This window comes from Rhizobium sp. A22-96, from assembly GCF_053521805.1.
This window is the reverse complement of the sequence record NZ_JBNWDQ010000010.1, coordinates 1-57671: the sequence shown is the minus strand read 5'-3', so window position 1 is coordinate 57671 and position 57671 is coordinate 1. Positions and strand designations below refer to the sequence as shown.

At 57.8% G+C, this 57671-nt stretch carries 38 protein-coding genes and 1 pseudogene (1 of these 39 running past the window's edge); 28 read left to right on the top strand and 11 right to left on the bottom strand.

Translation table 11 applies throughout. From position 1 onward, the window contains the following. From tssI to ACQZ6F_RS31940, 7 genes are all read left to right on the top strand, one after another. Positions 1-1599: the 3' portion of a type VI secretion system tip protein TssI/VgrG gene (tssI, locus tag ACQZ6F_RS31970; protein WP_449096207.1), read on the top strand. Its footprint begins 807 nt before the window's first position; the window shows 1599 of its 2406 coding nt (coding positions 808-2406); its start codon lies off the left edge, out of view; it ends in the stop codon at positions 1597-1599. A gap of 10 nt (positions 1600-1609) precedes the next feature. Further along, positions 1610-2764: a DUF2169 family type VI secretion system accessory protein gene (locus tag ACQZ6F_RS31965; protein ID WP_449096208.1), complete on the top strand. Its 1155-nt coding sequence runs from the start codon at positions 1610-1612 to the stop codon at positions 2762-2764. Further along, positions 2761-3165, top strand: a complete 405-nt coding sequence (locus ACQZ6F_RS31960) for a PAAR-like domain-containing protein (protein WP_449096209.1) — start codon at positions 2761-2763, stop codon at positions 3163-3165. Before ACQZ6F_RS31965 ends, ACQZ6F_RS31960 begins: the two co-directional genes overlap by 4 nt. A 23-nt stretch (positions 3166-3188) precedes the next feature. Next, positions 3189-7766, top strand: coding sequence for an RHS repeat-associated core domain-containing protein (locus ACQZ6F_RS31955; protein WP_449096210.1), 4578 nt, complete (start codon positions 3189-3191; stop codon positions 7764-7766). 28 nt (positions 7767-7794) lie between these two features. After that, positions 7795-8205 carry a hypothetical protein gene (locus ACQZ6F_RS31950; RefSeq protein WP_449096211.1) on the top strand — a complete coding sequence of 137 codons (411 nt, stop codon included), beginning with the start codon at positions 7795-7797 and terminating at the stop codon, positions 8203-8205. A gap of 141 nt (positions 8206-8346) precedes the next feature. Then, positions 8347-9015, top strand: coding sequence for a hypothetical protein (locus ACQZ6F_RS31945; protein ID WP_449096212.1), 669 nt, complete (start codon positions 8347-8349; stop codon positions 9013-9015). Positions 9016-9067: 52 nt separating this feature from the next. Next, positions 9068-9478, top strand: coding sequence for a hypothetical protein (locus ACQZ6F_RS31940; RefSeq protein WP_449096213.1), 411 nt, complete (start codon positions 9068-9070; stop codon positions 9476-9478). Positions 9479-9605: 127 nt separating this feature from the next. Here the strand turns inward: ACQZ6F_RS31940 and ACQZ6F_RS31935 are convergent, their stop codons facing one another. Continuing rightward, the gene (locus ACQZ6F_RS31935) at positions 9606-11651 is read right to left on the bottom strand and encodes an SPFH domain-containing protein (protein ID WP_449096214.1); all 2046 of its coding nucleotides are present in this window, start codon (positions 11649-11651) and stop codon (positions 9606-9608) included. A gap of 739 nt (positions 11652-12390) precedes the next feature. Continuing rightward, a complete protein-coding gene (locus tag ACQZ6F_RS31930; protein ID WP_449096215.1) occupies positions 12391-13284 on the bottom strand; it encodes a galactosyl transferase in 894 nt (297 codons plus the stop codon). A gap of 390 nt (positions 13285-13674) precedes the next feature. Here ACQZ6F_RS31930 and ACQZ6F_RS31925 point away from each other — a divergent pair, with 390 nt between their 5' ends. From ACQZ6F_RS31925 to ACQZ6F_RS31900, 6 genes are all read left to right on the top strand, one after another. Further along, entirely contained in the window at positions 13675-13965 is a 291-nt protein-coding gene (locus ACQZ6F_RS31925) for an iron chelate uptake ABC transporter family permease subunit (protein WP_449096351.1), read from the top strand. A gap of 270 nt (positions 13966-14235) precedes the next feature. Then, positions 14236-14817: a copper chaperone PCu(A)C gene (locus ACQZ6F_RS31920; protein WP_449096217.1), complete on the top strand. Its 582-nt coding sequence runs from the start codon at positions 14236-14238 to the stop codon at positions 14815-14817. Between the two features lie 504 nt (positions 14818-15321). After that, positions 15322-16476, top strand: coding sequence for an aminotransferase class V-fold PLP-dependent enzyme (locus ACQZ6F_RS31915; RefSeq protein WP_449096218.1), 1155 nt, complete (start codon positions 15322-15324; stop codon positions 16474-16476). A gap of 299 nt (positions 16477-16775) precedes the next feature. Further along, positions 16776-16982: a hypothetical protein gene (locus ACQZ6F_RS31910; RefSeq protein WP_449096219.1), complete on the top strand. Its 207-nt coding sequence runs from the start codon at positions 16776-16778 to the stop codon at positions 16980-16982. A gap of 109 nt (positions 16983-17091) precedes the next feature. After that, positions 17092-17922, top strand: a complete 831-nt coding sequence (locus ACQZ6F_RS31905) for an oxidoreductase (protein WP_449096220.1) — start codon at positions 17092-17094, stop codon at positions 17920-17922. Between the two features lie 59 nt (positions 17923-17981). Continuing rightward, the gene (locus ACQZ6F_RS31900) at positions 17982-19016 is read left to right on the top strand and encodes an AraC family transcriptional regulator (protein ID WP_449096221.1); all 1035 of its coding nucleotides are present in this window, start codon (positions 17982-17984) and stop codon (positions 19014-19016) included. Between the two features lie 342 nt (positions 19017-19358). On the opposite strand, the gene ACQZ6F_RS31895 is transcribed toward ACQZ6F_RS31900, so the two are convergent. The 6 genes and pseudogenes from ACQZ6F_RS31895 to ACQZ6F_RS31870 all read right to left on the bottom strand — a co-directional run bounded on the left by ACQZ6F_RS31895 (position 19359) and on the right by ACQZ6F_RS31870 (position 23136). Then, entirely contained in the window at positions 19359-20006 is a 648-nt protein-coding gene (locus ACQZ6F_RS31895; protein WP_449096222.1) for a glutathione S-transferase family protein, read from the bottom strand. Continuing rightward, positions 20003-20443, bottom strand: a complete 441-nt coding sequence (locus ACQZ6F_RS31890) for an SRPBCC family protein (protein WP_449096223.1) — start codon at positions 20441-20443, stop codon at positions 20003-20005. Before ACQZ6F_RS31890 ends, ACQZ6F_RS31895 begins: the two co-directional genes overlap by 4 nt. Continuing rightward, a complete protein-coding gene (locus tag ACQZ6F_RS31885) occupies positions 20440-20754 on the bottom strand; it encodes an ArsR/SmtB family transcription factor (RefSeq protein WP_449096224.1) in 315 nt (104 codons plus the stop codon). Before ACQZ6F_RS31885 ends, ACQZ6F_RS31890 begins: the two co-directional genes overlap by 4 nt. 67 nt (positions 20755-20821) lie before the next feature. After that, positions 20822-21316: pseudogene (locus ACQZ6F_RS31880) on the bottom strand (lipoprotein-releasing system transmembrane subunit LolC); the annotation flags it as partial. 44 nt (positions 21317-21360) lie between these two features. After that, positions 21361-21582 carry a hypothetical protein gene (locus tag ACQZ6F_RS31875; RefSeq protein WP_449096225.1) on the bottom strand — a complete coding sequence of 74 codons (222 nt, stop codon included), beginning with the start codon at positions 21580-21582 and terminating at the stop codon, positions 21361-21363. Positions 21583-21870: 288 nt separating this feature from the next. After that, positions 21871-23136, bottom strand: coding sequence for a cytochrome-c peroxidase (locus ACQZ6F_RS31870; protein ID WP_449096232.1), 1266 nt, complete (start codon positions 23134-23136; stop codon positions 21871-21873). 231 nt (positions 23137-23367) lie between these two features. On the opposite strand from ACQZ6F_RS31870, the gene ACQZ6F_RS31865 reads away from it, so the two are divergent. Both ACQZ6F_RS31865 and ACQZ6F_RS31860 read left to right on the top strand, forming a co-directional pair. Continuing rightward, positions 23368-24912, top strand: a complete 1545-nt coding sequence (locus tag ACQZ6F_RS31865) for an acid phosphatase (RefSeq protein WP_449096226.1) — start codon at positions 23368-23370, stop codon at positions 24910-24912. A 195-nt stretch (positions 24913-25107) separates the two neighbouring features. Continuing rightward, complete coding sequence (locus ACQZ6F_RS31860) at positions 25108-26490, top strand: glycerophosphodiester phosphodiesterase family protein (RefSeq protein WP_449096227.1); 1383 nt, start codon at positions 25108-25110, stop codon at positions 26488-26490. Between the two features lie 390 nt (positions 26491-26880). Here the strand turns inward: ACQZ6F_RS31860 and ACQZ6F_RS31855 are convergent, their stop codons facing one another. Next, positions 26881-27450 carry a TetR/AcrR family transcriptional regulator gene (locus ACQZ6F_RS31855; protein ID WP_449096350.1) on the bottom strand — a complete coding sequence of 190 codons (570 nt, stop codon included), beginning with the start codon at positions 27448-27450 and terminating at the stop codon, positions 26881-26883. Positions 27451-27629: 179 nt separating this feature from the next. Between ACQZ6F_RS31855 and ACQZ6F_RS31850 the strand changes: the two genes are divergently transcribed. The 11 genes from ACQZ6F_RS31850 (at position 27630) to ACQZ6F_RS31800 (ending at position 52855) form a co-directional block, all read left to right on the top strand. Next, positions 27630-28085, top strand: a complete 456-nt coding sequence (locus ACQZ6F_RS31850; RefSeq protein WP_077472431.1) for a hypothetical protein — start codon at positions 27630-27632, stop codon at positions 28083-28085. A 405-nt stretch (positions 28086-28490) separates the two neighbouring features. Then, on the top strand, positions 28491-29168 hold the full coding sequence (locus ACQZ6F_RS31845) for an invasion associated locus B family protein (RefSeq protein WP_449096301.1): 678 nt from the start codon (positions 28491-28493) through the stop codon (positions 29166-29168). Between the two features lie 20 nt (positions 29169-29188). Next, positions 29189-30982 carry a ShlB/FhaC/HecB family hemolysin secretion/activation protein gene (locus ACQZ6F_RS31840; protein WP_449096300.1) on the top strand — a complete coding sequence of 598 codons (1794 nt, stop codon included), beginning with the start codon at positions 29189-29191 and terminating at the stop codon, positions 30980-30982. A 5-nt stretch (positions 30983-30987) separates the two neighbouring features. Next, positions 30988-31581, top strand: coding sequence for a hypothetical protein (locus ACQZ6F_RS31835; protein WP_449096299.1), 594 nt, complete (start codon positions 30988-30990; stop codon positions 31579-31581). Between the two features lie 66 nt (positions 31582-31647). Then, positions 31648-47952, top strand: coding sequence for a two-partner secretion domain-containing protein (locus ACQZ6F_RS31830; RefSeq protein ID WP_449096298.1), 16305 nt, complete (start codon positions 31648-31650; stop codon positions 47950-47952). Positions 47953-48398: 446 nt separating this feature from the next. Then, positions 48399-49853, top strand: a complete 1455-nt coding sequence (locus tag ACQZ6F_RS31825) for an EndoU domain-containing protein (protein WP_449096297.1) — start codon at positions 48399-48401, stop codon at positions 49851-49853. 7 nt (positions 49854-49860) lie between these two features. Next, complete coding sequence (locus ACQZ6F_RS31820; RefSeq protein WP_449096296.1) at positions 49861-50115, top strand: MafI family immunity protein; 255 nt, start codon at positions 49861-49863, stop codon at positions 50113-50115. Between the two features lie 120 nt (positions 50116-50235). Next, on the top strand, positions 50236-50883 hold the full coding sequence (locus ACQZ6F_RS31815; RefSeq protein ID WP_449096295.1) for a hypothetical protein: 648 nt from the start codon (positions 50236-50238) through the stop codon (positions 50881-50883). A 450-nt stretch (positions 50884-51333) separates the two neighbouring features. Continuing rightward, entirely contained in the window at positions 51334-51675 is a 342-nt protein-coding gene (locus ACQZ6F_RS31810; protein ID WP_449096294.1) for a hypothetical protein, read from the top strand. Beyond that, positions 51676-52011: a hypothetical protein gene (locus ACQZ6F_RS31805; protein WP_449096293.1), complete on the top strand. Its 336-nt coding sequence runs from the start codon at positions 51676-51678 to the stop codon at positions 52009-52011. A 496-nt stretch (positions 52012-52507) separates the two neighbouring features. Beyond that, complete coding sequence (locus ACQZ6F_RS31800; RefSeq protein ID WP_449096292.1) at positions 52508-52855, top strand: hypothetical protein; 348 nt, start codon at positions 52508-52510, stop codon at positions 52853-52855. 16 nt (positions 52856-52871) lie between these two features. On the opposite strand, the gene ACQZ6F_RS31795 is transcribed toward ACQZ6F_RS31800, so the two are convergent. Beyond that, complete coding sequence (locus tag ACQZ6F_RS31795; protein ID WP_136687023.1) at positions 52872-53579, bottom strand: hypothetical protein; 708 nt, start codon at positions 53577-53579, stop codon at positions 52872-52874. Between the two features lie 649 nt (positions 53580-54228). Here ACQZ6F_RS31795 and ACQZ6F_RS31790 point away from each other — a divergent pair. Beyond that, the gene (locus tag ACQZ6F_RS31790) at positions 54229-54603 is read left to right on the top strand and encodes a DUF4260 domain-containing protein (protein ID WP_449096291.1); all 375 of its coding nucleotides are present in this window, start codon (positions 54229-54231) and stop codon (positions 54601-54603) included. A gap of 249 nt (positions 54604-54852) precedes the next feature. Here the strand turns inward: ACQZ6F_RS31790 and ACQZ6F_RS31785 are convergent, their stop codons facing one another. Further along, complete coding sequence (locus ACQZ6F_RS31785; RefSeq protein ID WP_449096290.1) at positions 54853-55845, bottom strand: aldo/keto reductase; 993 nt, start codon at positions 55843-55845, stop codon at positions 54853-54855. Positions 55846-56207: 362 nt separating this feature from the next. Here ACQZ6F_RS31785 and ACQZ6F_RS31780 point away from each other — a divergent pair, with 362 nt between their 5' ends. Next, positions 56208-56789 (top strand): tyrosine phosphatase family protein, encoded by a 582-nt coding sequence (locus tag ACQZ6F_RS31780; RefSeq protein WP_077472987.1) that lies wholly within the window; start codon positions 56208-56210, stop codon positions 56787-56789. Positions 56790-57671: the final 882 nt, after the last annotated feature.

Sequence of the window (57671 nt, the reverse complement as noted above, 5' to 3'; positions counted from 1 at the left end):
GATGCGATGAAGCGTGAGCTTTACGATTATCCGGCCCGTATTTCGTCGCCGTCCGAAGCCGAACGGGCGCAAAAGCTGCGGATGCAGGCAAGCGAGGCGGATCATAATCATGTCTTTGGCGGATCAACTTCCCGCATTCTGGAAGCCGGCCGCCGCTTCACGCCCTACGAGGAAGCGCATCCGGAAAATGTTTACGAGGAGCATGTGATCGTCAAGGCGATCCATCATGCCGTTGATCAATCCTATGAGACGGTGACCAACGAACCGGAATACCGCAACGAGTTCCAGGCGGTTCCCTCGCGTATTCCCATGACCCCACATCGCTCGACCAGCCGCCCAAGAATTAAAGGCACGCAGGTAGCGATCGTCGCCGGACCGGCCGGTGAAGAAATCCACCCTGACCGATATGGCCGTATCAAGGTCTGGTTCCCCTGGGATCGTCGTGCCAAGAAGGACGGGACCGACACGTGCTGGGTGCGCGTCGCCCAAAGCTGGGCCGGTTCCACCTGGGGCGGCCAAACCATTCCACGCATCGGCATGGAAGTGATGGTCGCCTTCATCGACGGTGACCCAGATCGGCCGCTGGTGACAGGGGTGGTGCCGAACCCGAGCAATGGCGTGCCTTATGATTTGCCGGCGAACAAAACCCGTATGGTCATGCGCTCCAATACGCACAAGGGAACCGGCTATAACGAACTTGCCTTCGAAGACGAGAATGGCAAGGAGAACATGTTCGTCCATGCGCAGAAGGATCACACCACCAAGGTGCTGAACAACCAGACAAGTCGTGTCGATGCCAATGCCCTGCATTCGATCGGCGCCAACCAGTCGCTGGAAGTCGGCGCCAATATGAGTCATCAGGTCGGCGGCGGTCTCAACATGGTGGTCGGGGGCGTCGGCGGCATGGCCAACCTGATTGCCGGCGGGCTGCTTGCCGGGCTGTCGGGCACGAGTTCGGGCCTGCTTCAGCAGGCCATGTCGCTCGCGTCAGCCGCCGCTGCGGATAGTCCCTCGGGCGAGGACAAGAATGCCAGTGCCGCTCTGACGGCCGCGGGCGGCGGATCGTCGCCCTCGAGCGGGGCTGGAAGCGTACTGTCGAGCATAGCGGGATATACGGGTCTAATGGCCTCCGGAATGTTGGGTTCAATGATGCCGTCGATGGACCAGGTCCGCTCCGGCGTCAATGACGCGCAGGCCGGCGAGCTTCGCGGTGACGCGGGTGATGCGATGCGTAATTCCGGTGCGGGGCTGGGATCGCAAGTGGGGTCGATGATCGGGCAAGGCGTGTTCAACACGCTGATCAGCCGAATGCAGAACACCAGTGTCGGGGTGGCGCAGACCGAACAGGTTGGCGTCGCGAAGGTGGTGACCGTCGGCCAGGTCTACAACCAGACCGTGGGCCATACGAAGAACGTCTTGATCGGCAAGGAATTGTTCATCGGGGTCGGCGGCGGCAAGGACGAAGACGGCAACGAACAACCGCCGAAGTCCGTCCTGATCATGAAGGACGATGGCACGATCCTCTTGAAGGGCGTGCGTATCTATGTGGAAGCCGAGAGCCACATCCAGCTTATCGCCCCGATGGTCGACAACAATTGAGGGTGCAGCCTTGCCGGAACTGGTGAACTATACGCCCTTCCCCAATATTCGTTACTACAGCAAGGATTCCGATCGCCGCGAATTCGGCGTCATCGTCGTCAAGGGAACCTTCGCCCTTTCTCCCTCTGGCCAACTGATGATTGCCGAGGAGCAGGCTCCGATGGTGTTTACCGATCTCTGCCATGGCGCGGTCAATCTGACCTCACTGTGGCACCCATCGGACCTGGTGCCGGTCAAACCGGCGACGGATGTCATCGTCAATGCGGTGGCGCGTGTCCCAAACGGCCGGAGCAAGCGGTTTTGGGAGTGCAGCATTGCGATCGAAAGCAGCGGCACCACGAGAGTGGAGAAGGCATTACGAGTGACGGGGCCGCGTCATTGGCAGCCGCGTTGGCGTCGTGAACTCGGTAATGGGGAGCGTGCGGAATGGCAAAAGCATCGTCGCGCTTTCGATCGCTGGGAGCTTTCGGAACCGGAGCCGATTGGCGAGCTGCCGCTGCACTATGAATACGCTTATGGCGGCGAAATTCCGCAGGGGGTCGATGACGACGGCAATCCCGTGTTCGATACCGATCATCGCAATCCGCTTGGCCGCGGCAAGATCGACCCGGAATGGACCGATCACACAGCCGGCGTGCCGGCGCCCCAGATCGAGGATCCCCGCGCGGCGGTGACCGACCCCTATGCCCAGCTAAGGCCTGAGAGCTTTGGCCCCATTCCACCTGCCTGGCTGCCTCGCCGGCCGCTGGGTGGAACCTACGACCAGAACTGGAAAGACAATGTCTGGCCCGCCTGGCCGAAGGATTACGACACCGCCTATCATAACTCGGCCCATCCCGACCTGATCGTCAGCCCCTTTCTTCGGGGAACCGAACGTGTCGTGCTGACCGGGCTGTCGGCGGCCGCCGAGACCGTGGCATTCGACCTGCCGAAAGAGATCTGCTTCGTCGATCTCGTTCCGGAGGATGGAGAGCTCGAGCAGAGGTTTATGAATCTCGATACGGTGTTCCTCGACATCGCGGCAAGGAATCCGGACGACTGGCGCATCTTCCTAAGCTGGCGGTTGAATTTCGAGCCGGACCTTTACGTGCAGGCGCGTATCAACCGCGCGGCGATCGGGATGGCCGGGAACACCACGCTCGATCAAGACAGGAGTGCGGCATGAGCCCGGCAATGGTATCGGCGCGACGGTGCGCATCCAACGTGATCGCGTCGGCAGGACCGGACGTGTGTAAGACGCCGGTGGGGTCTTCGGTCGTCGACGTGGCCTATTGTTCGATGGTGACGCTGGAGCGAACCGAACGTTATACGCCGACGGTGCGCGACAATGGCAAGTTCGACTGCCAGCTCAACTGCGCCGTCCCCGGGGTGACCGGGCACGAACCCGGCACGCTCCGCGGCACGGTCAACCCCGGTTACAAGGGCTGGGGTCTCGTCAATATCGGATCGGTGTTCTCGTTCTCGATGGGATTTTCGAACTGGCATCATCGCCAGGATGCATGGATCAACCGGTCCGATCCGGGGCCGCAGGAGCCACAGAAAACCGGTGATTCCGTCGATATCTGATATAGCGGGGGCGCGAGGCTGAGATGCCTGATGCTGGCGAGACAGACTACCAGAGCGGTACGGGCGACTACACGCTGACGTCCACCCGCGAGTCGACCGGAGAAGCTGCTCTCGTCGTCAAGATGCGGCGCCAGCAGGCATGGGAACGCTGCATCGCGCATACGAATGACAGCGTCCGCAGCGCCAATGCCGATGCAATTCTGGTCTGCGGCGCAAGTGCGGACGAAGACGAGGCCCACAAGGAACAAAGACGTAAGGAGGTCGCACGGCTGCGCGAGATGAAGCGCGGCGCCGAGTCGATGACGGATGCCCAATATAAGGAATACACCGAGCGCATCGCCGGACCCGACGCGATGATGCCGGTGCCTGAAACGGCCCGGCAGGACGCCATCCGCTACTATGACAGCGAGATCGCCAAGCTTCAGAACGGCGCCCCGGTCTATACAACCATGGATAACGTTAAGGGCTTCTTCGGCGCACCGGTTCGCGCGGTCAAGGGATTGTGGGGCATGGTCGAAGGCGCCGGCAATACGGTCGTCGACTTTGGAAAAGGCGCGGCTGCCGGCGAGTTGATGCAATCGTCAGACCCCGCCTTAAGGGCTGAAGGCGAGCGGCTGGCGAAGGAGTCCGGCGAAAACCTGTATAACCGCGGGAAGTCCGTGGTGACTGGCATCTTCCAGATCATTCCGAACATGGCCAAACAGGCATCGGCAGGAAACTGGGGCGAGCCGCTGGGCGACATGGCCATGATTGCTCTGACCGATGGCGTGGCGAAAGGTCTCAAGGGCAAGGCGGCGACGGTCGGCGAACCGGTTTCGGTTGCGACAGGAGAATATCTGGAGACCTGGCGCGATTTCCTGGTTCCGGGGACCTTCGTGCTGGACGGCGCCCGCTACATGGGTCTTCAGCTCGGGCTTCCCGCAGGCTATGTGAGCCCGCTCGGCCCCTGCCAGATCTCGATGTTCGACGAGATCTTCGCCAATCCGGACCACGGCGTGCTCGCCTTCCACGATGTCGAGGGCCGTCAGATATGGTTCGACAGGCCGTTCAATTTCCTGCCTTCGACCAACAAGGCTCACCCGAACCTGGCGCTCAAGGCGCCATGGCTGAAGCAGCTGACCCTGAAGGACGGCCGCGTCACCAAGCATTTCAAGCAATATCCCGACAAGATCTATCGGCTCGAGAAAATCGACGAGTTGAACGGCTTCGAGCTAGTCCTGCACCGCTCGGACGAAGGATGGCTGGAGCGCGTCGACGGGCCGGACGGTCTATCGCTGTCCTTCGCCAACGATTCAGCCGGCCGCCGACTGAGCATCGAATTGCTGGGCACGGACGGCACCAAGCTGGAACTGGCCCGCTATGCCTATGACGAGCGCGGGCGGATGATTTCGGCGGACTGCGCCTATGGCATGTCGGTGCGCTACGCGTGGCAGCCGACGGAAGATTTGTTGTCCTCCTGGCACAATATCACCCGCCAGTCGGAAACGCACTTCACCTATGACGACGCCGGCCGCGTCGTCGCCACGAAAACCAATGGCATCTGGAACGGCGACCGTTTCGAATACGGGGACGGCGAGACCCGTTATCTGCCCGGCGGCAGCGCGCAAACGGCGCAGATCTTCGCTTATGACGAAAGCCAGAACATCACGGCCGAAACCGACGCACTCGGCGGCACGACCTTGTACCGTTATGATCAGGCGGGTTTTCGGATCGCGACAAAAGACGCCAATGGCAATGAAAGCCGTACGAGATACGACAGCCACGGCCATGTGCATGAGGACACGGATGCCGAAGGCCGCGTCACGACCTACATCTGGGGTGACGACAGCGAGCTTCATCTCGTCATCGATGGAGCAGGCAATCGCACGACCTACGCGCACGACACCCGATCGAATGTGGTCTCGGAAACCGATGCGGAAGGCAATGTCACCCGACTGCAGCGGGATGGCTTGGGGCATATCGTCGAGACACGGTTTCCGAACGGTGCGGTCGAGCGGCGAACCTGGAATCGTTATAACCGCCTCGAAAGCGTGACCGACGCTAAGGGCAACACGACCCGTCTCGAATACGATGCCTTCAACCGCGTGATCGCCACGATCGCGCCGAATGGTGACGTTACGCGACAGGCCTATCAGTCCGGCGCCGGCGGCTTCGATACGGCAAGCGCCGTCACTCGGCCAGATGGCGTGCGCGCCTCGCGCTCGTTTGACGGCTCGGGCCAGCTTGCCACTGTCTGCGATGGCGAGGGAAGAACCTGGACTTACCGTTATGGCGCTTTCGGTGTGCTGGAAGCGATTACCGATCCGAAGGGCGGCGTTCTCAAGCTTTCGACCGATATCGAAGGTCGCGTGATCTCCGTTACCAATGCCACTGGTCGCGTCTATGCATTCGAGCGGGATGCCGCCGGCCGGGTCGTGCTGGAGGAAGATTTCGATGGCCGCGTGCGCCGATATACGCGCGATGCCGCCGGCCAGGTCACCGAGATGGTCAAGCCGGACGGTGCGAACCTTCGCTATGCCTATGATAAATCCGGCCTGCTGAGGCGCATCGAAAGCTTCGATGCCAAAGGGAACGCCGAAGACGTCACTCGCTTCTGGTACGATGGTCGCGCCCTGCTGATACGAGCCGAGAACAAGGCGGCGCTGATCGAATATCGGCGCGACCGCAACGGCCGCATCGTCAGCGAGACGCAGAACGGCAGGCGGGTACGCTCCAAGCTTGATGTCATGGGCAATCGTATCCTGCGCGAGATCGTCGGTCCCGGTCAGATGCTCACCGAATATGTTCGCGACCCTTTGGGTCTCGTCGAGAAGCTGATCTCGGGTGAGGCTGAATTCTCCTTCAGCCATGACAGTCTCGGACGCGAGACCGGACGCCGCATGGGCGGTTTTCATCTTCAGCAGCGTTTTGATTCCGTCAGCCAGTTGATGGCGCAGGTGGCCGGACCGCAAAGTCAGAGCGGCCTGGATGTTTCACGCCTCGGCTGGAATGTGCCGGATGCGCTATCGGAACGCTCGGCTACGCGTGCCAGCCATACCCGCCCAGGCCAAGTTCGCCGGACCTATGAATACGACCGCGCCTTTGCGCCTGTTACCATCGACGACAATCTCTGGGGGCCGCGCCGGCTCACCCACGACGACAACGGCCAGTTGACCGACTCGGAAGCGGGCTTCGGTTCTGAACGATTTCGCTATGATGAAGCCCGCAATCTGGTCGGGGCATCCTCCTCGATCGAATATGCCCCGGACGCGCCGACACCTTATGGCAAGGCTTTTGACGAAGCCTTTGGTTCTGTCATACCGGCAGGAGCGCCGCAGGTCTGGAATACGACAGCCGGCGGTGTGGTGCAGATTGCCCGCGGGCCGAAGGGTGAGCGCATCCAGTTGACGCATGACGAATGCGGCCGACTGGTCGAACGGCGTGTCGAGCGCGATGGTTTCCGGCCCGAACGCTGGCGTTATCGCTGGGATGCGTATGATCGTCTGGTCGGCGTCAAAACGCTCGATGGTGAGGAATGGCTGTTCCGCTACGATCCCTTCGGCAGGCGTGTCTCCAAAGTGCGGCGGCTTTCCGGCGAGGAAAAGGAAAGGGCCGCAAGGCTGTTTCCCTCACTGGTTGGCACTGACGGCATTCCCGCTGACGCACGCCCTTTCGGAAGCCAAGACGAGCAGGCCGAGAGTGGTATTGGTAACGCGTTGCCCATGGTCGGAACCGCCTATCTTTGGGATGGCGACCATATGGTCGCCGAAGCGCCACTTCGGCTGGACGGCCATGTCGCCTCGGATATGGCAACCCACTGGCACTTCGAAGAAGGCACGCACCGGCTGCTGGGCAGGCAGACCGCTTCGGGCGAGATGCTGGCGGTGGTCTGCGACCACCTAGGCACGCCAAAGGAGATGTTCGACCGCAGGGGCGATCTGGTGTGGGCCGTCGATCACCACGTCTGGGGCGCGGTGCGGTCAGAGCGAACCTATGGCACGTTGGCGCTCGCGCCCAAATACGAAAAGCCGAGCGCCGTATCGCTCTGCCCGTGGCGGTTTCCCGGCCAGTACGAGGACGTAGAGACGGGGCTCTACTACAACCGCCACCGGCACTATGATCCGCTGATTGGGCAGTATGCAAGCCCCGATCCGATTGGCTTGGAAGGCAGTGACCGGCCGCAGGGGTATGTCGACAATCCCGAAAGTTGGTCAGATCCACTCGGCCTTTCAAGCGTTTGGACCAAGAATCCGTTCGTCAGAGGAGCGGAAATCGAAAAACAGCTAGGCCAGAATCTTCCTCAGAACTTTCCCGTCATAGACAGATTTCAAAAAGGAATGGCGACGAGCATCAAAAGCACCGATCTTAACGCGAAAACATATCAAACTATTTCCGTTTTGAAGCGGCAACTGAAGGGATACATAGATACCGTTGCAAATTACAATGGAACCGGCCCCAACGGTTGGGCGGGCGTGACCATCAAGCCAAATCAGATCACTGGACGAGGACTGGATTTGGCAATACCAAATGCGGGCACCGCCGCTCAGCAAGCTGCCATTCGCGATGCGATCACGTATGGTGCTTCGAAGGGCGTGACCGTGAACCCGATCATCATTCCATAGGGCTAAAATGAAAAAGTCTGCAGCATATATGATCAACGACACCATTCTTCTGCAAGCAATGTCATTGACCGACACCGGGCTATGGATTGCCTACGGTGAAGTTTTTTCAATCCGCGCAGACGATCAAGAAAAGCTCACTGCCGAGATCGTCAAATCCCTTGCAAATTCGATTGAAGATGTTGCGCATCCACCTCAATCCCAGTGGAAGGACGTACAGCGTCCCATCCTGGAAGCGGCGGGAGTAAAGACCTGGGCCGCTTTGGGCAAAAAGGCAAAATCAGTCGGGATCGAGTCTGAAGCTAACAAGGTATCCATGGTTCCGACAGCTAATTTCCGAAATTATGGCGGAGAAGGCTTGGAGCAGAGCGCTGTACATTGCAGCCTGGATGACGCGGATCTAGGCTCTAAACTGCTCGAAGCATTTCAGCATGCGAGTTGATGATGCCGCGAAGTCGGCTGGACCGAAGCCGGATCATCGGTCTTTAGGGTTTTCGATTTTGTTTATCGTAGCGGCGGCTTCCGGGCTCCCAGCAAATGCAGTTTTATTGCGATGATTTCCTATCAGAACCAGACCTTCAGCATGATCAAGGATCTGCGCGCAGACCGCGTCGTTGCCGATATCCAACTCGAAGAGTGTGTGATTAACAACTGCCTGCTCTCGGAGCATCAGGCGAACGGATCCCGTTCCGTTGTAAGAAACGTGAAGATATCCAACAGCCAGTTCGTGGGATGCCAACTCGGGCCTGCACGCGTGGAGGACGTGGAGATCACGAAGTGCAGGGCGAATGATCTGGTGATCGCCTGGGGCACGATTTTTTCGCGGGTCAAGCTGACCGGCAATATCTTTCCTCTCAAAATCAACACCATCGTCGAGTTTTCGGCGGGCGCGCAGACACAGAGCCTCTATGATCGCTCCCGTGAGGAATTCTACCGATCGACGGACTGGGCTTTGGACCTGTCGGAAGCGCGCCTCTTGAGCTTCGACAGCGCAGGTATTCCGGGGCGGCTTTTTCGTCTCGATCCCGAAACGCAGGGCATCGTACCGCGAAGCAAACTCGACCATGGCTGGGAAGATCGCATTCCTGCGAGCAATCCATGGCTTCCCTGGATTTACAACATGTTGTCCACGACCGACGAGGATGTCGTCCTCGCCGCGCCGCTCGCAAAGCCGAAAGCGCAGCGGGAGAAATATCTTACAGGATTGCAGGAGTTGAAGTCGCTCGGCTTCGTAGGCGGCACGGGCGCGTGAGTGAATCCGATCATCATTCCATATGGCTAAAATGAAAAAGTCTGCAGCATATATGATCAACGACACCATCCTTCTGCAAGCAATGTCATTGACCGAAACCGGGCTATGGATTGCATACGGTGAAGTTTTTTCAATCCGCGCAGACGATCAAGAAAAGCTCACTGCCGAGATCCTCAAATCCCTTGCAAATTCGATTGAAGATGTTGCGCATCCACCTCAATCCCAGTGGAAGGACGTACAGCGTCCCGTCCTGGAAGCGGCGGGAGTAAAGACCTGGGCCGCTTTGGGCAAAAAGGCAAAATCAGTCGGGATCGAGTCTGAAGCTAACAAGGTATCCATGGTTCCGGCAGCAAATTTCCGAAATCACGGCGGAGAAGGCTTGGAGCAGAGCGCTATACATTGCAGCCTGGATGACGCGGATCTGGGCTCTAAACTGCTCGAAGCATTTCAGCATGCGAGTTGATGATGCCGCGAAGTCGGCTGGACCGAAGCTGGATCACCGGTCTCTTTCGTTCGCCTCACCGCTATCGCGGCGTCGGCGTCTACGGACTGGATGCAAAAATGGGCCGGCATGACCGGCCCATCCACGATCAATGCTGATCGACTGGCGTAGACACTGCAGCCGGCAGATCCTGCCGGCCAAGCCGGTCGGAGACGAGCAGCGACAGCATCATTTCCACGAGGCCATTGGCCGCGCCCTTCTCGCCGCCGGCACCGCCGATTTGGATCTGTGGCACGAGCGGTAGCCTGCCGTTCTCGATCGCCTCTGCGAAGCGCATGAGGACCTGCGAGTTGAGCTGATAGTCAGGCCCACCGAAGGCCGCGACTTTTTTCTCAGTGGCCTCGGCTTCCGCCAAACCGACGGCGCGCACCTTCTCGGCGTCTGCAAAGCCGGTCGCCTTGATGCGTTCAGCATCGGCAAGCGCGATGGCCTTGATGCGGTCAGCCTCGCCCAGGCCGGCGAGGCGCACTTTTTCGGCCTCAGCCTTGGCGGTGACCTGAATGGTTTCCGCCTGCTGGCGGGTGCGGGCGAGCTGTGCCTTACCTTCGTTCTCGCTGATCTCGATGGTCAGAGCTGACGTCGTGATTTTGGCCTGCTGTTCGGCGAGCGCCTCTTTCTCTCGCAAAGTGCGCTCCTGGATCGCGGCCGCCTCCTGCAATTTATAGGTCTCGACTTTTTCAACCGCGATCTGGCGCTCGCGTAGCTGGATGAGAATCTGCTCTATGCTGTTCTGGCCGTTGGCCGCGCGCGGCGTACCGATCAGCACTTCCTGCAGTTCGAGACTGTAGGAGGTGAATTTTTCGCGCATCTCCTCGCCCGACTTGCGCTGGATATCGCTACGCTCCTGCAAAAGCTGAATCAGCGTTTTTGTCTGGGCGATATTCTTGAAGTAGGCAGAGACCATAGGATCGAGCGTCTGTTCGACCAGCCGTTTTATGTCGCCGAAACGCTGCACGACGAGGGGCGCCTTCATATAGTCGATATGCACGACGACAGAGAGCGGCAGCACAGGCTCAAATGCATCCTTGGTGATCAACGACACTTCAGACAGGTTCTCGTCCAACCTGTGCTCGCCAAACTGTTCCTTCGTCCATTTGAGCACGAAGTTCGTGGTCGGCACGGTAATGATATTGCCGGCATAGGTATTGAACGCATACTTGCCGGGCAGCAGGGGTGTTGACCAGACACCGCGTGCGCCGATTTCGACCAGTTCGCCATGACGGTAGGCCTGCCCGGATATATCCGTGCCATGCCGGCCGTTATAGGAGACGACGACGCCCACTGTGCCAACGTCGATGATCGTCTTCTCGACCAGTTCGACGGTCGCGAAGATGCGGTTCAGGAAGTAGCTGCCGTCGGCCAGCACCTGCAGCTGCCGGCCGCGGTAACCGCCGGCATTGAGAAACTTCTCCGGGTCCTGGAAATTGTTGTGGAAGTTCGGGTCTTTAGGATCGTTGGCAACGGTCGGCGCGATGATCTCGCCATCCGGTAGCGCCGGGCCGTCATGAATGGTGACGATACCGATCATGTCCTCGGCATTATGGATGACGACGGGCTCGAAGCCATCCCGCTCCGTGATCATGCTGGACATATCGGCGAACAGGTCTTGTTCTGACTTGCTCAGATTGACGGCATAGATCGACTGGGCGGTCAGCACGATGAATTGCGCAAGATTGATGGCATAGGTGCCTTCGCGCAGGATCTTGCGCTGCGGTCCTTTCTGTCCGCCTTTTTCGAGAAAGCTGCGCACATCCTGGAAGTCATCGGCTTCGGTATTGGACGCCAGTGTCTGTGTCGGAGGCAGCGGCTTGCCATCACGGGCAAAGACATAGCCGATCTGGCCCTGCGGAATGGTCACGAGATTGGCACGATGCATCGAATATTGGAACGGCATGAAGAAGTGCAGACCGCCTCGCACGACGTCCGGCTGATAGCCGGCCTCGCGGTTGAGCGCGATGAAGCCGTTCTCGACGGAGCCGCGAAAGCTCCACAGCTTTTCGAGGATACCGAGCCTGTCGTTGGGGATATAGCGAACTATGCCGCTCCAACGAAACAGGACGGCCAGCACGATGATCGGAACGGCGATTTCGATCGCCATCCATTCCATCGGACTGAGATTGGGTAGGGCTTCCATCTTTTCTCTCCTAAGGGCGCACGGGTTCATCCACCCGACTGCCGCCCGGTTGGTGTATGGTCGATAAGTTGGGGAGATTGCGCCTATGCGCTCGACGCACTAAGCGTGCGTCGAATGCTGGGGCTGCTCACTGTCAGGAAAGATGACCGCGCGTCTCCAGTCCCCACTGAGGGACAGCGTGGTCGTGAGGGATCTCACATCGGTGTTGCCTTGATAGACATAACGGAAGATGACGTAGGGATTGCGCCTATAGGTTTAAAGGCGGGCGACATGAAAATCGCATAAGTATTTCCAACGATTTCGATATTTCGAGCATTCCATTCCGCTGAATCACATCTAGTGCGCTGGATTGTTTCGGGAGGCTCTAGAGTTGGGGCGGGAGATGAGGGTGTCTTAGGATTTCGTTCGTTGATGCCGCCCCATATGCGCCGGCTGCGTCGTGCCGGACGGATCCCGTGTCGAGTTCCGTCATGATCTGGCCCGTTTTTCTGTTTGACGCTGACCCTACTAGGCGGAGACAGGCTTATGAAGTGCTTCTCTATTTTGAACCTTTTGCGGTTAGCACAAAATGGCAAAAGGGATGGGTCTCACGTGGAGTTCAATATGGTAGCACTACTCGCTTCGAATTCCGTACACTAGGCTTCATGACGGCGGAGAAAACAGGACCTCAACCGACCGGATTTTGCAAAAGAGCAGCCCGGCTTTCCTCCTGACCTTCTTCTGCTTGCTTGCCCGTTACTCAAGCTTGGCGATCCGCGTTAACGCCGAAAAATTCACTCTGCAACGCGCGGCTAAGTAGGCGCGTTCGCCTCAGATTGCGTAAAAGCTGGCCGGGGCGAACAAGTATCGACCGGTTGAGAAAATAGGTTCGAAGCAGATTGGGGGATTTGCTGTGTGCGCCGCTATGGCCCACACGATAAATTGCGCCGCGGAAGGGAAGCGACCCCAGCGGCGATCCTGCATCGGCGAGCAGCTTGCCGATGCGCACATGGCTGCCGAGCATGGATTTGATATAGTCGACATCGGCATCCTCGAAGGTCGCCGGTAACTTGTAAAGATCGGAGCGGATGATCAGCGACGTGCCGCAGTAACTGGCGAAATCGTCGTGGTGCAACAGCATTCGTCCGCCTTCGCTCCAGAGATAGCCGCGGTCGATCTTCCACCCGTTGGCGGTGATATTTCTCGCGGCGAAGTCGGTGATATTGGCGCTGACGAAGTCATCATCATCGACGATCATGAAGAAGCGTGTGTCGCGGGCGGAAAGCATACCTGCCAATATACGGCGGCCTTTGTCCAGCCTTACGGCCTCATAGACCTGCTCGCGTTCGGCACCATGCAAGTCGTACAGGGGGTTGGCGGGAAACGTTACCCGTTGAACTGAGAACTTGGGCGGCAGATCGGGTAGATCGGCACCTTCATTGGCAACGATCACGCCGCGCCAATTGCTGTTGGACTGGCCTGATATCGATGCGATCGTCTGTGCCAGTCGCCGTTTCAGCGAGGGCCAATCCTTGGAATTGGCCTGATGTCGAACGGGGATGACGAATGTGACGATGGTCTTTAGCTCACCTTCGACAGGTGGCCGCGTGCTTTCGCCAAACGGAGAGCGTGTTGTGGCGTGATCAAGAGACATCTGAAGTCACCCAGAAAAATGCTTGTTGGAGAGCAGCCGGGCGGCTGTTGGGTGTCAGAAGCCGGAAACTTGACTGGAGGTGCTTCCGGCTTCAGTCCGCCAGGAGTGTTGGGCAACGGCGGCGGTCCAAGCGGTAGCCAGGATCTATGATTGAAGTTCGGCCACAAGATTTCGAAAGATTTCTTTTGATTTAGATAGATAAACCGATCGCCGGTCCCTCTTGCCTCCATAGGGGAAGCGCCCGCGTATTGCTGCACAAGGCCAATCGATAACCACATGATTTAATGATTTTAATTCGGTTTTCTGTCATCCTTTCCCCTAAACCTGAATGGCCGAGGGCGATATTCCCAACCGGCTTTGTTTACAAAATTCAATACTTTGAAAAAGTGCATGGCAACGTTAGCCACGAGCGACGAAAGAGAACGAAATCTGTCGCGGCGAGCCCGTGATTGCGCACTACCGTTCGTGTTCCTGAGCCTCATCCGGCCGCGCAGTAGAGTGAAATTCAGTGTTAGAATGACGGGCTTCCGGCGTCCTTTGATGGAGATGTCGGCGGTAACCCCTATCGGTGCGACGCTGATGATTCTTGCCGACTGGCTGGGCCGCGTCCTGCTGTTTCCCAATCGGCTACCAGCCGGATTGATCGCAACGCTGATCGCGGTAACCTATCTTTCCTGCTGATGGCGAGACGCCGATAATTTATGAAAGTTGGCACGTGTCTTACGGTCTGATTTGAAAGAGACTTAGGGAAGGGCATCGCACTGCTGACCGAGCGTGGACCGAATCTGGGTCTATTCGTCATCATACTCGATCGCGTCGTCAGGCTCCCTTTCTGAGGGAATAAAAATCGCACCCTTTCGCAACGAAGCCTGGGGCTGCTTTCGTGTCCCCGCAACATCCCTTGCGATCCAGAGAAATAGGGAAGCGTAGGGTTCGATTCTCATCAAGAGCATGCATCTGCATTGCCAGACCTCCGCATGGCATCTACGATATTCGAGCGTTATCACTGCTCCTCTCCTGCTATTTAGCCCAGGCAAAATGATCAAACATTTGTTCCTAGTCTTCGCGGCTGCTTTTGCTATCACGCCGCTTGCCGCGGACGCGCAGAATGCCACTGGAGGCCAGATCACCATCCCGCATGCTTGGAGCCATGCCACGCCACCGGGCTTCCAGCCGAAGACCTCTGAATGGGATCTTGATTTATTGGGAGAAGCCTATCTGACCATCGTAAACGCCGGCACAGACGACCGTCTGATTGCGGCCGCGGTTGATCCCGCGATTGCAGATTCGGTTGCGCTAAATCGCGTCAAGGTGGATCGCGGTGTCATGCAGATAGACGCGATCGACGGCGGTTTGGTGGTGCCAGCCGGTCAAACGCTGGAGCTGTCGCGTGAAGGCATTCACGTGGTGCTAACGGGATTGAAGGCTCCTCTCAGGGATGGTGAACATGTCCCTTTGAAGCTGATCTTTCAGAAAGCCGGCACGCTGACGGTCGATCTCGCCGTCACCGCCTCGGACACCGTCGCGCCCTGACATAGTCGTGTTCGGTAGTAAGCCCGCGACAGGTTGCGATTGTGTTTGCCAGGGAAGACGATCTTGCTGCCGTACCCGAAGGCCCTTCCGCATAGATAGGCGTGTCGTGGCACCTGTCGACGAACAGGGTATCGGCTTCGATGCCTCGGCAAGGTCATGCTGAAGGTAGATATGGTTGTGTTGATCTGGCCTTGCGATCCGTGAGTCTCACTTCATCAATTTGTCGCCGCCACCCTGGGGAGAGCCTCTTGCCCCGGTCGGGCAGGCCGCTTGATGGCGCGTTGTCATATGCGCGTGCGATAGCCTCGCTATTGGTCGAACAACCTCTCAGTCTGTTGCCAAAAGGTCATTGCGATGTCGAAATCCGTATCACTTCAACGCCGAGGTTTTCTTGGCTCCGTTGCCGCTCTCGGTACCGCTGCACTGGCAGCTTCTGCGTTTTCCGGCGAGCTTGTCACCGCACCACTCCCGAAGCCTTCCGGTCCACTCGCCACAGATGGGCCATTGTGGAAGGCGGTGCGCGATCTTTACGACATCGATCCTGCAATGACCAATCTCGAAAATGGTTATTGGGGCATCATGGCCAAGCCCGTTCTTGCTGAATACTTGCGTCTAAGCGAGAAGATAAACCGCCAAAACACCGCTTATGCCCGAATTCATTTTGGGGCCGACTGGAAGTTGGGGCGCGATGCGGTGGCGGCCGCAAGCGGGTTCGATTCCTCCGAAGTTGCCTTGACCCGCGGTGCAACGGAAGCACTCCAGCTGCTGATCAGCAACTACAATCTCCTGAGGCCGGGAGATGCGGTACTCTATGCCGACCTCGATTACGACTGCGCACAATATGCCATGCAATGGCTGGCGGATCGGCGTGGTGTGGAGGTGGTCAAGATCGCACTGCCCGAGCCTGCGACCCGTCAGGCGGTGATCGACACCTATGCGCAGGCCTTCGCCGCCCATCCTAGGCTTAAGCTAGTTCTGCTGACTCAGCTCAGCCACCGCACAGGCCTTGTCATCCCTGTAAAGGAAATCGCCGCCATGGCGCGTGCGAAAGGCATCGATGTCATTCTGGATGCTGCCCATTCCTGGGGCCAGATCACCGATGATCCGAAAGAGCTCGGTGTCGATTTCATCGCCTTCAATCTTCACAAATGGATTGGTGCTCCCCTCGGCCTCGGGTTTATCCGTATCGCTAAGCACCGTCTTGGCGACATCGATCCGCAACTGGGTGACCAGGATAATCCCGCCACCTCAATCGAATCGCGCGTGCATACGGGTACACTGAATTTCGCTAGCGTCATGACCCTCCCGAGCGCACTCAAGCTGCATCTTGACATTGGCGTTGCCGCCAAGGCGGCGCGTGTTCGTCATCTTCGAGATATCTGGGTGGCGGAAGCGCGGAAAATCGAGCCAATCGAGATACTGACACCGGATGAGGACGATATGGTGGGTGGCATCACGTCTTTCCGCGTCAAGACTTGGGCATCGCCGTCTGAAGTATCCACCTTGGTCGCAGCACTGCGCGACAAATACAACGTGCTGACCGTCGCACGCACAGGTCCTGCAAAAGGTCCGTGCGTGCGCGTCTCGCCTGCGATCTACACGACGGAGGACGATATGTTGAAGCTCGCTTTCGCTCTGAAAAGCGAAGTAAGCGCCTGATTCTATATGAGCGTCTTCAAGACTTGAGGATCAGAGCCGGCGGCTCTGATCCTCACTGAGAAAACCTCACTAACTCGTCAAACAATCGATAATGCCGGCCATTCGATCCGGCTGCAACGCGGTTCCATCCCGTAATAGGCACCGACCTGCCGACTTCTGCCGAGGAGCAGGCCAACTGAACATTTCGCGATCGGCGGCTCGCACATATGCATGGCTATTGCGCGAAAAATACGGAAGGGGGAGAGGTTCCTCACCGTTAAGGCTAGTCCAGCTGTCATTCGAATATACTGAGATTGACTTTGGACTCGTTCCTGCTGGCGACAGTGATTGGCACGCTTGCCTGGAACACGCTTCTCATCACCGTCGGCTATCTGCTGCGCGGCAGCAGCTTGGATCCCGTCGCCGCAGGTATTGTTGTCGGTCCACCAATGATCGATTTGGAACCGCTGGTGGTTTTTCTGGTCGCCTTTACGCGAGGCCGATTTGCCAAGAGGCAGTTTTCCTGAAGACGGCAGCATCCCACATTGGCGTAATATGCAACAGTGATGGCAGCTTTCGTCAATGATTGGTCGCCGGCGAGCTTCTATCTGTGATCTTGCGAATAGAGAGGCAGACATGAGCAACACACGCAAGAAAACAGCCCTGGTGACCGGCGCATCCTCCGGCATGGGCAAGGAAATCGCCAAGCGTCTCATCAGCGATGGCTTCCGGGTGTATGTGGCGGCGCGCAGCGTCGACAAGATGCTTGATCTCGAACGCCTTGGCGCACGCGCACTGCAGATGGACGTTTCCGACGATGACGAGATCAAGGCAGCCATCGGTGTCATCCTCGCAGAAAGCGGCGGCGTCGACGTCCTTGTCAACAATGCGGGTTTCGGGCTCTATGGACCTGTCGAAGATATAGCGATGGACGAGGCGAGATATCAGTTCGAAGTCAACCTCTTCGGCCCGGCCCGTCTGACCCAACTTGTGCTGCCGGCAATGCGCCAGAGGGGTTCGGGCACCATCGTCAACATCTCGTCGATGGGCGGCAAGATCTATACTTTACTCGGCGCGTGGTATCATGCCACCAAGCATGCGCTTGAAGGCTGGTCGGACAGCCTGCGGCTGGAACTGGCGCCGTTTGGCATCAATGTCGTTGTCGTTGAACCAGGCCTGATCGAGACGGGATTTGGCGACGTGGTCGCCGACGGTCTCATAAAGCGCTTCGGAGCAGGCCCCTATGCCGAGGTCTCACAGGCGGTCGCCAAGATCACGCGAGCGACCTATGGGCATGGGCGCGGTACGGATCCGAAAGTGATCGCAGATGTCGTTTCAGCCGCAGTGCATGCAAGAAGGCCGCGGACGCGCTACGTCGCCGGCAAATATGCCAAGCCGATGATTGCTATCCGCAAATGGTTCGGTGATCGCATGTTCGATCGTATCATCATGAGCCAGATGCGCTAACATTCCCGGCGACGGACGATGCGTTCTTCTGCGAGATCAGGCTTGAAGGGTCAACTGAGATGAGTGTGATGCCGGCAGACAAATGCAAGGTGCCACAGGCTTTCTGGCGTGCGGTCGAGCGGATCGGTCTGCCACCGTCTGCGGTTTTGCGTCAAGCCCGTCTGCCTGCCACGCTTCATCTGGGCGAGAATGGCATGGTGACGACCTCGCAGTATTTCGCGATCTTCAGGGCGCTTGAGGAGTTGGTGCCGGAGCCTGCACTCGGACTTCGCCTCGTTCGCGAGGCGGACACGGCCTTCCATCCACCATCGACCTTGGCCGCCTTTCACGCCAGGGATTATCGCGATGCACTTTACCGGGTTGCGCGCTTCAAGCGGCTGTGCACGCCCGAGCAGTTGAGTTTCCATGAGGAGAAAAGCGAAGTCTCGATCACGAGCAGCTGGGTTTACGCAACTGAACCCGAACCCGGCATAGCCACCGACATTGCCTTTGCCTTCCTGGTCGAGCTTGGTCGGCGTGGAACCGGGCGACACTTGATACCGGTGCGGTGCGAATTCATGCGCGCCGGGCCGAAGAGCGATCTGCATCCGCTCTTCTTCGGGTGTCCCGTCAGGTATGGTGCTCCGCAGAACAAGCTCGTCCTGAAGTCCGCCGATCTTGACCGCCCGTTTCCGGGACACAATCCCGAGCTCCTGGAAATCCTAACCCCCGCGCTTACCGCCGCCCTGGGGGAACTGCAGGCGCGCAGTTCCATTGGCGACCAGGTGAAAATCGTCCTGAAGCGATCGCTTGCAAGCGGTCGACCGGAGCTGTCGCAGATAGCGCAGGACCTCAACATGAGCGAGCGAACGCTGCAACGGCGCATCACCGATGAGGGCAGGACCTTCCGCGAGCTTCTGTCGGAAGCACGCCAGGAACTCGGGCGGCAATTACTGTCCAATCCGTCTACCGACATCGACGAGGTCGCGTGTCTTCTGGGGTATCAGGATCGCAGTTCCTTCTATCGCGCCTTTCGCGATTGGGAAGGGTTGACGCCGCTGCAATGGCGTGAGCTGAATGGACGGGACGCGTCACAATTCCAATTTCTGCATTGACGCAAATTGGGCGCTCGAAAGGGAAAGGCGGCTACCACCATCCTATTCGGTGATCTCGGCATAAATCATGAGGTCGAGGCCGACCAACGACGGGAGTTGTCATTTGGCACTTAAATCGTTGAATTCCACCGTTGAGGTGATCTGCAACCCTGCGTCCTCTAAAGGCCAGTTCCTAGCGGAAATCAACAGAGTAGGAGGGTTCCAATCCCTTCAAGAGCTGCCCCATAACTCGGGCTGAATAGTCATTGAACGCCGATCATGGGGCTTTGCAACTTTGGGCGATGTTCGTCGCCCCAGAAGCATGGACAACAGCAATCGATGAATTTCGCGGCAGCGCATGGTTCAAGCGGCGTCTGCTGCAGCGAAATGAGCCATCTGGTCGTCGTATGCTTTCACAAAGGCCGGTCTGGCCACCAGGCGTTTGACGTAACTGTGGCAAGCCGGATGGTTTTTGAGCCCGTCAAACCGCTCGATCTGTCGCATGACATCTGCCATCAGCAGGTCGGCCACAGAAAATCGGTCGCCGACCAGCCATTCGCGCCCGGCCAGCACCGTCTCCATTCGATCAAGTCTCGCCTTCAGGAAGTCGTCGACGAACCTGGCCTCGGGCGCTTCACCAGGAAAGCCCATGAACCGGAACAGCGCCCACGGCTGGCTCGGCAGATCGACCGAGTTGAGCGCGGCGATAACCCACTCCAAAACTTCGGCTCGCCCGCGAGGATCGGCGGGCATGAGCACCGGGCTTTTCTCGGCGAGGTGCAGCAGGATCGCGCCGCTTTCAAAAATAGTCAGGTCTCCGTCGGTCAGCCACGGGATCTGGCCGAACGGTTGTGCTGCAAAATGCTCAGGGCCACGGTCTCGAAACGGCGTGCTCTCCACCCGATAGGGTAACCCAGCCTCTTCCAGCGCCCATCTTACCCGCAGGTCGCGCACGAGGCCGCGCGGCAGTTCGGGAACCCAGTCGTATGTTGTCAGGATCAGCTCGGTCATTGATCAACTCCAAGGAAGACGGGAAGCTTGTCGAGAAGGCCAATCCAGCCGCTTTCATGACTTGTGCGGGCATCTTCGTCGGGCAGATGCTCATGGATGAGGGTCAGCACGGTTCCTGCGTCGTACGGTTCCAGCCGGAATGTCACCAGCGATTTCGGATCGGAGGTTCCGGGCAAATCCCAAGTGAAGACGAGCAGTTTCTCGGGAATGACGTCTTGATAGATTCCTGTCGGGTTGTGTTCGTCGTCGTTGAGCAGCCGGAACACGACGCTGAAGCGGCCACCCGGACGGACGTCGGCGACCACGCTAAGGGTCGGTCCCGCATCAGGCCCCCACCACTGCATCATTAACTCGGGCTGTGTAATGGCCGCCCAGACTTTTGCGGGGGTGGCCTTGATTCGACGCACGATCGTCACGCTCGGAAGGCGGTCAGTCATTTCGTATCATCCTCCTCTAAGAGCGTGGCGAGCCGATCAAGGCTAACGGTCCAGAAGCGCTCATAGCGATTGAGCCAGGCCATGGCTTCTTGCATCGGTGCGGCGGAGAGATTCACAGCGACGGTGCGGCCGGTCTTCGTCCGGGTGATCAATCCAGCATCGGACAGCACGTCCAAATGCTTGGTCATGCCGGGTAGCTTCAACGAAAATGATTGGGCGAGCTCGCTGACGGAAAGTCCCGGCCGATCCAGCAAACGCTGCAGGACGCCCCGCCGGGTTGGGTCGGACAGTGCCCAAAACGTACGGTCCATGGGTGATGTCTGATGCTTCGCCATGTAGCGAAGTATTTATCGTAGTGATGGTGATGTCAACCAGGAATTAAGGTTCTTCGCACCTCAACGCATCGATGGGGTCGGGTCTGGCTGCGCGCCAGGCCGGAAAGTGCGTGGCGAAGAAGGAGAGGACGAGCGCCATCGGGACGACTGATGCCGTTTCCGCGATGTCCATGCGCGCTGGCAATTGACCTAGGAAATAGATCCAGGAATTGAATATTGTCCTCCCCGATATCGACGAGAAGAACTGGCGGACCGATTCGATATTCATGCACACGAAGACGCCGATCGCCGCTCCGGTCATCAAGAAGATGCGCATGATCGCGCCGCTCGTCGCGCCCATCGTGCGCAGGATTGCTATGTCGGCGCTCTTGTCCTTGGCCAGCATGAACAATCCCGAAATGATATTGAGCTCGGCGATCAGCACGATCAGCGTCAGGATCATGAATATGACGTTGCGCTGAACCTGAAGGGTCGGGAAAAAGGTCTGGTTGCGTTGGTGCCAGTCGGTCATGAACACAGGCCGCATTGCCGCGTCCTCGAAAGCCGAAAGCGGTCCGTCGCCCTTTGTCGAGACGGCCTCGCTCATGCAGCGGCTCCCAGAGCGCCAACGACATTGTCGAGCGGCAAGGTGGGACGCTCACCGGTCTTGCGAGTCGCATGATTGTGATCTGGAGCGGCGGCAAGGTGTATCGTCACTGGAAAAAGCTGGTAGCCGAGCATTGCGGCGGGATCGGGTAGGCGACATTTGAAAGCCCCGTCCTTAGCCGGCACGGTGCCGGCAACAGCTCCAAAATCAAAGGTCAAGGTTCCCTCCGTGCCACGATGCATGGACGAAAATCGCTGCGTCTCGCCGCATGCCGATCGATGGTCGGAGTTCCCATCTTTTTGTAGAGCATCCCCCGGTTTGCGCCTTCAAACGCGGCCGCGTCCTAAGAGAGATGTCGATTGGAGGTTTAAGCAGTGGATGGCTTCATGTTGCCCGATCGCGCGAATGTCGTTTCATTCAACCGAGCACCTGATTGTTCAAGCCTTTGCGTGCGCAATGCTCGATGCCGGGCATGATCCTCCGCTTTGCCTCACTGCAGGATCAGGCTACCGAGCCGCTTGGGGATCCTGATCGGCGTCAGTCAGCGTCCCCAGAAAAGCAACGATGTCGTCGATCTCCGCATCCGTTACCCCAGGGTTGTCGTGTGGCTTCTTGCCGAACGGCGGGTCCTGATTGAGATTGTTCCAATAAGCTGCAGGCAGGTCGTCATATTGACGGACCGTGCCATCGGCATTGTGCGGATACCATCGGCCCGGGTCCGTGTCGCGTGTCACATAAAATGAGACGACATCGCGGAGCGAATGAAAATAGCCATTGTGGAAGAAACTGTGGCGGAGCGCGACGTTGCGAAGCGTCGGCGTGCGGAAGAGGCCGCAATATTCTGCGCGCCCTTTCAGGTCGGTTCTCTGTGGACCGCAGAGGCCGAGATCGAAATAGTTAGGGTCCTTGTTTGCGGGAATGTCTGGATTTCGCGGCACAGCTAGTCCAAGAAAGCCGAAATCGGAAAACTGCGGCGGCTCCCCGTCGTTGGCAGGTTCGCTCAAATGACAACTCGAACAGTTGCCCTTCGCGGGGTCTTCGAAGAGAGCTCGACCGTGCAACTCCTGAGCTGTCAAACTGCCCTTGCCAGCGAGGAAGGCGTCGTATCGGCTGGAATAAGGATAGAAATCGGGACCGCTTTGCTCGAAGGTCGCGAGTGCCTCGACGGCCGCGGCGAAAGCATCCTCGGTGTGATCGAAGACGTCAGCTCCGAATATCATCTTGAATTCTTCCGCATAGGGCGCGTTGCGCAAGCTCGCAACAACGTCTTTCGGGTCTTTGTTTGCCATCTCGAACGGCGAAAGCAAGGGGATCTTGGCCTGATCGTAACCGTGATCGACGCGACCATCCCATGTGAGGCCACCCGTCGGCCCATTGTCGACGCTTTCGTCGCCTTCATCCTCGGAATCGTAAAAGTGTTCCGTGAATGTCGGCACGGACTGCAGGTATCGAAGCGAAGGAACCGCGCGCAAGCCAGGCTGATCCATGTGCTCTCCTCCCAACTCCACCGGAGACGCCGAGGCCGGTCCGTAGGCGTGGTGCGGGTCATGACAGGAAGCGCAAGCCTGGAGGCCCGACGCCGAAAGAGATCGATCGGAGAACATCTTGCGGCCGACCTCCGTCAATGCCCTGGCTCTGGCAAAAGCTGCAGCTCGTGACATTGGCCCTGGATGAATGCCAACACCATCTCCGGCGGCGGTCTCATAGAGGGGCACGAGGACGAGTACAAGCGCTAGCACGCCGCCCGTCATCAGCGCACGGATTGGCCACATTTTATTGAGCGTCAATGTCGCATTTCCGTAAGATTTCAGAGCGGTCTGGATCATAATCGAGCGCGGGTGCAACAGAATGATGACGGAGAAATTCTAGAACCCTGTTACGATCTCCTGCCGTCACAAAAATGATAGGAGAGAAAGTTAGCGTGTCGCTTGCAAGCCTCTCGGCATCCGCTTGGACGGCTCCGCTCCTCTAGCCAATATCCCCTAGCCATGAGGTAATCCGCCGTGAAGAGGCTCAAACTACTCCATTTCTTTTATCTGGCCACCGCCGCAATCTTACCATCTGCTTACTCAACGGTGGTTCAAGCAGCCCCCGCCGGATACGACAAGATTGATACCGTAGTGGTGATCTACGCCGAGAACCGTAGCTTCGACAATCTTTATGGCAGTTTCCCTGGTGCCAATGGGCTTTCTAACGCAACAGCCAGTCAGGCGCGTCAGCTTGACCGCAATGGTCAGCCCCTTGCGGAATTGCCTCCGGCATGGGGTGGATTGACAGCGAAGGGGGTTACTCCGCCGATCACGGAGGCACAATCGGCGCATCTGGCGAATGCGACATTCGCGATCGATGACGCAAGCGGCTTCGCGCAGTCTTCATCGGTGATCACGCGCGATCTCTGGCATCGCTTCTATCAGGAGCAGATGCAGATCGATGGTGGCAAGAATGATAAGTTCGTCGCCTGGGCGGATTCCGGCGGCCTTGTCATGGGCCATTACGACGGTTCCAACCTGCCCATGTGGCAGATCGCAAAGAAATATGTTCTTGCCGACAATTTCTTCCAGGGAGCATTTGGCGGGTCATTTCTGAACCACTTCCAGTTGGCCTGCGCCTGCGTCCCTGTTTTCCCAGATGCCGACAAGAGCCCGGCAAAGCCGACCATCGCCAAGGTTGACGCCGATGGTGTTTCACTGACCGTGGTCGAGAACGCGCCCAAATCGGCTTTGGAGGGCGCGCCGAAATTTGTATCAGACGGTAATCTCACGCCCGACTTTCACGCCGTCAATACGATGCAACCGCCATATGAGCCGAGCGCCAATCCTCCCGTTGCTGGCGGCGATACGGCCTTTGCGGACCCCAGTCTGCCGACAACCTTGCCGCCGCAACACGACATCACGATCGGCGATCTTCTGACGCTGAAAGGTATTGATTGGGCATGGTATGCCGGAGCTTGGCAGGCGACCCTTGATGGGAAGAATGCGACGCCGGTGCCGAACTTCCAGTTCCATCACCAGCCATTCAACTATTTTGCCGCCTATGCACCCGGTACTCCGGCTCGCGCCCAGCATCTCAAGGACGGAGGCCTCGGCGGCACGGCCTTTATCAAGGACATCGATGACGGCAAACTTCCTGCGGTCACGTTCTACAAACCCCAGGGAAATCTGAACGAGCACAGCGGCTACGCCGATGTTTCAAGTGGCGACCAGCATCTTGCCGATATCGTTTCTCATCTCGAAAAGAGCCCGCAGTGGGGTCATATGTTGGTGATCGTCACTTACGACGAGAACGGCGGGTTCTGGGATCATGTCGCTCCTCCGAAGGCGGACCGTTGGGGTCCGGGCAACCGGATTCCCGCTTTTATCATTTCCCCCTTTGCGCGGACCGGGATGGTCGATCACACGCAATATGACACGACGTCCATCTTGCGCTTTATCACCGCTCGCTATGATTTGCCCGTCCTGCCGGGTCTGGTCGCCCGTGACAAGGCGCTGCGCAACAATGACGAGCCGCCCATGGGCGACATGAGTGCGGCGCTCGATTTGACGCGATAATCACGCAGGCCTCGGAAACTGTCCGAGGCCTGCCACCTTTCCGCGGCAGGAAGAGTCGTCTGACGGCCCTCAGAGGCTGGGCGATATGCTGGAACCCTCAGCGGGAGGCGTCATTCCGTCGTTACACAGCTATGTGATGCAAATAGCAGTGGCGCGGTTAAGCGCCTGGCCGTCAATGATTGAACGGGGATGATGATGAAACACGATACCAGAGCTGGTTGCCAGCTGGTCGGCGTCGCCATCTTGGCATTGTGCCTCGCCTTGCCGGTTCGCGCGCAGGACACTTCTGCATCGGCAAATGCCAAACCCTTCCTGACGCTCGATGGCAAGCAGCCGCTGGTGATAGGCCACCGTGGGCTTCCAGGCCTGATGCCGGAGGAAACATTGGCCTCCTATGATATGGCCGCCGCCCTCGGCACCGATGCCCTGGAGGAGGATATTCACCTCACCAAGGATTGCCTGCTGGTCGCACGCCATAATCCCTGGCTCAGCGACAACACGAATGTGGCGGAGGTCGCCAAGACCAATACTGATGTCGCTGTTCGCAAGCGCACGGTGCCCGGCGTCATGGTCAAGGTCAAATGGGCGCAGACACCGACAAGCGGTCCGGCCGAATATCTGACCGATCTCACCAATCCCTCTGATCCGAAATCGGTGCTGAAATCTTTGGTGGTTGACGGTGAAGATCACACCAATGACTGGTCGATCTCGGATTTCACCCTGGCCGAACTCAAGGCCTGGATCGCCGGCACTACCTACGACGCCGCAGCCGAGCGGCCGAAGGAGTTCAACGGCAAGTTCCCTATCCTGAGCTTGCAGGACATCATCGACATCGCCAAGGCCAAGACCAAGGAAACCGGCCGGACGATCTCCGTCTATCCGGAGACCAAGAATCCGACCTGGAACGATGCGCAGGCCATTGCGAATGGTTGCGGCGCGCCCGGCAGTCACCCGCTTGAAGATGCGATGATCAAAGCCATCGCCGAGAACGGATTGAACTCGAAGGAAGCGCCGATCTTCGTTCAGAGCTTCGAGCCCGGCAGCCTGAAGTATATGGTCAGCCATGGCCTGAAAACGAAGGTGGTGCAGCTTATCGACGGCGATGGCGTTGATTTCAAGACTGGCGCCGTCAGCTATGACGATATCACCAACAGCCGCCCCTTTGACTGGACCGTAGCAGGTGATCCGCGCTGGTTCGATGCGATGCTGACCCCTGCCGGACTTGCGGAGATCAAGACCTATGCCGATGGCATCGGGCCGTGGAAGCCGCAGATCATCCCGTACAAGATCACGGCATGGCCGGAGAAGAATGCCGACGGAACGCCCTTCAAGCCCTCATACTCGCTGTCGACGACACAAGCGCCCACCACGCTCATTGCGGATGCGCACAAGATCGGTCTGTTCGTGCATGTGTTCACCTTCCGCAACGAGAAGAAGTATCTGGCGGCGGACTACGGCGGTGATCCGCAACAGGAATTCTTGAAATTCTACCGGCTCGGTACAGACGGCGTCTTTACGGATTTTACGAATACCGGCGTGCTGGCCCGCCTTGCATATTTGCACGAACTCGGACGCTGAGGTCGCCGATTGCCGGCGTCCGAGCCAAGCCGCGTTTTCAAACGCCGCAGCGATAGGCGAGGTATTGCCCATGTCGCTTGATCTTTCGCATGGGCAATGGGCGCTGGACTATTATGCGGACACTCTTCGAAAGATCGAGCATCCTCAAGCTCACTAGGAAGGCTCCATAATTGAGCGATATGCCACAGCATTCGAAGGTGCCGTGGTTTCAAACCCCTTCAAGGCAACCCATTGCGACGTGCGGCATATCCAATGGCTTCAAAGCCTTAGGGTCTGAAATCATTGCGCGGCGTGGAAAGCCGTCAGCAATCACGAAGTCCCATTCCGCAATCTGTAGCAAGAGAACGATGATTGGGTTCTTGCTCTCAAGCAGCCCCATTCGTTGTTTTGTCACGCCTGTCGAGCGTTTGCCTGCTCAATCAGAACTTCCGCGGCATCCCACGCCCTTGTTGCCACGGTCGGATCGCGAAAGGCACGAGCATCGATTGTCGCGCCATCAAGCAGAATCATGAGGATTGACGCGGTGCGTGCCGCTGCTTGCTCTGGCAAAACGGTCTTCAGTATGTCGCGCATCCATTCAGTCATTGTTTGCTTATACTGAATGGCGATCGTCGAGATCTTCGGATAGTCGGTTCCAAATTCCGCGAGTGCGCGCTCGAAAAGGCAACCGGCAAATTCCGGAGTGGCAAACCATGCCTCATGCCAGGCGAAAATAGCATGCAGCTGTTCCTTCGCCGATGCTGTTGGCTCAACAGATGCGCGAAGACTGGCCATGATGTCTTGATAACGATGCTCAAGCACAGCGCGGATCAGGTCGTCCTTACCTGGGAAATGGTTGTAGAGCGTCATGCGGGCGACACCGGCTTCTACAAGAATTCGGTCGACGCCGACGGGATGAAAGCCGTGCCTTGAAAACAGGTCGGTTGCAACTTTGATAAGCTGCTCTTTTTTCGAGCTCATTGATGTCTCAGGCCAAGTTAAGTCCTGTATTAGGCATTGTTAGATCCGTTTGTCTAACGGTTTTCATATGGACAATATAGACCGATCGTTCTATCTATTTCGCGACCGGCGCCGGTTTGGCGGTGCCTTCCACGCACGCGAGAGATCCTATGAGCGTAATGACGAGAGTATCGGCCCTGTTGTTTGCAGCGGCCGTTGTGACAAGTTGTGTGCCCGCCTCGCAAGCAGGAGCACCGATCGCCAATCGATCGTCTGCCGACATCTCTCCCGATGAATGGGCCAATGTCATCGCGATGGATCAGAAAGCGGTGAAAGCAGGTGTGATGTCCCCGGAGATCATCCCGATCGACCTCACTCTTTCGAAGATGATTCCTGAGGGGCAGGCGATCGTCGCCTCGCATGATCAGGCCAAGGCAAAGGATTGGTCGCAACGATATCATGCTCTTATCGCGCGGAGAAATGAGCTCGATCAGAAATCCGCTGCAGCGCATCCGATCCACTTCAATGCCGTTCAGAGTGATCCATGCCTGTCGCCAATGGGAAAAGATATTTGCACACCTCCACCGCCAGTTCAGGCCCAGCCAATGTGCTCGGTGAATTATGGTGATACCGTTGGCCTGGTGCCCTGCGGTTGAGGGTGAGTTTGCTCTTTGCAGAGAAAGTGTCGATCCAGGGCCGCAGCTACGGCATATCATCAATTCCTATCTGCACTTCGACGCGACCAGGATGAAGAAGCTGGATTTTGAGTAGCTGGCGACGGAGTGGCCGCCGGTTCGAAACCCATTCAAGAGCAAAACAATTTTATTCAATTACTGAACGTTGGTGTTGCAAATTTTACACGCATATCGAAAAACGAGCGTGTGAGGCCCCCACATGCACGCTACTTTCCGCTGTACTTTTTTAGAAATATGCTATTGAGCCAAACAGGCCGATGATCGGCTACACCGTCCCCAGGTGCATTTTCATGAAATCTGATGATTTGCCGACTGAGCAAGCAGCCGCTTGCGCAGGCGAATGGCTTTGACTTTAGGAAGTTTTATATGGCGCCCGCGAATAAGTCTGTCTTTTTCAAGACACTGTCATCTGTTGCGATCCTTTCCTCGACGTTGTTTGCATTTTCCGCAATCGCGCAGGAACAGCCTGCGCCCGCGGCTGCAAATACGCCTTCAAGCACCGGTTCGGCCCAAGCGACCACTGCCGCAGCAAACGAACAGCAGCCAGCCCCGCAAGCACGGGTTCAGAAATTCGACGATTGGTACTATCGCTGCATCGATGGAAAAGCCGCTGACGGCTCGGCCGCGGAGAGCTGCGAAGTCGCACAGATTGCGACGGTCAAGCAAGGCGACCAGGATGTTAACATATTGACTCTGGCGGTCGCCAAGGCGCCGGCTCCGACCGCAACAGACAAGAAAGCAGCAAAGCAGCCTGCAAACGAGCTGGTTCTGACGACGCTTGTCCCGCTCAACATGTATCTGCCCGCCGGCATCAGCATTGACGCAAGCGACAAGCCTGTCGTGCAGCTTGCCTATCGCAACTGCAGTCAGGCCGGATGCTGGGCGCAGCAGAAGCTTGACGGCAAGATGGTTGCAGCGCTTGCCAAGGCGACTGATGGCACCGGTCACGTGCAGATGATGAATGGCCAGAAGGTGAACATCAAATTCTCCCTCAAGGGCCTATCGGCGGCCCTGGACGCATTGCAAAAGCCCGCTTCCAAGTAAGCGGACGGCGGGAATAGCTCATGACACTGGCTTTAGGGCTGTCTCTTGCGCGGAGTGGCCGTGGCTTTTCGAAGTCATCTTTCATCGTGCCGCTTGCCGTCGCATTGCTGTCGCTAGACCTGGCGTCGTCCCAGGCCGTGGCGCAGCAATCGCCGAACGACGACTTCGTACGCCGTCAGGCACAGGAAGCGGAACAGCAGCGTCTTAAAAACCTTGGCCAGATGACGCCAAAGCCGTCTCCGGCCGAGGTGCAGCAGCCGACCACACCCGGTGGCAGCAAGGCTGGCCCGTGCTTTGCGATCACCCATATCGAAGTCGAAGGCGTCGAGCAGTTTTCGGCCGGTGCGATCGACAAGGTCACCGCTCCTTACGCGAACCGCTGCGTCGGTGTTGGCGAGATCAACGCGCTGTTGCGCGACCTGACGCATCTCTATCTCGACAAGGGTTTTGTGAGCTCGCGCGTCTATGTGCCGGCGCAGGATATCGCCAAGACGAAGGTGCTGCGCCTCGTCGCCGTCGAAGGCACGCTTGCCGATATCTACATCAACGGCCAGCCAGCTTCGGGTTTCGGTGCGGCCGGCTCTGGCGTGCTTGCAACTGCTTTTCCCGGCATGAAGGGTGAGATCACCAATCTGCGCGACATCGAGCAGGGGCTCGACCAGATCAATCGTCTCACCTCCAACAATGCCAAGACCGCGATGCTCCCCGGCAAGACCGACGGCACTTCGATCCTCAACATCGAGAACAAGCAGAGCCATCCCTGGCATCTGTCGGTGGGCAACAGCAATCTCGGCCAGGAGCAGACCGGATATTCCAAGTCGTCGCTCAATGCCGGCTACGACAACCTGTTCGGCATCAACGACCAATGGAGTTTCGGCTACGAACATAGCGGCCCGGACTATCCCTGGCGCAATGACGGCCATGGCAAGAGCAACAGCTATTCGGGCAATGTCAGCGTACCCTATGGCTACTGGACCTTCTCGGCGAACGGCTCCTGGTACGAATATGACAGCTCGGTTCCAGGCAATTTCGGCACGTTGCAGACGTCGGGCGACAGCAAGCAAGCCGGTATCGGTGCGGATCGCGTCATCCTGCGCGACAAGGATTCGATCACCACGTTCAATAGCGGCCTAACCTACAAGGAAACCAACAATTTCCTGCTCGGCAACAAAATAGAGGTCGGCAGCCGCAAATATACCGTCGGCGATCTCGGCATCTCGCATTCGCGGCGCATGCTGGGTGGCCTCTGGGTCTTCGATCTTTCCTACAGCCAGGGGCTCAATCTGTTCGACGCGGTCGCCCCCGGCGACGCCGGGGCAGGGGATGCCGACCCCCGTTTTTCCAAGTTCACCGGCACGATTACGCTGACGCGGCCCGTCGAGATGGCGGGGCAGCACCTCGAGATCAATTCGATCGTCACCGGGCAGTATTCCCCCGACAATCTGTTCGGGGCCGAGCAAATCTCGGTCGGCGGCTATTCCTCTGTGCGCGGCACGCGCGAGACCATGCTCTTTGGCAATAATGGCTTCTTCATTCGCAATGATCTCGTCTGGCGGACGCAGCCCTTTGCCGAGAATGCCGAGCTTGCCAGGATACTCGGAGAGTTCAGGCCGTATGTCGGTCTCGATTACGGCAGGATCGCGCGCCAGGCCCGCTACCAGATCGCCGGTGGCGACATGCTCGGCTGGACGGTCGGCGCCAAGCTCGCCGGCGGCAATATCAATTTCGATATGGGTTACTCGGATGTCTTTGGCGGCACGGTCAGCCGCCGCGACTCCGGGCTTCTGTTTGTCAGTGCGTCAGTGAGATGGTGAGTAACGTGTCAACAATTCTATCCAAAAATACCCCTAAGCGGTTTGTCCACAGTGTGAAGATGCTTGCGGTTTTTGCGGTGGCGGCGATCGTCAGCGCCTGCCAGACCGCAGACCCCCGGCTGGTGACGGCATTGCGGAGTTCGTCAGTTACCCAGATTCAGCTCGAGACTGCACCAGACGTGAATATGGGGGGATTCTTCGACAGGAAGAAACCCGATCCACAGCTGTCAAAAGTGGTGCAGACCCTCGAGGCTTCGCTAAATCGTGAACTTAAAGGTCTACCCGGCGGGAAAACACCGGGAAAGCTTATCGTGACATTGCACACGGTCGATCTCGCCAGCAACGCCGGCCGTATCATCCTGGACAACGACAGCAGTCTGTCGGGATCAGTCCGCCTTCAGGATGCAAAGACTGGACGTCTCATAGCCGAAACGGGGGTCTATGTGACCGAGAAGGGCGTGCGTGGTGAAGGGAACATCGGCGTCTTCGTCGCCATGGCAATCAACGCTGCACAGGTTTCCCAGAAGAAGGACGCTCTCGCTCATGATCTCTCCGAGAAGTTCGTTCGCAGCGTAAAGACCTGGCTCACGCAGAAATAGGAAATTCTGTCGTCGCAGGGACGCCCGATAACGGCAAGACCACAGTGCCAGGAAGTGGACGAGAAGATGAGCAACGGAAGATACGGATTGTCGAAGAGGATTGATCAACTGGGTCGACTCACCCGGCAATCGCTTGCGATGGTGCTCAGTGCGTTGCTCGTCTTCCAGCCGATGCTGGCGAATGCGCAATCTGTCTCTGCTGCTGGAGCGGCGCCTGCAGCCAATCAGCCTGGGGTTGGTGCAGCGCCGAACGGCGTGCCGCTGATTGATATCGCCACGCCGAATGCGAGCGGCCTGTCGCACAATAAATACAACGACTTCAACGTCGGCACCCAAGGTCTCATCCTTAACAATTTCAATGGGGAGAAAGGCAACTCAAACCTGGGAGGCATTACCCCCGGCAATCCGAACTTAAGGAATTCCGGTCCGGCCTCCGTCATCCTCAACGAAGTCACCTCAGGCAATCGTTCCGCGCTGAATGGTCCGACCGAAGTGTTTGGCGGCAGGGCCGACGTTATCATCGCCAATCCGAACGGAATCACATGCGCCGGCTGCGGCTTCATCAACACGCCGCATGCCACGCTAACGACTGGCATCCCCAATATCGGCGCTGACGGAAGCCTGAGCGGCTTCACCGTCAATGGCGGTGACGTCACCTTCGAAGGAGCCGGCGGCAACTTCGCGGCCGCTCCTGGCACGGTTGATCTCTTTGATGTCGTTGCGCGCAATATTCACGTCAATGCGCCCCTCTACGGCAAGACCATCCGGCTGACGGGCGGCGCCAGCAAATATGACTACGCGACCGGAGAGTCCACGGCGCTGACCGCCGCCTCGGGCACGCCGGAATATGCGATCGACGGTACCGCGCTCGGTGCCATGCAGGCGGACCGCATCAAGGTTGTCGTCACCGAAAAAGGCGCCGGCGTCAAAATGAGCGCTGACATGGCCGCCAATGCCGGCGAGCTGTCGCTGTCGGCCGATGGCAAGATCTCGATCGGCAATGCCTCGGGGCGGGATGGGGCCACGATCGCCTCGAAACAGAAGGTCACGGCAGCCAAGGTTACATCGCAACAGAAGCTTGCTGTCAGGGCGAACCAGGGTGTCACTCTGCAGACAGTTGCGGCCGATGGCGACATTGTTCTGGCGAGTGGCGCTGGTCTCTTGAGCGTGTCGGGCGACGTCAACAGCGCGACAACTGTGCAGATGAACTCCGCCGGCGGGATTGCGGTCGGAAGCGTGACGGCCGGCAATGGCATGGCAACACTTGTCGCGACCTCTGGCGATATCGCGATCGCCGGCGCGGCCAATAGCACCGGCGACCTCAATCTGACGGCGACGGCCGGCGCGATCTCGGCCGCGTTGCTGCAGAGCAGTCAGAATATCGCCTTGAATGCCGTTCTTGGGATTGCCGTCGCCGGCAATGTGCAGGGGCAGGGTAATGTAGACGCTACCGGCCAGTCGATCTCGGCCGGCAAGGTCATCTCCGGCATCAATCTTGCTGCCACCAGCGCCGATCCGAATGGTAATATCGTGCTCGCAGCGCAATCGCCTGCGATTGTCGCGGGGTCGGCAGGCAGCCTCAGCTTGACCGCCACTAGCGGTAATATCACGACGGGTGCCCTGCTGTCGGCCGGCTCCCTGAGTGCCAACTCCGCCGGTAGCATGAGCGCTGGCGGCATCCAATCGGCCGGTGATCTAACGGTGACCGCAGCGTCGCTCAATGCGAGCGGCATTACCTCCCGTGGAGCGCTTACGGTCAATACGGCGGGCGATAGTGTTGGCACGACGACCGCAAGTGGTCGCGTTGACGTCACCGGCCAGGTTCTTGCTGCAGGCAATGTCCTGATCTCGGGCGCTGCTCTTCAGGCCAGTGCTATTGCCGCCGGTGTCGACTTTGCGGCCACTGATGCGAACGGCGGCAGCATTGTCCTCGGATCGTCGGGTACGCTCGATTTGACCGCCACGACGGGCAATATCGTCGCCGACAAGTTGCTGTCGGCGGGTGACATGACCGTTCAGGCCGCTCTGTTGCAGGCAAACAATCTCATCAGCCACGGCAATGTTGCGATTACCGCAAGCAGTAACGCCGGTATTGGCGGCGCCGTCAGAGTCGCCAATCAATTGCTCAGTGCTGGCAATACCACAATCACCAGCAACACCGGCGGCGTTGGTGTCGGTCTTCTTGCCTCCGGCGTCGACTTCGGCGCGACCAAGGCGGCCGGCGGCAATATCGTGCTGGCGAGTGGCGGCGATCTGACGGTCAACGACGGCGTCGGTGCCATCCAGGCAGGGACGGTGCTTGCAGCCGGCACGATCAATGTTACCGGCCAGACCATTACCGCCGACACGATCACCGGCCACAAGGACATTACGCTTTCGGGTGCCACCGGTGCGACGGTGGCGAGTAGTGGCGTCGCCACGACGACCGCAAGCGGTCGCGTCAGCATCTCCGGCCAGGTCCTCGGCGGCGGCAATATCGGCGTCACCGGTTCGAGCATTGCGGCCGACGCCATTGTCTCTGGCGTCGATATTGCCGCCACCGATGCCGCGGGTGGGCACATCACCCTTGGCCCGACGATAACAGGAACCGGCAATCTGAGGTTGACGGCCGCCGGTGTGCTCAACGCCGGGACACTCTTGTCCGCGGGCGATCTTAATGCCAACGGTGCAACGATCACCGCCGGCAATATTTCTGCCCATCACGACATGACGCTTGGCGGGGCCACCACTGTCAGCGGCCAGATCCTTGGTGCCGGCAATGTACTGATCACCGGCCCGAGCCTGTCGGCACAGACCGTCGTTGCGGGCATAGACTTCGATGCCACCAATTCTGCCGGTGGGAGGATCGTTCTTGGCCAGGCAGGCGACCTCACGGCCGCCGCCAGCGGCGACATCTCGGTTTCGACGATAGAGGCCGCCGGCAATCTCGTGGCCAGCGGCACGACGATCGCCGCCAATGCTGTTACCGGCCACAAGAATATCGCGCTTTCGGGGGCGACAACCGTCGCCAACCAGGTTCTCGGCGGAGGCAATGTCAGCATTTCCGGACCGAGCATCAAGGCCGGTAGCGTCGTTTCCGGCGTCGACTTCGCCAGGACTGCTGCCGCCAATGGCAACATCGTGCTCGCCGGCAGTGGCGACCTGACGCTTTCGGCCTTGAGCGCCCTCAACGCCGGCTCGTTACTGTCGGCCGGTGATCTCAGTGCGACCGGGTCGAACCTCACCGCGAACAGCGTAACCGCCCATGGTGATATGACGCTCGGTGGCGCGATCAACGTCAGCGGCCAGATCCTTGGCGCAGAAAATGTTCTTATCAGCGGCCAAAGTCTGTCGGCGCAAACTCTCGTTGCCGGTATCGACTTTAGCGCCACCAATGCTGCCGGCGGCAATATTGTGCTGGGCCAGGCCGGCAGTTTGAAGGCCACGGTCAATGGCACCGTCACGGCGCCGACCATACAAGCCGCCGGCGCGATCGATATTGGCGGCGCCTCCATTGCCGCCGACGCCGTCACGGGCCACAAGGACATCACGCTTTCCGGCACAGCTGCCGGAGTGGCTGTCGCCAATCAAGTGCTTGGCGGGGGTAACGTCGGCATCTCTGGGCCAAGCATCAAGGCCGGCACTGTCGTTTCTGGCGTTGACTTCGCGTCGACGGCCGCTGCTGGTGGCGGCATCGTGCTCGCCGGCAGCGGCGACCTCACGCTTGCTTCGACCGGTAACATCAATGCTGTCACCTTGCTCTCTGCTGGCGGTCTCAGTGCTGCAGGAGCCGCCCTCAACGCCAATGCGGTGACAGCTCATGGCGACATGACGCTTGCGGGAGCGATCAACGTCAACAGCCAGATCCTGAGCTCTGGCAATGTGCTGATCAGTGGCCAAAGTCTGTCGGCGCAGACCCTCGTTGCTGGCATCGACTTTGCCGCCACGAACCGGACAGCGGGCAATATCGTCCTTGGTCAAACCGCGACGATTGTAGGCAATCGCGCTGGTGACCTCAAGGTCGCAACCAGCGGCGTTATGGCAGTGCCGACGATTCAGGCGGCCGGCACCATCGATATTCGCGCCGCAACGGTCACCAGCGACGCGATTACCGGTCACAAGGATATCACCGTTTCGGGTGTAAGCGGTCCCGTTGACGTGACGAACCAAGTGCTCGGCGGAGGCAACGTCGGCATCTCCGGCTCGAGCATCAAGGCCGGCGCGATTATCTCCGGCGTCGATTTCGCCGCGACGACCGCAGCCAATGGACATATCGTTCAGACGGAAAGTGGCGACATGTCCCTGACGGCGCCTGGTGCCATCAGCGTCGGCACGTTGCTCTCCGCCGGCAATCTGAGTGCGTCCGGCGCGGCCGTTGCGGCTGACAAGGTCACTGCCCATGGCGCCATGACGCTCGCAGGCGCGATCAACGTCAGTGGCCAGATCCTAAGTGCTGGCAATGTCTTCATTAGCGGACAAAGCCTGTCGGCGCAGACCGTCGTCGCCGGCCTCGACTTCAATGCCACCGATGCCTCTGGAGGCAACATCGTCCTTGCTCAAACCGCGACGATTGCAGGCAATCGCGCTGGCGATCTGACAGTGTCTGTCAATGGCGCAGTGACTGTGCCAACGATACAGGCAGCCGGCGTGCTCGATGTCAGCGGCACATCCGTTGGGGCAGATTCGATCATCAGTCACAAGGATATCACCCTCGCCGGTACGACTGCTGGTGTTGGCACGACGACCGCAAGCGGTCGCGTTGACGTCACCAATCAGGTCCTTGGCGGCGGTGCCATTGGCATCTCCGGCTCGAGCATCAAGGCCGGTGCGATTATCTCCGGCATCGACTTCGCTGCCACGGCTGCGGCCAATGGACAGATCGTTCAGACGGCAAGCGGTGACATGTCTCTGACGTCGCCAGGCACCATCAGCGCCGGTACACTATTAACGGCCGGCAATCTGAGCGCTTCTGGCGGAACGATCACGGCCGACAAAATCACGGCACACCACGACATCACGCTCGGTGGTGTAATCAGTGTCAGCGGTCAAATCCTTGTCGCCGGCAATGTCCTGATCAGTGGGCAGAGCTTGTCGGCACAGACTATTGTTGCTGGTCTCGATTTCAATGCCACCGATGCTGCCGGAGGCAGGATCGTCCTCGGATCAAGCGGTGACCTGACGGTTTCGATTAACGGTGCGGTAGCAGCACCAACGATGCAGGCAGCCGGCGCCATCGATATCAGCGGTACATCACTCACGGCAGATTCGATCACCGGTCAGAGGAATATCACCCTTGCCGGTACGGCAGCAGGTGGTGTCGGCACGACGAGCGCAAGCGGTCGCGTTGACGTCACCAACCAAGTTCTTGGCCGCGGTAATGTCAGCATCTCCGGACGAAGCATCAATACCGGCGCCGTCGTTTCTGGTGTCGATTTCGCCAGGACTGCTGCCGCCAATGGCAATATCGTGCTTGCCAGCAGCGGTGACCTGACGCTCGCCTCGACCGGTGCCGTCAATGCCGGTACGCTGCTGTCCGCTGGTAGTCTCACCGCAACTGGTACAGTCATCACTGTCGATGTTGTTACCGCGCATGGTAATATCGCGCTCGACGGCGCCATAAGCGTCGCCAGCCAGATTCTTGGCGCTGGCAACGTGCTGATCTCGGGCCAAAGCCTGTCGGCGCGGTCTCTAATTGCCGGTATCGACTTCGATGCGACCAACAGGGCTAGCGGTGACATCGTCCTTGGCCAGACCGGAGACCTGACAGTCTCGGTTAGTGGTGCCGTGGCGGTTCCGACGATACAAGCAGCAGGCGCCGTCGATGTAAGCGGCGCGACCATCGATGCCAATGCGGTCACCAGCTACCGCAACATGACCTTGTCCGGCGCAACCACCGTCAGCAATCAGGTCCTTGGCGGCGACAGCATCAGCATCTCCGGAGCGGGCATCAAAGTCGGGACTGTCGTTTCCGGCGTCGACTTCGCCAGAACGGCAGCCGCCAATGGCAACATTGTTCAGACGGCAAGCGGCGACCTGACGCTTGTCTCGGCCGGCACCATCAGCGCCGGCACGTTGCTGTCGGCCGGTGGCGTCAATGCCAGTGGAGCAGCCGTCACTGCCGCTGCCGTTACTGCGCATGGCAATGCAACGCTCAATGGGGCAATCACCATCAGCGGCCAGATCCTTGGCGCCGGCAATGTATTGATTACCGGCCAAAGCCTGTCGGCGCAGACCGTCGTCGCCGGCATTGATTTTGCCGCGACCAATGCCGCCGGCGGCAATATCGTCCTGGGCCAGGCCGCGACGATTGCAGGCAATCACACTGGTGATTTGACCGTGTCGGTGAACGGCGCGGTGGCGGCGCCGATCATACAGGCAGCCGGTGACATCGACGTCAGCGGCGCGTCGGTCGCAGCAGCTTCGATCACCGGCCACAAGGATGTTACCCTTTCCGGTGCGGCAGCCGACGGCGTCGCTATTGCGAAGCAATTGCTCGGCGGCGGTGACGTCTCGATCTCTGGCACCAGCATCAAAGCCGGCACCGTGGTCTCGGGTGTCGATTTCACCGCCACCTCCGCCGGCGGTGGAAACATCGTCCTGACGGCAAGTGGAGATCTGACGCTCGTTTCTACTGGGCTCACTAGCGGCGGCACATTGTTGTCGGCGGGAGCACTTTCGGCCAAAGGCTCGACTGTGACTGCCGACAGTATCACGGCGCACGGAAACGTGACGCTTGATGGCGCCACCATAGTGGGTGGCCAAATTCTGGCGGCTGGCGATGTGCTGATTAGCGGCCAGAGCCTGGCAGCTCAAGCCGCAATTGCCGGTATCGACTTTGCCGCGACCAATGCTGCGGGCGGCAATATCGTGCTTGGTAACGCCGGCAAACTCACCGTATCGGTCAGCGGCGATGTGGCGGCTTCGACCATGCAGGCCGCCGGTACTGTCGACGCCAGCGGTGCGACCATAACCGCCGACACCATCACTGGTCATAAAGACATCGCGCTGTCCGGCGCCACGACCATTCATCATCAAATCCTCGGCGGCGGTGATGTCGCCATCTCAGGCTCCGGCATCAGGGCTGGCGCCATCGTTTCCGGCGTGGATTTTGCGAGAACTGCTGCTGCCAACGGCGATATTGTCCTTGCCAGCAGCGGCGATCTGACGCTTGCCTCTGCCGGCAATATCGACGCCGGTGCGCTGTTGTCAGCCGGTGATCTTTCGACCAGCGGCGCAGCCGTGAGCGCGGATGCCGTCACTGCACATGGTGCGGTCACGCTCAACGGCGCCACCACTGTAACCGGCCAGGTTCTCAGCGCCGGCAACGTGCTGGTCACCGGCCAGAGCCTCTCGGCCCAAACAATCGTCGCCGGCATCGATTTCACCGCCAGCAAAACGTCTGGCGGCAATATCGTTGTTGATCAAACCGGGGGCTTGACGGCCCAACTGAGCGGCGAGCTGTCTGCATCCACGATGGAGGCAGCCGGGGCCATCAACGTCAATGCCACCACGGTGACTGCCGATAGCATCACCGGCCACAAGAATATCACGCTCGCCGGTACGACCACCGTAAACGGCCAGGTGCTTGGTGGAGGAAACATCAGTGTTTCCGGCCCAAGCATCACGGCAGGTGCCATAGTCTCCGGCGTCGATTTCGCTGGAACGGCCGCCGCCAATGGCAACATCGTCCAGACGATGAGCGGTGATATCTCGCTGACCTCGACAGGCGGCCTCACCGTCGGCACGCTATTATCGGCCGGTGGTCTGACCGCACAGGCGATGGATCTAGCGGCCAGCAGCATTACCAGCCATGGCAAGACCGATTTGAAGGCCAACGGTACGGCCGCAAGCGGCCGCGTGAATGTGAGTGGCCAAGTGTTGTCGGCCAGTGATCTGACGATCAGCGCCAACAGCCTCAAAGCCGGTCTCCTGGTCTCAGGGGTCGACTTCGCGGCGACCAATAGAAACGGTGGCAATATCGTCCTCGGGTCGTCCGGCGCGACCGAAATCACCGTCTCGGGTAATGCCACGGCCGGCACGATCCTGTCGGCTGGCGATTTCACGGCGAAGGCCGCCACGCTGCAGGGAACCAGCATAACCGGTCACGGCAAAGTCGGCGTTGTCGGTAACGTCGATGTCACCAGCCAGATTCTCGCGGCCGGCGATCTCGCTCTCAATGGCGGCGATATCAGTGCCCCCACCTTGATCTCAGGTATCGACTTTACCGCCACCAACGCCGCCGGCGGCAATATCGTGCTCGCGCAATCCGGCGCCATGAACCTCACGGCGACGGGCAATATTGCCTCCCAGACGATCCTGTCCGCCGGAGATATCACGGCGAATGCGGTTGATCTCATTGCCGGCAGCATCACAGCTCATGGCAATGCCGGCATTGTCGGCAATGTCGATGTCAGCAATCAGATCATTGCCGCTGGCAATCTCACGATCAGTGGTGGTCACATCAACGCGCCAACGCTGATCTCCGGCATCGATTTCGCTGCCACCAATGCCGCAGGCGGCGGTATTGTGCTTGGCGCTGCCGCAACGATCACGGGCAATCGCGCTGGCGATATGAACCTGACGGCGTCTGGCGGCATCACCACACAGACCATGCTATCGGCTGGTGTCATTGACGCCCATGGTACCACGATCACGGCCAACGCTGTTACCGGGCATGGCAATATAGACCTTGCCGGCAGCAGCAGCGTCAATGTGACCGGCCAGCTCCTCGGTGCGGGCGACGTTTCGCTTTCCGGCCCGACCGTCGAACTGGGCCAAGCTGTTACCGGTGTCGATTTCGCTGCCACCGCACAATCGATAAACGGCGCCATCGTTCTCGGACCAAGCGGTGACCTGACCATTAGCGCCGGAAGTGCTTCGGCCGGCACGCTGATCGTCGCAGGTAGCCTCAATGCGACGGCAAGCGCATTCACGGGCGGTAATATCACGGGCCACGGCGCCGTCGCGATCGGCTCATCCACCAGTCCCGGCGCGGTCAAGATCAACGGGCAACTCCTCGGCGCCAGCAATGTCTCGATCACCGGCTCCGATATCAGCGGCAATGCCATTGTCGCCGGCGTCGATTTTGCCGCAACAGGCCAATCGGCGACTGGCAATATCGTCCTTGGCCAGGCCGCGACGATTGCGGGCAAGCGCGCTGGTGATCTCACCCTGGCAGCGACGTCTGGGAATGTCGCCGTCAGCAGCCTGATGGCGGCCGGCAACCTGACGGCCAATGCGGCGAATAATGTCAGCGCCAATGCCGTCGCCCATGGCGACCTGACTATTGGCGCCGGTAACGCGATCACGCTCAGTGGCCAATCGCTTAGTAACGGTAACGTCAACCTCAACGCCCGGTCGATCACCATCGACACGCTGGTCTCCGGCGTCGACTTTGCTGCCACCAATGCGTCATCCAATGGCAGTCTGATGCTGCGGCGCGCCGGCACGATGACACTTGCCGCCTCCAACGGCAGCGTCAGCGCCAACTCATTGCTTTCCGGCGGCAATCTTGCCGCCACGGCCACGCAGAATATCAGTTATAACAGTCTGCAAAGTCTGGGAAATGCCGCTCTCACAAGCCCAGGCGCCATTGCCTATACGAGCACTACCCGCGTCGGCGGCAATCTGACGCTCAACACCGGTGTGCTGGATCTGTCCGGCAGCAGGGGTAGCCGGATTGCCGGCGGCGGCATGCTGATCGTCAACGCGTCCTCGGCCAATCTCTCGAGCAGCAACCTTGTTTTCGGGGGCCTGACCCTCAATCTGTCGGGCAACGCTGATCTTTCGAACGCGCAGGTGAGCACCGTCACCAATGCCGGCGGTTCTGGCGACATCAGCATATCTGCCGCAGGTCTGACGACAAACGCCAATACCGCGCTGCTTGCCGCGCACGACCTGACGCTGAACCTGCTGTCACTCGGCAATGCCGGACAACTTGCGGCCGGCAACAATCTCAACGTCAACATTGCCGGCGATTTTGCGAACACCCCGAGCGGCCTCGTCTTTGCCGGCAACAATGCCAATTTCTTCGTCGGCGGCACGCTGGCCAACAATCAGGGCGCCCTACTTGCCGGCAACGGTCTTACCATCGCAGGAGCTAGCGGTAGTCAACGCAACGGTGCCGTCGTCAACTCGGCCGGCCTCATTCAGTCAGGCGGCGGCATGTCGATCCTGACCAACGGCCTCAGCAATGTCACGACCTCGGCTCCGGCAATCCAGCGGAACGTGCTTATTTCCGACGACGTTCTCCACGCTTATGACCTGATCACCGATTCCGGGACGAAGAGCGGTCTGGTTCACCAACTTGTGTTGCAGGATCAGTTGATCAGCGGTGCCGGAGCCTCCGCGCAAATTCGCGCCGGCGCAGAGTTGACCATCAATGCCACCAATCTTTGGAACTCCTACAGCTCGATCAAGTCCGACGGCAACATGCTGCTCACCGTCGCGGGCGCGCTCACCAATGACGGCGCGACGCTCAATCGCATTTCCGAATTGACGTGCAACAGCTCGACCCCATGTCAGTATTATCCTGACAAAGCGGTTGAGACGACGACACTGAACTGCAGCGGGCCCAACCGTCCCTGTATCGAAAATACCACGACGACCTATGTGCCCAACCCCAACGGAAGGCGCGATCCGTCGAAGGACTTGAACCCTGGCACAACCGTTAACGGTGTTGCGGCGATTGGAGCGATCTCCGGCGTTATCCAGACACGGGGTGCTCTCGCGATCAACGGCGGTGGTTCGGTCAACAACGTTGCGTCCAACGGTTCGATCAGTGGTGGGGTCGCAATTGCCGCCCCGGCGACCAGCAACAATCCGCTTGGCGCCTTGAGCAGCATGACCGCGGGCGGGGCCTTGTTCAATGTCAGCGCGGCGCTTTCAAACGTGGCGGCCAATGGCGGCGCCAATGCGAGCGCCGGCCCGTCGCTTGTCTCAAACGGTCCGACGATCGGTTCGGGACCGGCGATCAGTAGCAATCTGCGGGCCAGCGGTAGCGCTTCGATCAGTGGCGTCAGCTTGACGGCAAGCAATGGCGTAACGCTGAGCCAAAATAGCGTGACCGCTGCAACCGGTCCCTCGATCAACGGCAGCAACCTGACGACGGCTGGGAATGCCAATGTCAGCAGTAGCGGCCTCACGGTTGTCGGTGGCGCGTCGGTAAGCACCAACGGTCCGACTGCAGCGACGGGTTCGGCGATCGGCGGCGGCGGTGTGACCGCTGCCCCCGGTAGCTCGATCAGCAACAGCAGCGTTACGGCAGCGACAGGCCCAGCAATCGGCGGCAATACGCTGACAGCCGCGGGTGCCTCGGTTAGTCCGAACAGCCTCATGGGCAAACTCACTGCGGCTATTGGCAATAGCGGCAATCTCGCCCAGATCCTCCAGACGAACGGTGCTCAGCTCGCAGCGGTCGCCAAGCCGCAATCGGGTGGTGTTGGCGGTACCGCGCCGGGGCAAGTCTTCCTGTTCGAGACACGCGCAGCGTTCCTCGACGTGTCGAAATTCTACGGCTCGGCCTATTTCATTGACCGGGTTGGCTATACGCCGGAGACCAAGGTTCCCTTCCTGGGGGATGCCTACTTCGACAACCAGCTCATCGATGAGCAGATGCGGCAATTGGTCGGCAATGGTCTTGGCGCCGGCTCCTTCGTTCCCGGCGATAACGCCACAGACCAGATGAAGACGCTGCTTGACAAGGGCGTCGCTTATGCCGAGGCGCATGGTCTTGGTCTCGGACAGCCGCTGACGCCCGAGCAGGCCGCATCGCTGACGCAATCGATGGTGATCTACCAGACAGAGGTCGTCGATGGCGCGCCGGTACTGGTGCCCGTCGTCTATCTCTCGGCCGCCGACCGCGCCAAAACCACGTCCGCGGTCACCATTGCCGGCAACACGGTCAGCATCGATGCCGGCTCGGTCGACAACTCCGGCGTGATTGCTGCGGCGGATGGCATGACCATCAATGCCAACAGCATCAAGGCCAATGGCGGCGCTTTCCTCGCCGGCGGCAATATGAATCTCAATGCCGAGAACGGCATCACGCTTGCGGCCCAGACCATGAACATTGGCGGGCAAACCATCGTTACAGCCAATGGCGGCGTCACGGCAGGCGGCAATTTGAAGATGGATGCTGGCGCAGGCAGCCTGACGCTCAGCGGCACAAAAGTGGCCGCTGGCGGCAGCGCCCAGCTCTCCGGCCAGACCGTCACGCTAGGCGCCGTCAAGCAGGATAACGGCGGGGTTCAGACGCTGGTCGGTACCACGGTGACGACCGGCGGCAATCTCAACATTGCCGGTACCAATGGGGTCAACGTCATTGCCAGCTCCGCAAAGGTCGGTGGTGATCTGTCCATTCTTTCTTCGAGTGGCTCGGTCAGCATCATTTCCGCTGGCGTTCAGAACACGATGGTCGACGTTAATCGCGGCACCATCACGACGACAACGAGTCAGATCCAGCAGGGCTCGTCGCTCATAGCCGGGGGCGCCATGCTGGTTTCGGGCAATCAGGGCGTGCTGATCGGCGGCTCGACGCTCGAAGCCGGCGGAAATCTCGGCCTTGTCTCGACGAATGGCAATATCGCGATCACCGCCTCGCAGGACCAGACGGCGAGCCAGTCAAAGACAACCCCCGGCTCGTACAATGGTTACAAGGGGGGACAATCCTCCTCAACCGCACTGACGAGTAACGGTTCATCGATCACCTCGGGCAATGGCAGCGTCTCCGTTCAGACCGATAACGGCAATATCAGCGTCATCGGCTCCGATATCGACGCAAAGGGCGGCACCGCCAATCTGATCGCCAAGGGCGACGTCACCATCGGCGAGGCGATCAACAGCGCCTCCTCGTCCAGCAGCAGCGGCAAGAAGAAGGCGAGCGAAGCAACCACCACGGCGCAGGGTTCGTCGATCAGCGGCCAGACCGGCGTCAACATCGCCTCGACGGGCGGCAACGTCACCATCTCGGCCTCCGATGTCGCGGCCGGCGACGCAGCCCATACGGCCGATGCCAATATTCTCGCGGCCGGCAACATTATCATCGCCTCCGGAAAGGACACGAAGGAAACGACCACCGACAGTAAGAAGAGTGGCTTCCTGTCGTCGTCGAAGACCCATACGCACACCTATGACGAGGACACCGTCGGCTCCTCCATCTCGGCTTCCGGCAACGTCAACGTAGCCGCCAGCGGTGAGACTGTTGTTTCCGGTTCAAACATAGCCGCTGGCAACAATCTCAGCCTCTCCGGCTCGACGGTTACCGTGATGGGCGCCGAGGAGAGCCACGAGAGCGACAAACAGGTCAAGAAGTCCGGTATTGGCGTCGGTTCCGGCGGTGGGTTCGTCTCTATCTATGGAAGCCACAGTAAATCGACCAGCGAAAGCTCGACTGATAATGCCGGATCGACGCTTTCGGCCGCCAACGGCAACATCACGCTCAACGCCACCAAGGGCGACCTCAATATCATTGGCTCGTCGATCACAGCTACCAACGGCGATGTGAACGGACAAGCAGCCGGTGACATCAATATTCTGCCGGGCCATGAGAGTGATCAATCCTCGAAGAGCGATAAGCGCTCCGGATTCGGGATCCAGGTCTCGACCAGCGGCGGCGGTGCCTCGATCGGCATCGGGGTAGGGCGCTTCACCGACCAGGTCAATCAAAGCGCCGAGACCAATGCGGTATCGACGATCAAGGCCGGCGGCGATATCACGCTTAAGGCCGGCGACACTTTCAACGACCAGGCAGGCCAGATCGCCGCTGGCGGCGGCGTCACCATCGTCGGAAAGAACGGCGTCAACATCCTCTCCGGTAACGACATCACCAATTTTGATGAGGTCGCTACCAGCTTCTTCGCCGGCGTCAGCGTCGGAGTGTCCTCCAGCTTCGTCGGTGCCGGCCAGAGCATCGAGAATCTCGCCTCCAAGCTCGGCAATGTCACTGACGGTTATTCGGCCGCCAACGTCGCCTTTGCTGGCATGAGAGCCTATGACGCGCTGTCCAGCCTCAAGGATGGAATCAATGCGGGCAACCTCGCCTCGGTATCGCTGACGGCCGGCTTCACCTATTCGAAGAACGAGACCTCGGTTTCGACCTCGACGCCGGTCTTGCCGACGATCTCGGGCAGCTCGGTCGACATCTCCACAAATGGTGATTTCACCAGCCGTGGTCTGCAGATTTCGGCCACAGCCAATGCGGATCACGCGGACGACCCGATGAATGGCAGCGTGCTTATCTCGGCCAACACTATCGACATGGCGGGCGCTCAGGCAACGTCCAGTGCTTCATCGAGCAGCAAGTCTGCGGGAGCCAGCATCGGCGTGTCGGTCGGCGTGGGCATAAAAGGGGCAACCGGCATCACGCCGACGGCAAGCGTTTCTGCCGGCCAATCGAAATCATCTAACACCTCGACGACGCAGGTGATCTCCACCGTCAGCGCCACGGATAACATAACCTTCATTTCGAAGGGCGATACAGCACTCAACAACACCGTCTTCTCGGCTGATACGATTGACGGCAAGATCGGCGGCAATCTCAATATTGTCTCGACACCCAACACCGGCAGCCAGTCGAACAGCTCGGCCTCACTCGGCTTCTCCTTCACCGGTCCGACGATCGGCAACACTGCCGGACAGCCGCTGCTGACGGCAGGCAATATCGGCACCGCACTCGGCGGTTTGATGTTGGGCGGCGTGCAGCCCGGTTTCGGCTCTGGCAAAGGCTCGACCAACTGGATCGACACGCCGGCGGGTCTCTATTCGACCGGTGACCAGACCATCACCGTCGGCGGTAATACCAATCTTGCCGCCTCCGGGCTGATCTCGACCGATGGCGAGGTCAATCTCGACACCGGCACACTGACCTGGTCCGACTTCGTCGGCACGCAGAAATACCAGGGCTATGAGATCAATGCCGATATCGATCTCTATTCTGGCACTGACGCCAACGGAAAGAACAAGAACAACTCCAGTGCCAGCGGCAAATACCAGCTCGACGATGTCGAGCAGTCGGTCAAGGCGACGATCTCGAGCGGTGGCGCGGCTGGCAACATCACCATCCGCAATCCCGAGCAGCAGGCTTCGCTCGAGCAGAGCGGGCAGACCAGGCCGGTAGACGAGATAAATACCGATCCCTCCAAGCAGAACGTCATCACCAAGGACAAGCATATCGATCTTGAGCCTTATGTCTCGGTGCAGAGCGTCACGGCTGCGCTGGACGCCGGAAAGACGATCGCGCAGGTGCTCGGCGACGCTTTCGCCAAGATGGCGGCAGATGGAAAAGTATCGCCGGCGGACGCCATTGCTGCACAGGCCATCCTTCGCAACGTCACGGATCCTGCAGTCCTGAAGGGATTGGCGCAATGCCGCCAACAGGGAGCGGGAACGTGCGTCATCGAGACGCGTACGGAGATCGATTCGACCATGTCGGGTCTGGTCGAGGTCACCATCACTCCATCTCTTGCCGACCAAATACTCAATGCTATTGCAACGGGTGTAGCCGTAGGTAAAAGGATCACAGGTGCCGGCGGTGCTGTAGGCGTACTCTTCGCGGCCCTTTTTTATCCTAATTCGGCTGGCGGTTACGAAGTACGTCAGAAGATTGATATCAACGCGCCTGGCGTTCCCGGCGCGACGGCAGAACTCAGCGGCAATAGCGATGGCCTAGGTCGAGTGCTGACCATCACCACTTCGAGTGGCGATCAGACGAAGTTCATGCTGCTTCCGACCGGAAACGCCAATCAATACCAGCTGATATTTGCAGCCGATGCTTCCAGCAATCCAATCGCGGCCGATAAGCTTGCCGGATTTGCCGCTTTTCTATCAGCTTACACAGCGGTCAACGTCGTTTATAATCAAACCGGCAAAGGAGGCGATGGTCGGCCGCTCTATCCGAATGATAATTATGGTCCGAAGCCCGATGATGGGGCGAGTGCGGGTCAACCAAACGGTGGAAACAACAATGGCGGCGGACCGCAAATTGTTGTGCCGGTGCCCAACAATGGAAATTCTCAAAATAACAACCCCTCCGGGCAGGATATAGTAACGATTGAGAGCGGGAAGTGGGATTATTTCTTTGGGCGCGTCGACTCTAATCCGCACAACCAAGATCGATCACTTCAGATGCAACAGCAGTTCGCTCGCATTGGAATTTATGATAATTCAGCCGGAAGAACTGCAATCGCAGATGCGCTTCAGAAATCTGCGAACACTCCGGGTAGTGTGATTGAGACTTTTAGCCAAACGGCACCCAACGGCAGCGTGCAAAATTTTGAAGTCGTTGAAGGTCTGTTGATGGGGCCAGGCGGAGGACTTAAGCTAACAAGTACCTTCGAGATTATGTCAAATGGCGGAAAGCGCTTGGTTACTACGATACCAAAAGGGGGACCATAAACATGCCTAGAATAGAAATGTACCCGTCTTTGTCGGACATGGTATCTGCATTTGGATGTAAAGCGCTATTTGATGATTATTTTAAAATATACACATATGAAATGGTCGATGACGAAGAAAATAAGATTATAGTATCTTTCAAAACAGTGGATGCGTCCTTCAAATTGGTTGTGGAGTCAAGTTCGAGACGGCTGTTCTATTTCTATAGCGATTTTGCAAAATCCATAACTTTGCATGAAGATTCGCAATCACTTTCGGTAGTATTTTCTATTAGTCCAATATCCCAGCGGCTCGAAATTAAGCTGTGGCCACTCTGGAGCGTGGTTGTATCTGCCTTGGACGCGCATGAATAATATGAATGTGTTGGTTTGTGTCAGAATTTAACCCAGTTCTGGAGTGAACCCCTCGGGCTGGACCAGCGAGGCGCTTCAAACTAAGCCGCCTGCTTGAAGAGCACGGGCTTCAGCCTGATTGGTGCCGGCATTCCAGTTTCGATCGTGGGTCAGCCCGCCAAGCAGAGCGGCAACGGCGCAACGCTGGCAACGATCACCCCCGGCAACTGGACACTCGCCAACCAGAGCCAGGACCTCGCAAGCCTCAGCACCGACCCCTCCAAGGCCAACAAGACTGTCGATCCCTTCGACATCGACAAGTTGAAAGCACAACAGCAGAGTGCTGCGGCATTGTCAGCGCTTCTTAACATGGGCGTCGGCGAGCTTTCAGAGCGGCTCGGCTTTGTCGAAGGATCTCCCGAAAAGGTTGCTCTGCATGCCGCAGTCGGGGCGATTGTTTCACAGCTGGCCGGCAGCAATGTTGGTGCCGGTGCTCTTAGCGGTGCGCTGAGTGAAATCGCCAATGGCGTGCTTCAGCAGGTCTTGCAGGCCGATCCTAACCTTACGGATACGCAGAAAAGCGCGATCACCCAGTGGGTGGCAGCGGCTGTCGGCGCTGCCGTCGGCGGAGGTGCGGGTGCCGCCGCCGCACTCGACAATGTCAATTATAACTATCTGACGCATAAAGAAGCAAAAGAGCTTGAACTCGCCGAATTGGCCTGCCGAGGTGGCAGCAAGACGGATTGCGAGCGCCATGATCAGCTTCTCGATCTTTCTCAGGCGCGTGACGACCAACTGAAGAGCTGCGTTGGAAATTCGTCGAGCGAATGCGTGAGAGCCAGAACCGATCTGCGTATTGCAGCCGCACAGTATGTGGACGCCGCTCTGACAGGCGACGGCGAATATGTTACGCCGATTGGCGGCCTGCAAAGGCAATGGGCGCTTTTGCAAGCCTACGACTACGCTGATGACAGCGATCTGGGTCAAATTGCCGACGCGGATCGTATCGCGTCAAATCTCAAGAGTGACGAAGCAAAGGCGCTGCTGACGGCGTCAAAGAGCGGATTATCCGCTGCGCTTCGCAGTGAAATCCTCTACGGCGTCGTAACGCTCGGCCAGAATGCCACATCTGGCAAGGGCCCCGCAACTGGCCGTGGTTCTAGTGAAACGATAATTGATGAGATAGCGAGCAGCAATGCGCCTCCGGTAAAGCCACTAGTAAATCCGGCTACTAATCTCGCGAGTGAAGCAAGAACTAATCACATCCTTTACGGCGATGGCCCTAACAGTGGCGGTCATCTCTGGCCAGGCCAACCTGGAAAGACGGTGTTCCCAAAAAGTTGGAATGCGGATAAAGTAATGAGCACCATTTCCGACATAGCAACCGATCCCGCGTTGAGTTGGAAACCCCAGACAGGTAGTGGCGGTCTGTTTACAAAATCAGGCAAACCGGCGAGATTTGTTGTAACAGATGCGAATGGCAACCTTCCGATTGTTGATGGGGTGCCTGTAAGGGTCGTCATTGAGCCAGCGGGAGAGGGTATTATTACCGCTTTTCCGCAATACTGAGGTGTGTATGAAGGTTGAAGAAAGACTAATCAATTTAGCTCGTGGGTTCAGCGGTCGGCTACCAGCTGAGTATATTTCTGAATACGTTTCACTTGCGCAGCACAATGAGTGCGTGATCGCTTTCGAAAATCTGTGTACCCAACTGTACGAATACAGCGTATTACCAGTGGCCGCGGAAATGGCTATCATTCAGGAGCTCGCTGAACAAATGAGTCTGGAAGCGAATACCTGGGATTTCCTTACACATTCTGATTTCGGATAAAGCCGCTCTGAGTTTCCACTCTGAACTACACCGTGGCGCACGCGTGAAGCAATGTCCACAGTACGGCAAGTGTTGAGCATTCGATCAATAGCAGAGTCTTGACGCAGCAAGAGTTTTTGAATGAATTTGGCTCAAATTCCAAGTGAATTGCGGGAAAACATTCTAAAACGCGAGGAGTGTATCGGCTTTTTCGTGCATTCCGGTAACTATTATTGGATTGTCGATTGGGAGGCTCATTTTAACCTCGATCAAGCCAAAAATATCGAAGCGCTGTGTGAAAAGCCACAATATCTCCGGTTCTTGCCGAAGGGTTTATCCATAGATCAATGGCGACAGCAGCAGATTAGTGAATTTCGTGACGGTATCCCAACACTGGCATATCAGTTCTTTGCCCAATATCGCGATGGCCAATCAGCCAAAGTCGTTAGTACCGAACTTCTTCATCAAGAGTTTTTCCATGACGATCGCGGCGAATATGCGAACCTGTCCAAGCTTATCGAGCATTATCTATCTTTTGGCACCTCTATCCCGGAAGGGGCGATGGCCTTAAAGGCGAAGCTATCTTCAAAGCTACCTAAGTTTTACATAAACTATGACCGCAAGCTCTTCATGCATATGGTACGCGGGCGCTCATATGAGGCTGTCGTATTGGATGGCTGGTGGGGTGCCGAAGGGGATTTTGAACACATGATTCCGAGTTCCCACCGCTACTGGATTAGAAATGCTAGGGAAGATTTTTGGGCGCTGTCAAATTTCTCGGATTTCTAACTGGTGAGTTGATTGAATAGTATCCAAGTTTCGTACATGCCCTCGCATTGCGCTTTTTACCGCTTTTCAAGCTCGACGCATATTACGATGACAGTGCACTCAATAAGATTCAAGATCTGACCAAAGCAAGCAAATGCCCGTCTTGCTCGGATCGTCGTCCCTAATATTCCAAATCACGCTACCCAAAGCGGGAACGAACGCGTGCAAATCCTCTCTTGCGATCGAACCGACGTCATCATTGAGGAAGTAGGTGCACTGTCACCGTAATTCCGTGCCGCAACGGTAGAGCAAGCGACTACGGCTGCCGCAGCAAAAGAAGCGGCGGCGGCTGAAGCCACAGGGGCAAAGGGTCCGGCACTTTTTCGGGGAACCACTGAAGGTTATGTGGGTAGCGATGCCTCAGTTCGATGTGGCGTGACATGCACTTCTACGGACCCCGCGATTGCGACTTTGTTCGCTACTGAGGGACAAACCTATGGAAATGGCGTTGTTCATCTAGCGTTGCCTGAGGATATTGCGTCTATCGATATAGTTTCCTCAAATGTGCTAGCTGCTAAAGAGGCTGAAGTTGTCATGGGTATTCCACCAAGTGAATTTGCCAACTTGGCATCAACTACTATAACAGCATCCGAAGCGCGCACCATATTGCAAGACATTGGTGTTTCTATGCCGAGTTATGTAACCCGTTCTGGAGGTCAATTTGATCAGGTGTTAGAAGGTCTTCCAAGGTTGACATCCACCCAAATACAACAATTTGTTGAGCGCGCACAGAGAATTAGTGGAGGTCGCTAAATGATAGAGTTTTCCGTTGTATTGGAACCAGAGAATGCTGGCAGTAAATGGCTTTTGAAAGGTCGCTGTATAACAGACTTAGTCCTCAACGGACGTTTCACGGAACTTATAAGGTTCGATTTTCCGGTGAATGGGACTGCTGAAAACTCGCCGATTGAGGGGGAGGTTTGGGCGCTCGATCTAACGATTGAGAAGATTTCGGCTTATGAGCGCGAATTCGATAAGATCAATGCGGGAATGACAGCCGCCGTTATAGTTTCGGGCGAAGGTGGGAGATTAACGTCAAACTGGGTGGCGCCAAGCAGGCTAAGTGTCTGCATACTTCGCGGAAAGTAGCGACATTGGACACTGACTGTTGATTTCCGCGAGAGAATGATCCAATTACGCGCTTTGCATTGACGCATATAGATACTCCTAGTTTGTCGGAATACTTCATTTTTCTCCGATCGCATAACAGCATGCGAATTACGGTGACAGCGCACTCAATAAGATTCAAGATCTGACCAAAGCAAGCAAATGCCCGTCTTGCTCGGATCGTCGCCCCTAATACTCCACATCACGCTACCCAAAGCGGGAACGAACGCGTGCAAATCCTCTTTTGCGATCGAACCGCCGTCATCATTGAGGAAATAGGTGCACTGTCACCGTAATTCTGACCGCTCTATCCTTAGAAATGGTCCGCTTATAAAGTCGGGTCGAGCTATGCAGGCCGGCGTTCCAAAGGATGTAAGCAAACTATTAGCCATTTCATGAACTCGGCTTGAATAAATCTAAGTCAACGATGCAAATGAAGAAATCCAGATTTTTTATCTCAGTTGATGGCGATTCATGCATGGATCAGCCAGAGTTCGAACTTTCGGCAAAGGTATCGGAATGGCTTTTTGCCTCGCATTTTTGGCAAGATTTTAATGCGAATAATGGAACGATATTCGATCAATTCGAAGATGATGAAGCCTCGGTTGCGGTTATTCATCGGGTCGTTGAGATGTTGGACGCCAAGCGACAAAAGCTAATTGCCGGTGGCGTGGACATAATAGAATTTACGTATAGGTGGTCGGAGGACGGAAGTCCGACAAAAACGACTTTCGAACTTGATCAGCTCCTTGAAGAGCCATCGATGTTTCGAAATTTCTTGGCCGATACGGCCCAGCTAAAGCTTAGCTTGATGTTTTCATTGTGAGTCAATCATCATTATTTCACGAGCGCGCGCTGGTCGCGCCTCGGGATTTCGTCAGCAAGATCGGCCTGAAGTGCCGTAATAAGGCCTCGTCCCAAGACGCCATGTTACCCTGCCAATCACTGTCATCTTCTTCCAGGTACGAAACTGATCCATGCGGTCTTCCCCTCCATCGGCGCGGATAGGTCAATGCAATGATTTGGGCGTTGCCATATTGGTTGGTTGCCCACGGAGCGCAGGCAATCTCCGAAACAATGTCAGCATCGAGAAAGATGTCCATTCCCTGGATCTTGTGGGGATAGAAGTTCTCTATGTTGTTTTGCGTGTTGCTGAGGACGATATAGCGGATGGGCTTTTCGAGCATTTTCAGAAAGTTATTACGAAGACGCTCATATTTTGCCGCAATTTTCTCCACGTCGTCCTGGTTGACCTCGTCGCTTAACTTCTCATGCCAAAACCAAAGTTTGAAATCCTCCAGTCGCAGGGCTTCTCTAGCATGGACCGGCACATACAGAGATTGGGGGGTGATTGGCCCAATGAGCAGGCGGTTCACGACTTTTGCTATCTCTGACGAGCTGACAAATACCCAATTGAAGAATCCGGACCGTTCGCGCAGACGATCATTTAAGAGGGAAGAGAGAAATCCTGCATGCTGCTGCAACTGTTGAGCGGTTTGGCAAGAGACGCCGATACTGATAAAAGCCTGATTTTCGCTGACTATAGACATCTACATAGCCGAAGAGTGCCGAGTTCCGTCGAGATCTGGCCGCCGTGCTGCTGAGTGCCGGTACCGCGAGGCCGACTCTGATCTATGAAACTCTCACCATGTTGAACCAACGTCGTACTTCGCAAAAGAGTAGACGGGATGAGTTTCCTATGGAAATCAACAGTTTGAGAGCGCGTCGGGCAATGGTGCTCTATCCTCGGGGCTCTTAGAAGCCCTTCGGGCAAGATACAGTGCTGATGGATGGCTGCCCTTCGCTCTGTCGATGGATGTCGAGGGTGGACAGGACATGAATCGTTCCACGGCGATCGGTGTCATTGGCAATGCGAGCCTCACCCTACTTAGGGCAGGGTCTCGCTGACTTTCTGAGCAGGATCCCCTATCGCAAATGGCTTGGTATTGAATTTCGTCGTTTTCTGACGCGTCTTTTCACTTGAGGCTGATCCTACGAGGCGGAACCAGGATCGCAGGTTACCGTGAAGTGGAAAATGGGGTGAGTTTCGCGCGAAATTCAACACTCACTGCGAGGCATCATAGAAGCGTCTTCGAAGTGATAGATATTCATTTATGAATAGCTGGTAGTAAAATTTAGTCAATTTTGTATGTCAGCCATCAATGTTATCACTCCGACATAAAAGTTGGAGATTGAGTTATGACAGGTTTCGTCACTGGAATACCTAAAGTGCTTCTTCGCCTTGAGGGGCTTGGTGTACTCGTTGCCGCTACGGCCTGGTACACTACACTGGACGCCAGTTGGTGGCTGTATGCCGCCCTGATCTTGGCCCCCGACCTGTCAATGATCGGCTACCTCGCCGGTAAGAAAGTGGGTGCCGCGCTTTACAATGCGGCCCACTGGTACATCCCACCACTTGTAGTGATCGCTTGGGGAATGGTTGGACACGCACCTGTGGCCTTGGCCGTCGGATTGGTATGGGCTGCCCATATCGGCCTGGACAGAGCGCTCGGCTACGGGCTTAAATACGCAGAAGGTTTTGGCGTGACACATCTGGAGTCAATCCGGCGTTAGGGAGCCATACGTCTTCACAGGACCGGTTGCGGGCAGGATTATCTCCGTAATGCATGATCGCAATAGGTCTACGTGGCCTGAATCGCGTGGACCGCCGCAGACACCACCATCTCTATTTGCGTGCTGTCGCGATCTTGGCGATGACGTGGTGCTTCAGGCAGTTGGTAACGGAGTGGCCGCGGGTTCGATCCACTCGATGCCCTTGCGGTGGACTCGGCCGGCAGTAACCCTCGATGCGCGCAATCGCGCCTAGAGATTGGCGAGTTCTGCGTCGATACGATCCATCAGCTCGTCAGGCAGCGGCCCTTTCTGCAGCGCCCCGACGTTTTCTTCTACCTGCGCAACGGTTCGGAATCCGGGTATCGGCAACGTACGGCTGGAGCGCGCCCAGAGCCAGGCAAGGGCGCCTTGCGTTAGCGTACGCCCATCCGCAGTCAGCAAGTTGCGCACAGCATCCAGCCGCGCTGCAAATTCTGGCGCGATCTTGCCGTCCTTGAAATAAACCATCCAATCAAGGCTCGCACCGCGGACGTCATTGGCACCCACGTGCTTTTCGGCTGTGAACTTGCCGCTGAGAAGCCCCATGGCGAGCGGGCCGCGATTGATCGAGATCAGGTGATTCTTTTCGACCACATCGATCATCTCGGGCACTGCCTCAAAGACGTTCATCGTGTGTTGGACGGAAACGAAACCCTCCCGCGCCGCATGGCGGGATGCGCGATCGGGATAGTCGGTGCTCCAACCGAACGCATCGATCTTGCCTTCAGTTCTCAGGGCTTCAAGTGTTTCGAAGACCTCGTCGGATGCCTCCGGTGGAAAATCATTCAGATGAAACTGCAGCAGATCCAGTCGCTCGCGCTTCAGTCGCTGCAGCGACGTCTCGGCGGAGCGGCGAATGAAAGCTGGATCGGCAAAGGCGCCCGTTGCCTGCTTGCTTTGCTCATCGGTTGCGAAACCGAACTTCGTCGCTATGACAATATCGTCGCGATTGCCGATAGCTTTCCCGACAATTTTCTCAGAGTGACCCGCCCCATAATTCGAAGCCGTATCGAAGAAGCGGATACCGAGATCGGCGGCACGATGAATGGCGCGGATCGACTCACCGTCGTCGACCTCTCCCCAGCCCAGTGGCACATCGCCTGCGTAGAACGGTCCGCCAATTGCCCAGCAGCCCATGCCAAGCCGCGGAACCTCACGGCCGTTCCATAGATCGATCGTTGTGACCTTACCAGGCTTCCTCACCGGGATATCCTCCTCTGTCGCCAATTGTTGACAATCAATAGGGGATGATCGAGATCGGCGCATACCGCAAATTTTGCCGCATATTTTTCACCGATGAAAAGCAGTGGCTGTCATCGCAGAATGGCAGGCCGCATCGATCTCGATCACGCCGAAAGCGTGACAGAGAAGTCTCGGCAATCCGGGGCAATCCACCGCGGAAGCGGGTGTACCGCCTGGTTTTGGATTACGGCCTAAGTGACCGGAAGTTCTGGGCTGGAGGCAACGGGCTACATTGACCTTAGACGAAAGGGCGCGCAAAAAGAGCCACAATCCAGAATGAAATTCGTCCTGGGACCGCAATCGGCATATGGAAGTTAAGCAAGATGGAATTGATGTTCGCCCCTGAGTTGACGGTTTGTGGAATTGAGGAACTGCCAGCGCAAAGTTCACGCCAGGTAACCCACGTTCTTTCGATCATCGATCCCGACCGCGCTGAGCTTACCGCTTTCGCGGCCTACGGTAATCACTTCCGCACGACGCTTCGTTTTCACGACATCATCAGCCCCATACCGGGTCAAATCATGCCCACGCCCCAGCATGTCGAAGCGATCCTGGATTTCGGACGCGCCTTCCATGACCGGCAGGATCAGAATGCTCCGAGCCACATACTCGTCCATTGCCATATGGGAGTGTCCCGTTCGACAGCAGCGATGATGACCCTGATGGCACAGGCCAATCCTGACGCCTCCGCCGAAGCACTGTTCGAGCGTCTCGTCACGATCCGGCCGCAGGCATGGCCGAACTCCCAAATGATTGCCTTCGCTGACGAGCAACTCGGTCGCGAAGGCGCGCTCGGTAAAGAACTGGCGCGCCACTACGGACGACAGCTCAAAAGCAAGCCCGAATTTAGGGACTGGATGGTCTCACTTGGCCGCGAAGCCGAGATCGAGATGGCTATTTTGTGAGTCCTTGGCTGCCCGCGCATAGACGGCCAAGGGGCAATGCGAGCAGTCCCTCATCGACGTTTTCCAGATACATCGAGCCGATGATATCGAATTTCATCGGCCATCCTGACCCACGGCCAGTGCTGCATTGATGCGCAACTTTCCGCCGGACTGCAGCGATCTCGCGGTTCGGGCTAGCGGAAAGCGGCGAATAAGCACGTGGGATTATACTAAGGTTCAATATGATTTGCCCAGGGTGTGGGATATGGATCCTTGCCCCCGTCGTTGCACGGCGCCCCGCCGAGTGCAGCGGCCTGCCCTGTCGCCACAATCACCCAAAAGTGGTGGCAGGGCTTAGATTTCGTCCGAATTGGTGGAGGGATCAAAATTGAAGGTTTTCCAACTATGCGGCTGCGGTGGAAGCGAAGTTGATGGCAAAATCATGCTGCGCAAACATGACGCTACCTGCCGCTATCGGTAGGCTAGCGTGTCATCATGGCTCAATCCTGAGGATCCGATCTCGCCGGCTCGATGTCAGCCATTGAACTTCGGCTCCTAAGGCAGTGCCTCGCATTGAACGACAGAGGCGGTGAGATCACGGCTTTCAATTTGAAACCGCAGAATATTTTAAGCTCGGCGACGGGTTTTGTTCGATCATCCGTTCAAGCAACGGAGAACCCTATCGGAGATCCGCCTGACGGGAGCTCATTGAGACTGCGACCCACAGCGGTCCGACACTGGAGAGTGAAATTGATTCCATCTTTCAAGATGCTGGCAAGCCGAGGCCGAGATGTTCGACGCTTTGCATTTTTTGCGATGATGTTGGTTTTGGCGGGGGTCGCGGTTGCGAGTTCGGCCGAGGCGCAGAACTCTCCTGAGAAGCGCATAGCGCTTGTCGTCGGC

Bases quoted from the DNA above. Each gene is read 5' to 3' on its own strand.
- ACQZ6F_RS31830 (WP_449096298.1), top strand. From the start codon at position 31,648: ATGAGCAACGGAAGATACGGATTGTCGAAGAGGATTGATCAACTGGGT.
- ACQZ6F_RS31805 (WP_449096293.1), top strand. From the start codon at position 51,676: ATGATAGAGTTTTCCGTTGTATTGGAACCAGAGAATGCTGGCAGTAAA.
- ACQZ6F_RS31815 (WP_449096295.1), top strand. From the start codon at position 50,236: ATGAATTTGGCTCAAATTCCAAGTGAATTGCGGGAAAACATTCTAAAA.
- ACQZ6F_RS31780 (WP_077472987.1), top strand. From the start codon at position 56,208: ATGGAATTGATGTTCGCCCCTGAGTTGACGGTTTGTGGAATTGAGGAA.
- ACQZ6F_RS31930 (WP_449096215.1), bottom strand. From the start codon at position 13,284: ATGTCTCTTGATCACGCCACAACACGCTCTCCGTTTGGCGAAAGCACG.
- ACQZ6F_RS31795 (WP_136687023.1), bottom strand. From the start codon at position 53,579: ATGTCTATAGTCAGCGAAAATCAGGCTTTTATCAGTATCGGCGTCTCT.
- ACQZ6F_RS31890 (WP_449096223.1), bottom strand. From the start codon at position 20,443: ATGACTGACCGCCTTCCGAGCGTGACGATCGTGCGTCGAATCAAGGCC.
- ACQZ6F_RS31885 (WP_449096224.1), bottom strand. From the start codon at position 20,754: ATGGACCGTACGTTTTGGGCACTGTCCGACCCAACCCGGCGGGGCGTC.
- ACQZ6F_RS31940 (WP_449096213.1), top strand. From the start codon at position 9,068: ATGATCAACGACACCATCCTTCTGCAAGCAATGTCATTGACCGAAACC.
- ACQZ6F_RS31960 (WP_449096209.1), top strand. From the start codon at position 2,761: ATGAGCCCGGCAATGGTATCGGCGCGACGGTGCGCATCCAACGTGATC.
- ACQZ6F_RS31925 (WP_449096351.1), top strand. From the start codon at position 13,675: ATGGCAACGTTAGCCACGAGCGACGAAAGAGAACGAAATCTGTCGCGG.
- ACQZ6F_RS31870 (WP_449096232.1), bottom strand. From the start codon at position 23,136: ATGTGGCCAATCCGTGCGCTGATGACGGGCGGCGTGCTAGCGCTTGTA.
- ACQZ6F_RS31855 (WP_449096350.1), bottom strand. From the start codon at position 27,450: ATGAGCTCGAAAAAAGAGCAGCTTATCAAAGTTGCAACCGACCTGTTT.
- ACQZ6F_RS31790 (WP_449096291.1), top strand. From the start codon at position 54,229: ATGACAGGTTTCGTCACTGGAATACCTAAAGTGCTTCTTCGCCTTGAG.
- ACQZ6F_RS31900 (WP_449096221.1), top strand. From the start codon at position 17,982: ATGAGTGTGATGCCGGCAGACAAATGCAAGGTGCCACAGGCTTTCTGG.
- ACQZ6F_RS31950 (WP_449096211.1), top strand. From the start codon at position 7,795: ATGATCAACGACACCATTCTTCTGCAAGCAATGTCATTGACCGACACC.
- ACQZ6F_RS31820 (WP_449096296.1), top strand. From the start codon at position 49,861: ATGAAGGTTGAAGAAAGACTAATCAATTTAGCTCGTGGGTTCAGCGGT.
- ACQZ6F_RS31845 (WP_449096301.1), top strand. From the start codon at position 28,491: ATGGCGCCCGCGAATAAGTCTGTCTTTTTCAAGACACTGTCATCTGTT.
- ACQZ6F_RS31840 (WP_449096300.1), top strand. From the start codon at position 29,189: ATGACACTGGCTTTAGGGCTGTCTCTTGCGCGGAGTGGCCGTGGCTTT.
- ACQZ6F_RS31905 (WP_449096220.1), top strand. From the start codon at position 17,092: ATGAGCAACACACGCAAGAAAACAGCCCTGGTGACCGGCGCATCCTCC.
- ACQZ6F_RS31955 (WP_449096210.1), top strand. From the start codon at position 3,189: ATGCCTGATGCTGGCGAGACAGACTACCAGAGCGGTACGGGCGACTAC.
- ACQZ6F_RS31945 (WP_449096212.1), top strand. From the start codon at position 8,347: ATGATCAAGGATCTGCGCGCAGACCGCGTCGTTGCCGATATCCAACTC.
- ACQZ6F_RS31895 (WP_449096222.1), bottom strand. From the start codon at position 20,006: ATGACCGAGCTGATCCTGACAACATACGACTGGGTTCCCGAACTGCCG.
- ACQZ6F_RS31935 (WP_449096214.1), bottom strand. From the start codon at position 11,651: ATGGAAGCCCTACCCAATCTCAGTCCGATGGAATGGATGGCGATCGAA.
- ACQZ6F_RS31860 (WP_449096227.1), top strand. From the start codon at position 25,108: ATGAAACACGATACCAGAGCTGGTTGCCAGCTGGTCGGCGTCGCCATC.
- ACQZ6F_RS31920 (WP_449096217.1), top strand. From the start codon at position 14,236: ATGCATCTGCATTGCCAGACCTCCGCATGGCATCTACGATATTCGAGC.
- ACQZ6F_RS31800 (WP_449096292.1), top strand. From the start codon at position 52,508: ATGGATCAGCCAGAGTTCGAACTTTCGGCAAAGGTATCGGAATGGCTT.